This window comes from Paenarthrobacter sp. GQ52, assembly GCF_059759005.1.
Genome location: NZ_JCAXEJ010000026.1, coordinates 1 through 44,312 on the forward strand (window position 1 = coordinate 1; position 44,312 = coordinate 44,312).

Below are 44,312 nucleotides of genomic sequence, written 5' to 3' on the forward strand. Positions count from 1 at the left end.
AACCATCTCTCACCTACCTATGGAGTCGGGGCAAGCGAAATTCAAGAATCTGGTGTGGAGCCGGGCGGACCTGCGAGAGCGTCGGGCTCAAGCCCGAGGGATACGAGAGAGCGTCGGGCTCAAGCCCGAGGGATATGAGAGAGGATCACCCGTAAGCCCGAGGGATATGAGCGAGCGTCGGGTTTTCGGGACGCCACAAACGCAAAACGCCCGCTCACTGGACGTGTGCGGGCGTTTCTGCTGCGGAGAACTTAGACGGTGCGTACAACGTCGTCGTAAGCGAACTTCGGCTTGGCTTCGCCCCACGCGTCCGGGCCCGGCTGGCCGATGTTGACCACGAGGAAGCTCTTCTGATCGCCGGCCGGGAAGAACTCGGCGTCGATGGCGGAGAAGTCGGCACCGGTCATCGGGCCGGCAGCGAAACCGAGCGAGCGCACGGCGAGGATGAAGTAGCCGGCCTGCAAATGAGCGTTGTTGTTGCCAGTAGCAGCGGCGAAAGCGGGGTCGGCGTCGTACATGGCCTTGGGCGCGCCGTAGGCGGGGAGGAACTTGTCCCACTGACCCTGCCAGTCGGTGTCGTAAGACAGGATGGCGACCAACGGAGCGGAGGCGGTCTTGGCCTTGTTGCCGTTGGAGAGGGCGTCGACGAGCTTGGCGCGGGCCTCGTCCGAGCGGACGTACGTCACGCGGAGCGGCTGGGAATTGAAGGCAGTGGGGCCGAATTTGGTGAGCTCGTAGATGGCGCGGGCTTGCTCGTCGGTGACCTCACCGGCGAAGCTGTTGGCGGTACGGGCTTCGGCAAAAATGGCGTCGACTGCTGCGGCGTCAATGACTGCTTCTTCGTGGGCGATCGTCATTTCTTGAACCTTTCGCTGGGCCTGGCCCGGGAGCAGGCCGGGCACTTCTGCTTTCCATGGTTGCAACTTCAACTTCCGTTGTCCTCTTCCCATGACGGACCGTGACGTTAGGCACAGCACGAAAGTCGGTAGCATCATGCATACGAGCTGCCGCCGCGTTGGGGACGTTCAGCCGTGGGAATGACGACACCAGAAGGGGCCTGATGCCTACCTTTCCCTTAGCGGCCCGTCAGCGGGCGCTGGCTGTTCTTGCCATGCTTCTGGTGATGTTCCTGATGCCAACCGCGCAGGCTTGGGGCTCCGTTCAACAGCCGAGCGTCGAGGATCCCGGAACGCGGTTCTTTGGTGCCTTGTTGGACTGGGACAAGGATTCGGCAGCAGATTACGCCCAGCGGCTCGGGGCGCCCGCGGCGCTCTACGGCCAGAACGTGTCCATGCCCGTGGACGAAGGCGGCCGCGAATACCTGAAGGGCTACTTCTCCCAAATCGCCGACCAAGGCTCGCACGCGCTGCTCACGGTCCGCCCCGCGATCGACCTGAAGGACATCAACGACGACGTTGCGGCCACTTTTGCCAGTCAAATCACGACGGCGGCGGCCGGCTTCCGGGGGAAGGTTTTCGTCCGCTTCGCACCGGAAATGAACGCGCCGTGGGTCAGCTGGGGACAAGAGCCGGAGGCTTACCGGGCTGCGTTCGACAAGGTCGCTGCAGCGCTCAGGGCCAGCCTGCCGGATCCCGTGATGGTGTGGTCTCCGACAGCAGAAAAGGACTATCCCTTCCAAGTCGCCACCTCTACCCCTCCCAAGGGCGTTCTCGTGGGATCGCTGGACACCAGCGGGAACGGTGTTTGGGACCAGGACGATTCCGCATTTGAACCGTATTATCCGGGCGATGACGTGGTGGACTGGGTTGGCCTGTCCGTCTACCACGACACCACGGGCGCCGGCGTGGCAAGCAATACCCTGCCCGTGGCGGGCGAGTTCAATGACGCCCTCCACGCGTCCAGCGGCGGAAGCTCCAGCGGCGAGGGTGGAACCGACAATTTCTACAGCACCTACGTCCAAGCCCGCACCAAGCCCCTCCTGGTTGAAACCGGGGCTTTCTACTCGCCTGGGGCCGGTGGCGCCGCTGAGCTCGATGTTAAGGAAACGTGGTGGCACCAGGTTTTCGCCTCTGTTGCGGAGCCCGGGAATGGGTCCGTCCGGGCAGTGGTCTGGAACGAAACCACGGATGTGCGCGAACCGGGCCGGGTGCCCATTGATTGGAGGGCCACGGCCGAGCCCTCACTTGCCGACCCCTTCCGAACCTCGTTGGACACCTCAGGCCTCACCATTGGACCCGTCACTGAGCGGGGCTTGGAGAACGTGCCTGGTGTCGAGGCACCGCAGCCGAAGACAGGCACAGTCATCCAGGGCTGGGCCGCGTGGGTTTCCGCCGGGTCAGTACTGGTAGCAGTTGCGGCTTTGTGGCTGTTGGCCTCCCGGGCTTTTGCGAACAAATGGTCCTACACGGGCACGGGTAAACGTGATGCACGTATCGACATGCTCCGCGGCCTGGCGATCGTATTTGTGGTGGTAAACCATGTGGGCATCAACTCCGTATTCCAACTGCTGAGCCAAGAAACCCTCGGAGTAGTTTCCGGAGCGGAGCTGTTCGTCATGCTCTCCGGAGTGGTTTTAGGCATGGTCTACGGGCCCCGCATTGCTACAGAACTCGGTGACGTGGTGGATGGAACCACTAAGCGCGCCTGGAAGTTGTATTTCACAGCCCTTGCCGTGGTCCTGATGTTGTACGGATTGAGTCTGCTCCCCTTCATCAACGCCGCAGCGGTGACCACCTTCACCGACCAAGGAACCGGCGGAGCAGGACGCGTGGCTGCGGGCACTACGTACGACCTCTACGCCGGAATGGAGGGGTTGCTGCAGTTCCCCGTCCCGCAAGGGCTCATCCCGGCGCTCCTATTGCTGCAGGTCGGGCCGTGGCAGTTCAACATCATGGGCCTCTACGTCGTTCTGTTGCTCATCAGCCCCCTAATCCTCGTGGCGCTATCCCGCGGGTTTACCTGGCTGGTCCTCACGCTCAGCGTCAGCCTCTACATCGCGGGGTCGATCTTCCGTTTCCGCCTGCTGCCTTCGCAATTCGAGGATTCATTCCCGCTTCTCGTGTGGCAGCTCCTGTTCGTTGTGGGAATGACCGCCGGGTTCTATCGACATCAGATCATCCAGTGGTTTGCCGATCCCCGTCGGCGCCTGCTGCTTGGGGTGTGCATTTTCCTGGCAGCAGCCTGTGCCGTCTTCTCCTGGAGCGGCCCTTATATGACCAACCAACTGGACTTCCGGCTCGCGCTTATCCCCGAAACGACGTTCAGGTACGTCTACGACACCTTCTTCAGCAGGACTTATCTTGGGCCGGGAAGGGTGCTCAACGTCTTCCTCATCACCATCGCCTTGTATGCATTGCTGAGCGCTTTTTGGAAGCCGCTGTCACGCGCCGTTGGCTGGTTCTTCATACCCCTGGGCCAAGCCACGCTGTACGTGTTCATCATGCACGTGTTCTTCATTGTGGCCATCGCCAACATCCCTGCCCTGCGGAACGGGAACCTCTGGCTGAACACCGCCGTGTACATCGCCTTGCTCGCCATACTTTGGGTGATGGTGAAAACCAAGTTCCTGTTCAGGCTGGTTCCTCGCTAAAGACGGCGTTCGTCGCCGCGTATGGGTGGGCATTTGGCGGTAATGTTGCACCGAATCCCAATACTCTTCTGAGGAAGGCCCCGCCATGAGCATGCTCGGCATCAAATGGAAGCTCCACGGCAACGGCAAGTCCATTCGCCCAGGCCACGTGGTGGCTCCCGACGAGCGGCTCGCGTGGCCGTTGACCATCGGCATTGGCATGCAGCACGTAGTTGCCATGTTCGGCGCCACCTTCCTGGTCCCCATCATCACTGGCATGCCGCCGGCCACCACCCTGCTCTTCTCGGGCATCGGCACCCTGCTCTTCCTGGTGATCACCAAGGGCCGGGTGCCCAGCTACCTTGGTTCAAGCTTCGCGTTCATCGCCCCGATCATGGCGTCGCAGCAGCAGTACGGCGTCAGTGGCGCCTTGGGCGGCGTGGTGCTTGCCGGCGTCGTACTGGCGCTTATTGGTGCGATCGTCCAGAAGTTTGGAGCCGAATGGATCAACCGGCTCATGCCGCCGATCGTGACCGGCGCGATCGTGGCGCTGATCGGACTGAACCTCGCGCCAGCCGCGAAGGCAAACTTCGACGCCGCTCCCGTCACCGCGCTGATCACGCTGGTGACGATCATCCTGGTCAGTGTCCTATTCCGCGGAATCCTGGGGCGCCTGAGCATTCTGGTGGGCGTTGTGGTCGGGTATCTCGTGGCCATGATGCGCGGTGAGGTGTCCTACGAAAAGATGGACGCCGCCGCGTGGGTTGGCCTGCCGCTGTTCCAGACGCCCGAATTCCACCTTGGCGTGGTGGGGCTGTTCGTCCCCGTGGTGCTGGTGCTCGTGGCTGAAAACGTGGGGCATGTGAAATCGGTGGCCGCGATGACCGGCCAAAACCTCGACGGCGTCTCCGGCCGCGCGCTGATGGCCGACGGCGCCGCCACTGTACTTGCCGGTTTCGGCGGCGGTTCCGGTACCACGACGTACGCGGAGAACATCGGCGTCATGGCCGCTACCAAGGTCTACTCGACGGCGGCCTACTGGGTGGCGGGTATCTTCGCCATCCTGCTGAGCTTCTCCCCGAAATTCGGCGAACTGATTGCCACGGTCCCGGCCGGCGTCCTGGGCGGTGCTGCGACCATGCTGTACGGCATGATTGGCGTGCTCGGTGTGAAGATCTGGGTGCAGAACAAGGTCAACTTCTCCAACCCGATCAACCTGACCACGGCTGCCGTAGCACTGATTATTGGCATCGCGGACTACACATGGACCATTGGCGAGCTGAAGTTCACTGGCATTGCCTTGGGGTCAGCCGCTGCACTGGTGATCTACCACGGCATGAAGGGGCTGGCTCGTTGGCGCGGGACCGTCGCCGAGCCGGAAACCGAGACGGCGGGCCTGCCTCCTGCGGTGAAGTCGGCGATGAACGCTGCGGCCAAGAGGGACGGGAAGAAGGGGAAGTAGGGCTTCCTTCCGGGCAATTCGGCTGCGGCGTTAAGCCGCGGACAGTCCTTACTAGTCCCCGAACTTGGTGTCGAAACGGTTCATAAATGCGGCCATGGCATCGCGAGCCACTGGCTCAAAGGACCTGTACGTCTTGGTCCCATCAGCTTCGGTCCATCCGGAACTGATGCCGCTGCTCGCGAGCCACGTGATCTGTTTGTAGAACGGGTTGGTCGTGGCAACGTCCGTAAACGGCGACTCCGCGGGGGCATTGAACTCCGGCGAACCGGCCAGCCTGTACATAAACGCGGCCATGGCATCGCGGGCCACCGGTTCAAAGGGCCTGTACGTCTTGGTCCCATCAGCTTCGGTCCACCCGGAACTGATGCCCTTGCTGGCAAGCCACGTGATCTGTTTGTAGAACGGGTTGGTCGTGGCCACGTCCGTGAAGGGCGACTTGCCGGGGGCTGTGAAGGCAGGTGAGCCTGCCAGCCGGTACATGAAGGCAGCCATAGCGTCACGGGCTACGGGGGCCAAGGGTCGGTAGTTCCTGGCTCCGTTGGCCTCGGTCCATCCTGTTGAAATGCCACGGGACCCGAGCCAATTGACTTCGGCGCTGAACAAACCATCGGATATGTCGGAGAAAATGGGGCCTGGGTTGCTCGCGAAGGCCGTCAACTGCCCGACGGTACCGTTGAAGACATTCTGATCACCCGGGAACACTCCGGAATCGGCGTACTGCCACAAAGTGTGGGCGTTCCAACCAGCTGGCAGCGCCCCGGGTGTCGACTCCCACCTGGCGATGTGCAGAGGGTGGTTCCCGAAGCCGTTGGCCTTACCCGTGCAGGTATTCCACCAGTCGGTGGTGGTGTAGATGGCAGGAAGGCGGCCGGTTCGCGACAGGATGGTGGTGGCGAAATCGGAGACCCACGACACCATCTCGCCAGGGGTCATTCCGTAGCAAGTGCTGCCGTAGGGGTTGTATTCGAGATCCAGCAGGGCAGGCAGTGTTTTTCCATCCGGCGTCCAGGCTGCACCGCTCTGGAGGAAGTAGCTGGCTTGAGCGGCACCGGGCGACGCGTTGGGGAGGGCGAAATGGTACGCGCCGCGCAGCATCCCGGCTGAAGCAGCTCCGGCGTATTGGTCAGCGAAGTATGGGTTGCTGTATTCGGTCCCCTCGCTGGCTTTGACGTACGCGAACTTGGCCCCGTTTGCTGCAGCCTTTGTCCAGTCCACCACCCCTTGGTGGCTACTGACGTCCATTCCGGGCACGCCCGGCGTTGCAAAAGCCGACTCTGTGGCCTGAATGGAGAACAATTGGCCTGCACTTTCATGACCACGAATGGTCGATCCCATGGCGTGGTCGTTTTGGGCTGCGGGCGATTCTTCGGAGGCGTTGGCCGCCGTTGCACCAGTCGCGGCGAGAAGCATTGTGGCGAGCAGGACAGCGGCAGCTTTAGCGCCGGCAAACCCTCGTGCCGGCGGTTTGACTGAAGTCTTCCGCAGACCTGAGCGGCTGGACATGGAGAATTTCATTCGGCGATTCCTTCGACGTTCGAGAGGAACCGGCGCCCCCACGTGGTTCAGCCCAGCCTACTATCCAAAGTCACACTCCCACTTCCGCCAAGAACGCCGCGCGCCGCTCCAGCACATCTTTAGGGTCTCACCCCGGCACGGCCAACGGTCGACGTCGAAGTGCGGACCCGCTCCAACCACTCGCCAAGGAGCGCCGCAGTTAGCTCCGGTTGATCCAAGTGTGCGTTGTGGCCGGCACGGTCAAGGACGGCAACCGTGGCCTGCGGATAGCTGCCAGCCAGGGCCACCTGATCCTGATACCCGACCACATGGTCCTGTCGTCCTGCCACTATCAAAGAGGGTCCTTGATAAGTCTCAAATCGAGTTTCCGGCTCAGCAGTGAGCGCGTAGTTGTTGGAGATCCGCGTAGTGGCAACCGGATCAAACGCCCTCAAACCCGGCAAAGTGGCTTCGCGGAATCGTAACCAATTCTCTTGAGATTGGACTACGGCCATTTCCCCATAGTCGGACGCATCTTCCGGAGTCAGGGACGCCATCAGCGCCGGATCCGCCCGCAGGACAGCCTTAGCGGGCAGGACCCGCGCCCCTTGGTCCGCGACAGCGACGGGGCAAATCAACGCCAGGCCCAAAACCTGATCCCCAAATTCGGCGACAAGCTGACGTGCCAGCATCCCTCCAAAGGAATTGCCCAAAACTGCGAACTTCTGAGCCCCGAGTTTGTCTCGAACGAAGGAAGAAACCGCATCAGCAACGGCGTCAGCGCTGTCGATCTCCGGTCCGGCCGGAGACTGCCCCATTCCCGGCAGGTCAAGGTAGATCCGCAGCCAATCACCACGCTCAGCAAGCACTGGGTCGAGCCCCAACAACAGATGATGATCGACGCAAAAGCCATGAATGATCAGGATCGGGGTCCCCGCCCCGTACTCAACAGAATGCACTTCCGAACGCTAGCATCGCGGCGCAGTTAGACCGTCTTTTTCGGACACATCAGCGTTGTTGAGAGAGCGCTCTCTTGACGCACGTGACTTGCAGCACATACATTGGTCCCACATCCCAGAGAGCGCTCTCTCGCCCTAGGCGTACGGTCGCTCGAACACACAAAGGAGTGATCGTGGAGTTTTCGCGACTAAGGAAATTCACTGCCCTCGCCGGCGTAGCCTCTCTTGCCCTCGTGGCGGCAGGCTGCAGCGGCGGAGGCGACAAAGCGGCGAGCGCCGACAATCCCGTCACACTGACCGTGACCACCTTCGGCACTTTCGGATACGACGACCTGTACGCCGAATATGAGAAGCAGAACCCCGGTGTGACCATCGAGGCCACCAACATTGACCGTGGTTCAAACGCCCGGACGGATGCGTTCACCAAGCTCGCCGCAGGCTCCGGACTTAGCGATGTCACGGCCATCGAGGAAGGCTGGCTCGGCTCCATCATGGAGGTTTCGGACCAGTTCGTGGACCTCAAGGAGCACGGTGCCGAGGACATCAAGGGCAACTGGGTGGACTGGAAGTTCAAGCAAGGCACCGATCCCGATGGCCGCGTCATAGGCTATGGCACGGACATCGGACCGCAGGCATTGTGCTTCAACGGCAAGCTCTTCGAAGCTGCCGGCCTGCCGAGTGACCGCGAAAAGGTGGCCGAACTCTTCGGCGGCAAGGACGCAAGCTGGGATACGTACTTCAAGCTCGGCCGCCAGTACAAAGAGGCCACCGGCAAGGCCTGGTATGACCAGTCCGGATTCGTCTGGAACTCCATGGTCAACCAGATGGACGAGGGCTACTACACCAAAGACGGCAAGCTGAACGTTGAGGGCAACAAGGAGATGCGGGCAAAGTTCGACATGCTCGCTGCCGGCACTGCCGATGGCCTGTCCTCCAACCAGACCCAGTTCGACTGGGGTAACGGCAAGGCCTTCGTGGATGGTTCCTTCGCAACGCACGTATGCCCGGCTTGGATGCTCGGCACCATCAAGGGCCAGCTCGAGTCCGCAGGCGGCGGGGCGGCAAGCGGCTGGGATGTAGCTGACGTGTTCCCGGGCGGTGCCTCCAACTGGGGCGGTGCTTTCCTCTCGGTTCCCAAGAGCTCCAAGCACCCGGCTGAAGCAGCAAAGCTGGCAGCCTGGCTGACCGCACCTGAGCAGCAGATCAAGCAGTCCGCTGCAGCGAACAACTTCCCCAGCACCCTCGAAGCCCAGGCAAAGATCGTCGAGGCAGCAAAGCCGAACGAACTGTTCAACAATGCCCCGTATGGCGCAATCTTTGAGTCCCGCGCCGAGGGTGTCATCGCCCAGTTCAAGGGTCCGGATGACTCTGTGATCCAGGAGAACGTCTTCGGTCCCGCCCTCAAGATGCTCGATTCGGGCAAGGGTACGGCCGATGAGGCCTGGAATGAAGCCGTCAAGCTCCTCAACGACCTCGTGGTCAACAACTAGCAGAACCCGGCCGTGGGGCCTCCGGGATAACCGGAGGCCCCCTCACAGAGTCTGAGACCCGTCCATGACCACCACATTGAACCGCCCGGCAGCCAGCAGATCGGCCGCCAACAAACCGAAACCGACGTTCCGTCAACGCCTGAACGTCTTCGATATGAAGGCGTCCCCCTACCTCTACATCGCCCCGTTCTTCATCCTGTTCGCCTTGGTGGGCCTCTTTCCCCTGGGCTACACGTTCTTCGTCTCCCTCTTCGACTGGCACCTGCTCAAAGGCCAGGGAGAGTTTGTGGGATTCCAAAACTTCGCTGAGGTGCTGCAGGACAGGTTCTTCTGGAACTCCCTCTTTAACACCGTCAGCATCTTCCTGATTTCCACTATCCCCCAGCTGATTATGGCCACCATCATTGCCGCGGTCCTGGACCAGAACCTGCGAGCCAAGACCTTCTGGCGCATGAGCATCCTGCTCCCCTACGTAGTCACTCCCGTAGCCGTCGCCATGATCTTCACCAACATGTTCGGGGAGCAGTACGGGCTCATCAACAACATCCTGTCGAGCTTCGGCATCGATTCCATCATGTGGAAAAACGACACCCTTCCCAGCCACATCGCCATCGCCACCATGGTGAACTGGCGTTGGACGGGCTACAACGCGCTGATCCTCCTGGCCGCCATGCAGTCAGTACCGCGCGATATCTACGAGTCTGCAGCCATCGACGGCGCCGGCTCCGTCCGCCGCTTCTTCAGCATCACCTTGCCCAGCATTCGACCCACCATGGTGTTCGTCATTGTCACGGCCACCATCGGCGGGCTGCAGATCTTCACAGAGCCCCGACTGTTCGATCCCGTGGCTGCCGGCGGAACGGCACGGCAGTTCCAGACCACCGTTCTGTACCTGTGGGAGATGGCCTTCCAGCGGCAGAACTTCGGCAAGGCCTCCACCATCGCCTGGCTCCTGTTCCTGATCATCCTGCTCTTCGGCATCGTGAACTGGTTGATCTCACGCCGTATCGCCACAAATGGCGACGATCGCGGCGCTGCCAGCCGCCGCCGTCGTAAGCGTTCTTCCGCCGCGAACGTAAAAGCGGACGACGCCGGCCTCCCGGCTCAGGCGGCAGCGGCAGAACCGGCCACCGCAACAGAACCAACCCCGAGGAGCGGGCAATGACCCTCACGCAAAACCGGCCACAAACACCGGCCCTTCAGCGAACCTCACGATCCCTGGCCACACGGAAGGCACTCTTTGGCAACGGCCGACGGCCCGGCTTCCTCACTTATGGGTTGCTGCTCGCGTTCTTCCTGGCATCGGCCTACCCGCTCTGGTGGTCCGTGATCATCGGCAGCCGCTCCAACGAAGCCCTCGGGGAAACCTGGCCACCACTGTTCCCGGGCGGCAACTTCTGGACCAACGTTGGCGAAGTCTTCGACACCATCCCGTTCTGGCTCGCGCTCGGCAACAGCGTCCTGATCTCGGGCATCATCACCGTCTCGGTGGTGGGATTCTCCACCCTGGCCGGGTACGCGTTCGCCAAACTGCGCTTCCGCGGCCGCAACTGGCTGATGGTGGCAGTGATCGCCACCATGGCGATCCCGACGCAGCTCGGCATCATCCCATTGTTCATGCTGATGCGCACGCTCGGCTGGACAGGTGAGATCGGCGCCGTCGTCATCCCTACTCTTGTCACGGCGTTTGGTGTCTTCTTCATGCGGCAGTATCTAGTGGACGTGATCCCGGACGAGCTCATCGAGTCGGCGCGCATGGATGGCGCGTCCATGATTTCAACCTTCTGGCACGTGGCGCTCCCTGCCGCACGCCCGGCCATGGCAATCCTCGGCCTTTTTACGTTCATGACGGCATGGACTGATTTCCTGTGGCCCCTGCTGGTGCTCGACGCCGGCAACCCCACCTTGCAGACGGCGCTCAGCCAACTGCAGTCGGCCCGTTACGTGGACTACTCGATCGTTCTGGCCGGTGCCGTCATGGCAACTCTTCCGCTGCTGGCCCTCTTCGTCATAGCGGGACGTCAACTTATATCCGGAATCATGCAAGGAGCAGTGAAGGGCTAATGCCATTCGAAGCAACAAACCACCCAGCGACCACTCCCTTTAACAGGGTTTGGCCCAAGGGCTTCATCTGGGGCTCGGCTACCGCCGCAGCCCAGGTGGAAGGCGCCAGCCACGAGGGCGGCAAGGAAGATTCCGTGTGGGATGCTTTCGCCCGCGTTCCGGGTGCCATTGCCAACGGCGAGACGCTGAAGGACGCGGTGCAGCACTACCACCGAATGCCCCAGGATGTCAGGATCATGAAAGAGCTGGGCCTGGATTCCTACCGGTTCTCCACCAGCTGGTCCCGTGTCCGGCCGGGTGGCCGTGCCGCGAATGCCGAAGGCTTGGACTTCTACTCCCGCCTTGTGGATGAACTGCTCGACGCCGGCATCCTCCCCTGGTTGACGCTTTACCACTGGGACCTGCCGCAGGCGCTGGAGGAGAAGGGCGGCTGGGCCAACCGCGATACTGCCTACCGTTTCGTCGACTATGCAAACGATGTCTACTCGGCGTTGGGGGATCGCGTCCAGCACTGGACGACATTCAACGAACCGTTCTGCTCGTCACTCCTTGGTTATGCGGCGGGCGTGCACGCTCCGGGTCGCCAGGAACCGGACGCGGCCGTAGCGGCGATCCACCACCAGCATCTGGCCCACGGCCTGGTGGTCAACGAACTGCGGAGTCGCGGCGCGCAGCAATTGGGAATCACGCTCAATCTCAGCAACTCCATTCCGCGGGATCCTTCCGATCCCGTGGACCTCGATGCGGCGCGCCGGTTCGACTCGCTGCAGAACCGGATCTTCCTCGATCCAATCCTCCGCGGCGCTTACCCGGAGGACACCCTCAATGACCTCAAGCAGTTCGGCATCCGTGACGTCATCAAGCCCGGCGATCTGGAGATTATCGGTGCACCCATCGATTTCCTGGGCGTCAACCACTACCACGATGACCTCATCAGCGGACACCCCACTGCTGAACACGGAGACGGCCACTCGGGCGGCGCAACGCGCCCGACGTCGTCGTGCTGGATCGGTTCGGAAGATATCGCCTTCCCGAGCCGCGGCCTGCCACGCACGGCCATGAACTGGGAGGTCAATCCTGATGGACTGCGGAAGCTCCTGGTGCGCCTTGGCGAGGAGTACCCGACGCTGCCGCCGCTGTACATCACGGAAAACGGCGCCGCGTACGACGACGTCGTCAGTCCTGACGGAGCAGTCCACGACGCCGAGCGGACCCAGTTCGTCCTCGACCACGTCACAGCTGTTGGTGAGGCACTCGACCAGGGCGCCGATGTGCGCGGCTACTTCGTTTGGTCGCTCCTGGACAACTTCGAGTGGTCTTGGGGTTACGGCAAGCGCTTCGGGGTTGTTCGTGTGGACTACGACACCTTTGAACGGACGGTGAAGGACAGCGGACTCGCTTACTCCCGCGTTATCGAGGCAGCCAAGGCATCTGCGACCGCTACCGTGAACGCCTAAAGTAGCCTTCAGAGGCTTACTTTTCTTACGTTCCGGAGATGACGATGACGCAGGACACCAGCGGCCCCCGGCCGGTACCCACCCTTGAGATGGTGGCTGCCTTAGCCGGGGTGTCGAGGGCCACCGTGTCCCGCGTCGTCAATGACAGCCCTAGTGTTGACCCGGAACTGGCACATTCCGTGAGAAAAGCGATCCTTGCACTCGACTACACGCCAAACCGTGCCGCACGTTCCCTGGCCAAACGCCGGGCGAATGCGGTCACACTGATCGTCCCGGAGTCGACATCCAAGGTCTTTGCGGACCCATTCTTCGCATCGGTGGTCCAAGGCATTGCCCTGTTCCTGACCGATACGGAGTACACGCTGAACATGGTGATCTCCTCTGAGTCGAAGCCGGAAAAAACCCGCAGCTTCCTGCTCGGAGGCAACGTGGACGGTGTCCTAGTGGTGTCGCACCACAGCGGTGACAACTCCTGGACGCACCTTTCGGGATCACTTCCCATGGTGTTCGCCGGGCGCCCCTTAGTAGGCGGCAAGGAGAGCTACTACGTGGATGTGGCCAACGAGCAAGCGGCCTACGATGTCACCCGGCTTTTGACCGAGAGCGGCCGAAAGAACGTTGCCACGATCGCGGGTCCGCAGGACATGCCGCCGGGCCTTGACCGCCTCGCCGGGTGGAGGACTGCCGTGCGGGAGGCAGGTCTTGGGGAGGGCTTGATGGAGGAAGGCGACTTCACTTTGGCATCCGGCGCCAGAGCAATGCATCGTTTGCTGGATCGCGGTGTTCCCATTGACGCTGTTTTCGCGGCGAACGACCAAATGGCCGCCGGCGCCTACACCGCCATCCAGGGGCGGGGCCTGCGCATCCCGGAGGACATCGCCGTCGTCGGTTTTGACGACGATTCCTTCGCTACCTCAGTGACCCCCGCCCTCACCACCGTGCATCACCCGATTGTTGAACTCGGCAAGAAGATGGCCGAGACCCTGGTGAACCTGATCGAGGGCAAACCGGCGGAACGCGTTACCAGAATGCCAACCTCGATCGTGATCCGCGATTCCGTTTAGCGCCATGCCTTGAAAGGCTCTTCCATGCTTCCTGCTCCCGTCAGCACCACGGCTCCTTCCGTCGCGACAGGCCGCCCCATCCGTTGGGGAGTAGTGGCCACGGGATCCATAGCCCTGCGCGTGGTGCAGGATCTTGCGCTCCTTGAGGACGCCGTCCTGCAAGCTGTCAGTTCCCGCTCGGAGGTTGCGGCCCGGAGCTTTGCTGAAAAGTTCGGGTTTGCCACCACCTACTCGGATGCAGGAGAGACGCCGGGCTACGAGCGGCTGCTGGCCGACCCCGCCGTCGACGTCGTCTACATCGCCACGCCGCACGCTCAGCATCACGCCGTCGCGCTTGCCGCGCTTAACGCGGGAAAGCACGTCCTGTGCGAAAAGCCCATCGCCATGGATGCCGTGCAGGCACGCGAGCTGTCCGATCTCGCCCGGGATCGTGGGCTTTTCCTCATGGAAGCGATGTGGACCCGGTTCCTGCCGAGCTTCTGCCGCGCCGTCGAGATTTTGCGGTCAGGGGAGATCGGGGAGCCGCGCTGGCTCCAAGCTGAACTCGGTTTCGTGCCTGCATACGATCCCGCGTCCCGGATCTGGGATCCGGCTGCTGGCGGCGGAGCATTGCTGGACCTCGCCGTCTATCCGCTGACATGGGCGCTCGGAGTTTTCGGTGAGCCCCGCAGCATGCTTGCCACCGGAGTCCTGACTCCTGAGGGTGTGGACCTGCAGAATTCCCTTGCCCTGGATTATGAGAGCGGAGCGCATGCGCAGCTCATCACGTCGATCGGCGCGGAGTGCCCCAGCGTGGTGACTGTCGGAGGGACGGAAGGTTGGCTGCGATCCTCCGCTCCCCTTTTCAACCCGGCCGAGCTCATCATCCAGCCACGCAGCGGCACGCCGCGGACGGAAAGGTTCGAGGTGACCGGGCACGGATTCAGCTACGAACTGCGCGAGGTGACACGGTGCCTTCAGGCTGGGCTGACTGAGAGCCCGTTCATGACTCCTGGGGAGTCGGTTGCGATGATGGAACTGCTGGACGAGGCTCGTCGGCAGATGGGCCTCCGCTATCCCAGCGATCCTCAGTCTCCCAACGCAGTAGATCCCCTGGTTGGCAGTCCAGTACCTCGCACAGCGCTTCGAGCGTAGTAAACCTCACGGCCTTCGCTCGCCCGTTCTTGAGTACAGCCAAGTTGGCTGGCGTGATACCGACTTTCTCGGCAAGCACGCCCACGGGCATTTTGCGCTTGGCCAGCATGACGTCAATATCCACGATGATAGGCATCAGATCACCTCATCAAGCTCGGAGCGGAGCTGTGCGGCTTCGACGTCCCGCGCTACAGCCTGGGCAAGCAGTGTACGCATCACCAACACAACCAGCGCCACGCCACCGATCATCAACGCCGCTCCGCAGATCAGCATCACGATGCCTGGTGCGGTCTCGCCGGGCGCCAGAATCACGGCGATGCCGAACACCAGCACCGCCGCGAACGCGATGGCACCAAAGATGATGTCCACGAAACGGAAGGCCCCGCGGGAGAACACGGTTCCGCGACGCACCATCGTCAGCAATCGCCACACGCAGACCGATACCACCTGGACACACAGAATCCCCAAGACCACGATGGCCAGCAGGGCAACACGAGGGCCGTCGGGGGCGCCGGCCTCAACCAGATCGGTCGAGAGCAACGGGACCATCCGTACCTGCACAAACAACGAACCGGCCAGCACCATCGCGATTACTATCCGTAACGCGAGAATTGTCAGCTTTCCCACTGGAGTCTCCTTTATCGAACAACAATCTGATTCTATCGATATTCGATAGTTAAGCAATCGCGCTTGCAGCTTTTGTGGATAGTCAGCTTGCTTACTAAAGCCTCTTTCCCTAGGCTTGAACAGGTCAGACAAACGACTCTCACAGCGGCGGCCCACGCTCAAAAAGCACTCCGCCGCGCAACGGAGGAGGAACAATGTCAGAACACAACATCACAGGCAAGAAGGTCGCATTCCTGTTGACGGACGGCGTGGAGCAGGTGGAACTCACCAGCCCATGGCAGGCGGTCAAGGATGCCGGCGGCGAGCCCACTCTCGTGGCCCCGTCCAAGGGAAAGCTCCAAGGCTTCAATGGCGTGGAAAAGGGTGACACCTTCGACGTCGACCTCGCGGTAGCCGATGCCAACGCTTCCGACTTTGACGCCCTGGTTCTTCCCGGTGGCGTCGTCAACGCCGATCATCTCCGCGTAGATAAGGACGCACAGAACTTCACGCGCGCCTTCTTTGAGCAGCACAAGCCGGTGGCGTCCATCTGCCACGGACCCTGGATTCTCATCGAGGCCGGCGTGATCAAGGGCCGCAACGTCACCTCGTATCACACGCTCCAGACCGACCTGAAGAACGCTGGCGCCAACTGGACCGACGAGGAAGTGGTGGTGGACCAGGGCTTGGTCACCAGCCGCAACCCGGACGACCTCCCAGCCTTCAACAGCAAGGTTGTGGAAGAGATCTCAGAAGGCCAACACGCTGGACAGACCGCCTAACGGTCAGCGACCCACATACGGCGAGTGCCGCCGTCGTACTTTCACAAGAAGTACGACGGCGGCACTTGGCGTTGCGCTGGATTCTCGCCCGTTGGCTGGGTTAGAAGAGCTTGCTGTAGAAGCCCTTGTTGGTTTTGCCGTCGCCGTTGGTGACGTACAGCATGTAGTACTTTCCGCTACCGAGTGAGTAGGCGCCGAAGTTCACGGTGGCGCTCTCCAAACGGAAGTCCCCGTTGGCGGCGGTCTGTCCGTAGTTCGGGTTGTGCGAGGTCACTGTTGCAGTGCGTTCCTGGACTTGTCCGAGCGGGGTGGTGTATTTGATCTTGATGCTCGATCCGGCCAGGTTGTACCCGTACACCGTCAGTGCTCCGGTTGCCGGGCTAGCGGTCGAGTCGTTGATGATGGGATCCCCACCGTTGGCTACGAGCTTCTCGACCAGGCTCGGGGCTGTCGGCTCGACTTTGCAGGTGAAGTAGGGGTCCCACATGAAGGAGATGTTCTTCTTCACGGACAGGCCGGTTTGCTGGATCTGACGGTCCAGACGGGTTTTGGTTGTCTGCCCGCGCAATGAAGTGTCGTCACAGATGTTCGTCTCAACTTTGGGCGCCATGCCTTCGATGTTGGCCCACAGGGTTGCCCCTGTTCCGGTTATCCCTGCGGCGGCTGCTTTGTAGTACTCGCTGGTGGGAGCCTGGTATTTCTGACCCCAGGTTCCCTCCCCGACGATGGAAGCCGCGAAGGGGTCAACGTTGAGGGTGGCTTCGTTGCCCATGTAAGCGCCGCCCTTGCCGGTACCCATTCCATCCTGAGGGGCAATGTAGAGCTTGGTTCCGCTGGCGGTCGCTGCGATGTTTTTGACGGCGTTCGTGGCGCTTGCCGGGGTGTAGGTGTTGCTGAAACGTGCATCAAGGTAGGGGCTGATGACCGCTTCACGGGTGGGCAGGTACTTCTCAATAGCCGCGTTCTGGATGCGGTAGAGGTCCGTGACCGAGGTCCACGCCGCGCTGTCAACGAGCGGCATTTCGGTGGTGTGGTAGAAACCGGCCAGACCGGGGACGTTGTTGTTCGCGGACTGGAACATCATGAACCGTTCGGTGAACTTGCCCAGCGTGGCGCTGTAGCTCATATCCGGCAGCCAAGGCCAATCGATCCGCTTGATCGGCGCGGGCATGCCTGCGTAGAACTTCATGCCCAGGCTCGTGGCCGCGTTCGCCACTGACACCACGGGATCAGCGTCCGCGGTCTTGCCGCCGTCGATGGCCACGACGTCGTACGTGTTGTCCGTGGAGTAACAGCCGTTCTCCAGGTTAGGGATCAACAAGATCGTGTAGGTGCTGCCGTTGAAGTCGACCTTTTTGTCCTTGGCGCACTTGAGCGATCCGCCGCCCCAGTGGCTTGCGTTGCTGAAGGTGAAGACCCTGTTGATCGTGTATCCGGCCATGATCGATGTCAGGCACGGAACGCCACCGATCTGGCAGTTGGTGTAGGCGGGATCAACGGTGCCATCGGTTTTCAGCACCTGCTTTGAGGCGTTCAGCGTCGCGGGTTTGAGGATGCTGCCGAAAGTGATGACTGTGTCGGCGCCGACAGCCTTCATGGCTTCGAGCTTGTCGATATTTGTTTGGTGTGTCTTGGACGCGTAGATGAAGAACCCGCTCAGCGGGTAGTTGTTCGGCGTCGCCGCCTGCGCGGGCGCGCCGCCGAGAGCGGCGATACCGGTCAATGCCGCGGCGCTGACTGCAAGAGCCCTGAATTTTCTTTTCATGAATTTGGTTCCCCCATTTTCGTTATAGCTGCACTCTGCTCGGTGCAGACAGCAAAGGACGCTACCTTGCCGGTCCGACAGGGTAGCGTCCCTGCGTCTTTTGGTCGTTGGTCCTACAGGACGCTCAGCAGTTCGTCGGGAAGGTAGAGGTTGACGTCCTCGCCTTCGTTGCTCGAGATGTTTTCCACGGTGTTTCCGTTCCACCAGTACAGAAGCGGTGTTAGCGGGGAGGGGTGCTGGGCGTGGACGGTTCCGGCGAACATGAGCATCGCCTTGATGTCCTCGATGCTGGTGGCTTCACCGACTAGGTGAAGGCAGAGCATGTTCGTTGCGGGAATGGTCACCAACGCTCCGAGCCGCCCGGGCGTGTAGCCGAGCGACTCCACGAACTTGTCCATGCACGCAATCCATGATGCCTGGTACACGGATTCGGTTTCGAAGACCAGGAACGAGCCGCCTTCGGCAGTGAACTCCTCGGGCTTCCCCGGACCTGTGGCGATCAGGTTGCTGAATGCCTTATCCCAAAGAAGATCGGCCCCGCCGGCTGCCTCGACCTGTTCAGCGGTGAGGTAGGAAACGGATTCCGGGGAATCAAGGGCGATCAGCAGCGGAAGCCGGGCGGTGGGCCGGACGTAGGAGTAGACAGACGGGCCGTGCTCGCTTTCCATCCAATCCATAGTGTGGGGAGCTATGAACTTCGGGTACACACCGGCCTGTAGCTCCTCGACGGTGGCTTTCGATGCTGGCGTGCTGCTGAGGAATCCGGCGAAGTGTTGTTCGACCATCGCCGGCCATTCCTTTTCAGAAAGAGTGGCCGCCTTGCGGCTGATCGCAAATAGCCCGTACTTCTGGTCATTGTCTCCGTAGAGGTGATCGCCGGCGTCGGTGACCGTGACGCCTTGCCTGCCCAGGACGGCCACGCAGAGTGCGCGGAGCTTGTCGGCCTGTTTGGTGGTCAGTTCGGGCAGATGTGGGTCGGCAGTGCCTTTTCGGGAAAAAAGTCCCACGGTTTTGTCTCGTTTCCGTTAAATCGAGTTTGAAGGGCCGCCCGGTCTGGGCGGCCCTTCAAACTCGGTGCGGTTAGCAGGTCAGGGCATGGTGGAACGGAAGATCTTCAAAGGCGACCATCCCGATCCGACGGTGGTGGGGTTGCCCCAGGCGCCGTTGGCGTAGATCGGGTAGTACTTCAGTTCCCCGCCGCTGGTGCGCGCCAGCATGCCGGTGGTTCCGGGGCCTGCGAAGCCCGACGTCGGAGACATGGCCGTGATGACATTCCAGCCCCAACCGACAACAGCCGGGGTTACGTTCAGGAAGCCGCCGGCGCCGTTACCGCGGTAAAGCTTCAGTTCGCCGGCGCTGTTCTTGGCGACAATATCGGTGAATTTGTCCTTGTCGAAGTCCATTTGGACGATCTCCAGGCCGGACCATCCCTGACCGATCTGGGTGTGATTGCCGACCCGGCCGCCGCTCAGGTTTTCGTAGCTCCGCATGATCCCATCAGTGCTGGTGGCGATGATGCTCGGGTACGCATCGTCCTTCTTCCAGCGTCCGATGCTCAACTGCCAACCACTCCATCCTTCACCGATGACTTCGTAGCCGGTGTAGACACTGGTTGATCCGCGGTAGACAGCCACGATCGGGCAGCTGACCGACCAAGCCAAAGCAGCCAGCGAGGTAGCTCGTGGAGAAAAACTCAAGGCTGAGGAATCCTCCAAGCAAGCCCAAACAGCGTCCCTGCTGGCCAAGCAAGCCTTGGACAAAGCCAAAGCCGAAGCAGCCCAGGGTCAACAAAACGCCGAAAAGGCCACCGCGGCAGCGCAGAGGGCCGCCAGCCTTGCCGACCAGGCAGCCACGGCGGCAGACATCGCCGTCAACGCAGCCCAAGAAGCCCGCCAAGCCATGCTCGCCGCAGCAAACGCAGCCTCAAACGCTGCAGCTGCGACGTCACGGGCGAACATCGCCGCGTCTAACGCCCTCGTGGCCGCCTCAGCCGCAGCCGGTAACGCCGGCATGGCCTCCGCCGCGCGCACCGCAGCAGAAGTAGCCCGCGACGCAGCCAGAAACGCCCAATCCGCCAAGGACGCCGCCGACGCCTCCCGGGTTGCAATCCAAGAATCCCTCAACGCGGCGAACTCAGCTGGCAGCGCAAAACTCAATGCGCAGGAAGCAGCGAGCCTCGCAGATGCCGCAGCCGGTGAAGCAGGTGTTTCCGCCGAGGAAGCAGCCCGCGCACGTGCCGCCGCTGACCGTGCCGAGAACGCAGCGAACCGTGCCGAACAGGCAGTCCAGAAGGTCGCGACCCTAGCCGCCCAAGCAACCGCAGCAGCCAACGACGCAAGCAATGCCGCCGCCGCAGCAATCGTCAATGCCAACAGCGCCGCAGTTGCAGCTGACGAGGCGGCCGCCCAGGCCGGTGTCGCCGCCAACGCAGCACAACGAGCCACCACGGCAGCAAACAACGCCATCACCGCAGCGAACGCCGCAACAACCGCCGCGACCCTGGCCCGCACCACGGCAACCCAAGCCAGAGACGCGGACGTCGCCCGACTGGCCGCCGAACGCGAATACGGGATTGCCCAAGCCGGCGCCGCCAAAGAAATTGAAGAACTACGACTAACCGCCGAAAAGGCAGCAAAAGACCGCGCGAAAACCGACGCGGCAACTACCCAGCAACTCCTGACCCAACTCACCGCACCAGGTGCCGACGTGGCAGCGCTCATGCCGGCCGCCCGGAAAGCTCTTCTCGGCCTCGCCAAAATCGGTGGGCCATGGGTGAAAGCCGGCGCCGAAGCAGCACTGACCGGTGATAACGCAGAAATCGTCGCCTACATCAAAACCGGCCGCCAAGTCGCACTCGAACAAGACCAATTCGACGAAGCCATGACCTACGCCTACAAGGCGCCCTTAGCGGTCACTATTGCCGCCCAGGAAGCACTGGACAGCGGCGAAGAAGCAGTCGCAGAATTCGTCACGACAACCCGCCACCAGCTCGAAGCCAAGGCCAAAGAACTTCAAGTCACGTATCTCTTGGACCCTGAGAGCCCCAGCGGACCCAAGGTACGCGAAGCCGCGGCCAGGGCTTTGGACAGCGCCGACCCAAACAAGATCAGGCTATTCCTGGAAGAGGAGTACCAACTCCAGAAAGACCTTGACGACCGGGAAACAGCCAACAACATTCTGGATACTGGTGGTCCGGAAGCACGAGCCGCAGCCGAAATAGCGCTCGAAGGCCCCGTCTCCGCCATGCGGTACTTCATCAAGTCCCGCCTCAAAGAGGCCACCGCCCGCGACCTCGAGACCAAAGCCCACGTTGCGGCCATCGACGCCAGCATCTCCAAAGCAGTCGGCTTCGCCGCCAAAGCACAAGCGGACGCCTATGAGGCCGCCCGTGTCGCCGCTGTGGCCCGCCAAGCCAGCGCCGAAGCGAACACCTACGCCGCCCAGGCAGCCACGTACAAGACGGCGGCCGCGAACTCGGCAGCAACAGCAGTGACCCAAGCCAACCTGGCCAAAGACTCAGCGGCGCAGGCCGAAGAGTCCCTCGCAATCGCCCGACAGGCAGCCGATCAAGCACGCGCTGACGCGAAAACGGCACAGCGCCACGCTGCCGAGGCCGCCACCTCAGCGAACAACGCAGCAGCAGCCGCAGCCACAGCAAGCCAGGCTGCAGCGAACGCACAACAATCAGCGGTCAACGCGGGCAAGGACGCTGAAGCAGCCGCAGCAGCTGCCACCGAAGCCGTCACCATCGCCACCAACATGCAACGCGAAGAGGAAGCCGCCGCGAACCTGGCAAGAGCGGCTGCGAACACCACCGGGAACGTCACTGACGAGGAACTCGCAGCAGCCGAAGCTGCCGGTGGACCCGAAAACGCCGAAAAACTACGCCAAGCACACGAAACCCTCGCCGAAGGTGACATCACCGACTTCATCATCAAAGAAGGCGGCCAGCTCCTCCTGGACTTCTTCGGCGTCACCGACATCATCAACTGCTTCACCAAGGGTGACATCGGAGCCTGCGGCATGGCACTGATCGGGGTCCTGCCCATCGGCAAACTCTTCAAAGCCGCCGAAGCCATCGCGCTCGTCGGACGGATCCTGCCCAAAGCAGCAGCGTTCTTCACCCGCCACCAAGACGCCATCAAGTGGGTCGAAAAGAACGCGAACAACCCAGCAGTCTGCACGATCGGAGGTGCAGGCAGGGTCAGTTCCCTCTCGGGATCGTCCACCCTTGTTGTCACAGCTGGTGTCTACAGAAAGAACTCAACAGGCACCAGCCAGCCGCTGATGCAAAGGGCATCCGCCCACAGCTGTGGCTTCGATAACATCAACCCTGCCTTCGCCACACCGCCTAAGGGTGCCTCCCTCATCGGGAAATGGGGCGAATACGCAGTCGAACAGTTGCTCGGCGTCAGTCTGTCCGGAAAGACAGCAGTCAACGTCCCCGGAATGTCCAGAAACCGCTTCCCGGACCTGATGGAAAAAGTAGGGGGGAACCTCACCGGAAACGTCATCGAAGTCAAGAACGTCAAAACCTTCAGGATGACCAGCCAGATAAGGGACTTCATCACCTACTCCAAGTACGCGGACGCGACCAAGCCCAAAGGTAAGCTAATCATCTACACACGCCCCGGCACCGACCGACGAATCGACCCCGGGAAGCCCGGTTTCTCTCAAGAGATTTATGACTTGGTGCAAAATAAGGACATCGAGTTTCAAGACATTCCGGATTCCTTGGATGGCAGTTACGTTCACTAAACAACTACGAGCAAAAGAGAGAAAGTTACTGCATGTCCTACGATTTGTCCGTCTACTGCCCCGGGTCCCCTAGCGTCGACCAGGTGTGGTTGCTTGCGGGTAATACCCGGGGCTTGCACGCCGACTCGTCCAATTCCGACATCAGCGGTGTAAGGGTGTTTCGCGGCGTCAAGCGATCCTACAGCTTCACCGTTGACGGGCCGTTTTCAATCGAGATCGAGGACGTCCCTGGCGAAGTCAGCCAGCTACTGCCCAAAGCCTCGACGTTGTTCCAGGTCCTGGTTGAAGGAACCCAAGAGGCGGAGATCCCGCACGGTGTCCGCTTCGCACGGAAACTGGCCAAAGCTTGCCACGGCATCGTTATGGACGAACAGACAGACGAGATATGGCCGCAGCCCCGGGCGGTAAGGGAACAGCCGGAGCCAGAAGAAAGAGTGGGCGTCAATGATGTATGGCTTAACTGGTATCTCCTGGAAGATGATCTCCCGATGGATTTCCTCGAACGCTACCTCCGGATAGCCGAAGAGCTTCTACCCGAAGCCATTCCGGTGCGCTTCGGCAAGCACGAACCCCTTCAATTCCGGTTTGATGCGGCCGGTATCGACGGCCTCATCGACGAGTACTACAATAGCGAAGCCAACGACTGGGGGGTGTACTATAAAAACCCCTCTCCAGTCACCTACGGGAAAATAGCTGGTCCGGAACAGGCCGCGGGCAATCCATTCACGCGGATCACCCTATGTGTAGACAGTCGGTCACTGACCGATGACCGACTTAGAGCCTCTTTAAAATCCTTCTTCCTAGCCGTGGCAACTGATCTTGGGGCTGTTTACGCATCCGCTGAGAAAGTCACAGGCGGAGAAATGCCACGAATCCCGTACCTCTACATGCCACCACGCCAGTGGGTGGGGTTCCCTCCCTACCCGCTGTGGTGGGTTTGGGCCGGCCCCCGACTGGCGTGCGAGATTGGACGGTTCCTCGGGCCCGCGGCCACCGAGCACAACGCGGGGTTGTTCCGGGCTTACAGCGATCTCCCTTTAGACCGGCACGAACTTATGGACTCCCTCGGCCCCGATAACCTGCCGTGGATCCCCCCCGAATTCTCCGCCTCTTACTCCGACAGGTCCTTGCAGATTGATCCGCTCACAATCGCAACTGTGATCCCTGAAATACTCCGCAACCGCGAACCACTCGACCTTCCCCCAGGTATCTACAACCCCCCCAGGAATGCATGAATCCTGCTACATCGGCCGGAGCCTCTGGGACCGTTCGGCCTTCCCGAGAACGATCCCGCTGTGTCTTATGATCTGACGGTTTACTGTCCAGGGTCGCCAACCATTGACCAGGTGTTGCTTCTGGTGGGTAATACCCGCGGGTTGCATGCTGACCCAGCCAATTCCGATAACAGCGGTGTGGTGGTCCTTCGTGGCGTGAAGCGGGGCTACAGCTTCACTGTGGATGGGCCATTCCCTGTCGAGGCCGAAGACGTCCCTGACGAGGTCGCTGCGGTTGTGCCTGACGTGGCCAAGACGTTCCAGGTTCTGGTTGAGGGAACCCAAGAGGCGGAGATTCCCCACGGTGTCCGCTTCGCACGGAAGCTAGCCAAAGCCTGCCACGGTCTCGTAATGGATGAACAAACCTCGGAAGTATGGCCGCCACCCAAGACGGAAAAAGAACAACCGCTACAGATGGAACCACGAAAGGAACGCAACGACGTTTGGCTGAGTTGGTTGCTCCTTGAAGAGGACCTCCCGGCAGACTTTCTGGAGGGCTATCTCCGGATAGCCCGCGAGCTTCTTCCCGAAGCCGTCCCGGTGCGTTTCGGCAAGTACGAACCCCTTCAGTTCCGATTCGATTCCAGCGGCGAAAAAGGCTTCATCGATGAGTACTACAACGACGAATCCAATGGCTGGGACATCTACTACAAGAACCCGCCACCGGTCACGTATGGGAACATCGAGGCCGCCCGACTTTCCCGGGGGATCCCGTTCACCCGAATCACACTGGTCGTTGACGGCCAGGCTCTCACCGATACTGAGCTCAGGAGCGCACTTCGCCGGTTCTTCCTTGCGGTGGCAACCGAGCTTGGCGCGGTCTATGCATCTGCCGAACTGGTACGCGGCCAAGACATGCAGCGCCGTCCGTTCTTTCGGCTTCCACCTGATCAGTGGGTAGGATTCCCGCCCTACCCACTCTGGTGGGTATGGGCCAGCCCTCGACTCGTACCCGAGATCGGGCAATTTCTGGGACCCGAAGCTTCCGAATACTCCGGTGGACTGTACCGGGCTTTCAGCGACAAGCCCCTCGACCGCCGCGAACTTGCAGAAGTGCTCGGCCCCGACAACCTGCCATGGATCCCCATCGAATACTCTGCAACCTACTCCGACCAGTACATGAAAATGACGCCACTCGCGGTCGCGACCGTCATCCCTGAGGTCCTCCGCAACCGCGAACCGCTTGAGCTTCCTCCCGGGATCTACAACCCTCCGAGGAAAACTTGACCTCCCTACCCCTAGCCGCACAGCTGGCCTCCGGCGGCGCCCTACCGAGATCGTGCACCCGTGTCTTATGACCTGACCGTTTACTGTCCGGGGTCTCCAACCGTTGACCAGGTGCGGTTGCTGGTGGGTAATACCCGTGGGCTGCACGTGGATCCGGAGAGCGCCGGTGACACCGGCGTGGTCGTCCTGCGGGACATGAAACGGGGGTATAGCTTCACCGTTGACGGGCCGTTCTCCGTCGAGGCCGTAGACCTCCCGGAGGAGATCACCGCGGTCCTACCTGACGCAACGACGATGTTCCAGGTCCTGGTCGAAGGCACCCAGGAGGCTGAGATCCCGCACGGTATGCGTTTCGCACGGAAACTAGCCAAAGCCTGCCACGGAGTGGTCATGGACGAACAAACCGCCGACATCTGGCCTCAACCCCGGACAGTAAAAGCACCACCAAGAACGGAGCCGAAGCCGGAGCGGCGAGACGTTTGGATCAGTTGGCTGATCCCGGAAGAGGACCTCCCGACAGACTTTCTGGAGGGCTATCTGCGGATCGCTCGAGAGGTTCTTCCCGAAGCAGTCCCGGTGCGTTTCGGCAAGTACGAACCCCTTCAGTTCCGGTTCGATTCCAGCGGTGAAGAAGGTTTCATCGATGAGTTTTACAACGACGATTCCAATGGCTGGGACATCTACTACAAGAACCCGCCACCGGTCACCTACGGAAAGATTGAGGCCCCGCAGCTCTCCGCAGGTAACCCGTTCATCCGAATCACCCTGGTCGTGGACGGTCATGCCCTCGCCGATAGTCCGCTCAGGAGCGCACTTCGCCGGTTCTTCCTTGCGGTGGCGACGGAGCTTGGGGCGGTCTACGCTTCGGCCGAAGTTGAACGCTACCAAGACATGGGCCGCGTGCCCATCTTCAACATGCGCCCCCCGCAGTGGGTGGGTTTCCAGCCCTACCCGCTCTGGTGGGTATGGGCCGGACCCCGGCTCGCACCCGAAATTGGTCGTTTTCTTGGTCCAAGTGCCGAAGAACACAACGGGGGGCTGTTCCGTGCCTTCAGCGACGAGCCACTGGACCGCGACGCCCTCACGGACGTTCTCGGTCCCGAAAACTTGCCATGGATCCCGGCCGAATACTCTGCAACCTACACCGACCATCAAATGGCACCCCTCGCCGTCGCGTCCGTGATCCCCGAAATACTCCGCAACCGCGAACCCCTCGACCTTCCCCCAGGCATCTACAACCCACCCAGGAAAGCCTAAAAACTGCTCCCGGCCCCACCACCCGCCCAGCGCTGCCTACGGGTGGAGCTCGTACAACTATGCACAGGTATCGCACTTCCTTAGAACTGAGACACCGCTCTTGAGACGCTTCCCCTTTGCGGATTTTCGTTCGTGGTGGCATTCCTGCTATCGCATCGAGGCCGCAGACACCCGTGCAGGGATCCTATACCGGGCACGTTGTCCAGACGGCTTGGGCACCCGTTCAGATGCCTTCGAAAAATGACAAAATCCCCCTCCAGCTTCCACGTAACCTCTCTGTCCCCTATATTTTCCCTAATCATTGGCTGCAACAGCAGTCACAAAGACGACTTACGGGACAGTCAACTTTCTTGGCTCAGGAGTGCACGTCCAGATATCGGTAAGCCGTGGCTCTGGCCGAAGCCGGTGATCTACACAAGGTCCGCCGGTTGAGTCAAGAGCCTTCAGTTCATACGCCCCCAAAGCCTCTGTTGGTCGAAATAGCGACCTCCCGCCATCCCGCTCCCTTCCATTGGCAGCCGCATCCGCCATGCCGCCCTGGTCCGTTGAAGAATGAGGCTCTCAAACTGAGCGAAGGCGAAAATGATGGTGATCCGTCTACCATCGCTCGCCGGGTCGATGGCGAGTGTCGTGTCCCAGCCGGTCTGGCATCCCGTCCAGCCTTTGACGGTTTACCAGGGTCCCGCTGATCCCTGGTCATTTCAGATTCGCTTGCACCCAGCTACCGCACAAACGAGCATTGAGAAGCAGCGGCCGCGGCAGCTCCACCGTCGTAATGTTGCGCAGGTCACACTCGACGCATACGCTGGGGACGCTGCAGCGTGGCAGCAAGGATGAAAGGCATTACATTGGCCAGCGACAAGCTCTCCGTAGTTGTTCGCGTCGACGTTGACGGCGAACAGATCCAGATCGCAGCGACCGGTCGAGTAACCACCTTGAGCCTCCAGGGGCTCTACCCGGTGGTTCAACGCACCAAGAGCCTCGGCGGCGGCCTCGGTGTCGAAATGGATCTGTCCCAAGCGACTATTGATGCCGATGCCCTCGCCCAGCTGACGACTTACGCCGAGCTTCACGAGGTCCCGATCCGGCTGCAGCCGGATTCCGGCAACGTGACCGCCCTTCCAGCTCGCGAACTCCAGACCACCAGCCGCGCCGCATAGCAGGAGGCACCGATGCGCAAAGTCACCGCTGGCCTGTTCCACTCCGTGGATGGCGTAGTGCAGGACCCCTTCAAGTTCCAGTTCGACAGCTTCGACGACGAACTGGGCACGGGACTCACCAAGATGATCAACACGGTGGACACCGTAGTCCTGGGTCGTGTCAGCTACCAGGAGTGGGCCGGCTATTGGCCCAACGCGCCGCGGGACGAAGACTTTGCTGCCTTCATCAACCCTGTGGAAAAGTTCGTTGCATCCCGCACCTTGTCCGAACCCCTTGAATGGGAAAATTCCCACCTGATTGAGGGCGACCTGGAGCAGTTCGTCACGGAGCTGAAATCGCGGGAAGGCGGCGAAATCGCCGTCTGCGGCAGCATCTCCCTGGTCCGCCAGCTCTTCTTCGCGGGCATCCTCGATGAACTCACCCTCATGACGCACCCCGTAGTTGCGGGCAGTGGGCGACGACTTTTCGAAGATGGCGATCCGCTGCACCGGCTCGCGTTGGAAAACCAATACGCCACCAGCAAGGGCAACGTGGTCAGCACCTACAGCCTGCGCGAAGACTAAGGCGCACGACGCCGGCAGTCACCCGCCGCCGTCGACCTGCATGAACGGTCACCCCAGCAGCAGCGCCGCTCCCAGTTCGCTCCTGAAGTAGAGCACGCTGTGTCCGTATCGTGTTGATGTCACGAGTCCAGCGTCTCGGAGCACCCTGAGGTGCTGGTTCACAGCGGACGTTGTGACCCCGAAGCGCAGGCCCAGCTCGGTGGACGAGGCCGGGGCAGCCAGCGCAGTGAGCAGGCTGGTCCGAACCTCCCCCAACACAGCCACAATCGCAGCCGGATTCGTAACGCGCTCCGTTTCCCACATGGCACCCTGGCCCCGAACCGGGTACATCAGTAGCGGCGGGTCGCCGTGGTTCACGGGAGCAGAGGCCCTGCGGGTAAACATGGTGGGAACAAGGGTCAGCCCCAGGCCGTCAGTCTTCTCGGTCCGCGACGCCGGGTTCTTCAACCTCACGGATATCACCCGTCCGTCGAACTCCACAGCACCGGACAGGTCGTTGAGCATCGTGAACAGCCCGCCCTGCGCAATCTGACGCCCAAGGTAGACGATATCCGCTTCCAGTATGGTGCGCATGCGCAACCAATGCGGTGCGAAGCAGGTGTCCCAGAACTCCCGGAGGATACGGACCATACGCCGGACGGCCTGATCAACAGGTCCGGAAAAGACGGCCGGAACGGCGCCGTGCACCCGCATTAGGTCCCCATGAAACTGCTCGACTGAAATTTGCTCCAATGCATCAAACTCGTCATCGATCCTCGTGAGCGGGGACTCAGGCCGCGGGTTCAGGAAGTCCGGTGTCCACAATCGGTCATCCACCAAGGCCAGCAATCCATCCAGGTCCAAGCGCGAGCGGGCCTCTTCCGTCCGACGCAACCAAGGCAGTTGAAGTGGATACTGGCTCGGGTCGCGAATAGTCCTCAGGGAAAGTCCCAGTTCACATAGAGGCGAGATTCCGAAACGCACGCCGCCCAGATCTGCGTCTGACAACTCGTAAGTGGTGTACTAATGGCGGTAGCCTGCGCACTTTACGCAACTGCGGGAGGGATGCCGGTCATCGCAGCCATCACCCTCCTGTGTGGCGCGGCACTCCTTCACTCGTTCGCGGAAATCCTCTCGCAGGCTGGGGCCTGGGGACTCAGCTTCGAACTCGCCAACCCCCTCCAAGCAGGCGCTTATCAAGGGATGTTCGGCATGGGATCCGCCCTGGGTGCCATGCTGGCACCGCTTGTGGTGACTGCCACCGTCGTCGAACATGGCGCGCTGGGCTGGGCCATCCTAGGCGCGGTCTTCCTCGCGTCGGCGGCGGGAATTGCGCTAATAGCGCGGAAGGCTCCTACGACGACGGCGCTCGCGCCGGCGGCCCGCTTATCTGCGTAGGACACGCCGCAGCAAACTCACCAGCCTGGACGGTCCGACCTGATTCGCGGCTTCATCTTCACCGCAGCAGTCCGGGCAAGGCCCATCCGGGAACTCACCCATCTGCTTCCAGATCCACCCCTCAAGGCAGTTGTTGTTCCGACACTCCTTTTGCATCACAAACCGTCCCCCAAACGCCATTGATTGCCGTTATATATGTGGCGTCCGGAGATAAATCATTACGCGGAAAAGCGCCTTACGTTTGTGAGCGAGTCTTCCGATGCAGGCGAAACAGTCATTCACGACTTCCTAGTTCGAGCAGATCCACATCAACGTAACCGCTGCCTGGCTTGGGAGAACCGCGTTCCTTGCGAAGCCGGGCGGCCTTGTACTCGTCCCTGGCTAGTTTGAACCCGTACCAGGCAATAAATCCTGCGAGCCCCATAACCCAGAGCGCACCCCAAGAGAGTCCCTCCCCAATCCAAAGTGGGGACAGGAACATGGCTACAGCGGCGACGAACCCCACGCATCCAAAAGTCGACAGAATGGCCATCCCCCACCAAGTACTGACCTGAGCTTGGCCCCGGCCCGGCGAAAACCCAATCTCATCGCCCGGATAACTGTGGAGTTCACCGGTAGTGGTCCTACGGAGCACCCGCTTCTCGCCATTGGCGATTGCCTGCTTGTGTTCGGCGTACACGGCATCCTCATGCCGATAACGCTCCCGGTCATAAACCACGGCCAACCCTCCGAAGATTCAAAGGTCCAGCCTAGCGGCCGTTGCACGACGGCGGAGTCGGCTCAGAAGCGCTCGACGGCCAGGTGTGGCCGGCCCGGGTGGTCAAAGTCCTGGCCGGCCACACTGTCCGCCTGGGCAAGCGGACATGTGCGCGGCCGGCCAGCCGACGGTGGGGCCTTGCTCGCGCACGGTGACCAGCCGACGAGGGGGGTCTCTTCGCCTCATCGACCGGGGCTGTTGTTCTGCATCCGAATGCGCTCTACAGCCCGTCACTACTTGGTAGTGGCTCCAGCGGGATGAACGTGACGTGATTCAGGTCACCTTAATCCTGTTCGCGTTCGTGAGCGCGGCCTACTTCTTCCGAGCCTTCAAATCCGCAACTACCTTCGCGATCCGCCGGGCACGCGTCTCCTCGGTCTTCGCATCACCGATCGGCTCGACGTAGCGCCGCTGGCTGCTGTAGTTCAGCGTGCCGTAGAACGCCTTCGCCTCAGGCTCCGCCTCGAGCGCGGCGGTCAGGTCCGCCGGCAGCTCGACAACCCGGGGTTCGGTGTCAACTTCAAGACCAACGTCCACGGTGTCCCCCGCTGCGGCGCCGGTCAGTTCACGGTTCGCCGAGCTGACACCCACCATGTATTTCCCGCCCATCACGGCGATGCTGCTGCGGTAACTCTGGCCGTTGATGGTCACCACCACCGGGGGCCGCTTTCCCGCGCCGAGCCCCTCAACGATCGCGTCCGGAACCTCGATACCCGCCTTGTTGCCATCGCCGACGATGGTCGTAGTGAATTTCATGACCCAAGTATGCCGTTGGCCGCCAGTAGACGCACCCCGTCAGCAGGACTACGTTCGAGGTAACCACGCAATCCCCGCTACCCAAGGAGAAGAACATGGACGAGCAGGACCTTCTGGAGCGCATCCAATCGTTGGTTGAGGAGGAGCACCGTCTCCGCGACACCACGTCAGGGGGCGGCGGAACCGAGGACGACGTCGACGGCGATGGCAGCCGCGCACGACTGGCTCAGCTCGAAGCGCAGCTCGACCAGTGCTGGGACCTGCTGCGCCAACGCCGGGCCAAGAGAGACGCCGGGGAGAACCCCGACGAGGCCGAGCCGCGCCTCATTAGTGAAGTGGAAGGCTACCGACAGTAGCCCCACATTCCACTACGCGCCTTCAAGCACCTGACTCGTCGCCCACGCCAAGTATTTGGCGGCGTTGGCAACGGCATCGGCGACGTCCGGAACTCCATCCTTGCGCTGCGCGACATCCAACAGCTGGGCGGCGGCAACTATGCCATGTTTCGCTAGGTCTTCAGGCGTGACGGTGATGCGACCGGCCACGGCGATGACGGGAATTCCGTGCAAACTCGCGGCGTCAGCCAACGCAATGGGCGCCTTGCCGGTGAGTGATTGCTCATCCATGGAACCTTCGCCTGTGATGACGAGATCTGCCTCGCCGAGGTGCTTTGCGAGGCCCGTGAGCCCGGCGACCAGCGCAAAGCCACCTTCCAGCGTGGCATCAGTGAATGCGAGGAACGACGCCGGGAACCCGCCGGCCGCGCCAGCTCCCGGAACGTTTACATCGCGGCCGGTGGCCTCCCGAAGGAGCGACGCCCAATTGCGGAGACCGGCGTCGAGCTTTTCAACGGTGTCCTCGTCCGCGCCCTTCTGGGGACCGAAAACATGCGCCGCACCTTCCGGCCCGTACAGCGGGTTTTGGACGTCGACGGCGATGCGAAACTTCACGGCGGACAGCCGCGGATCCAGTTCGGAGACATCCAACGCAACGACGTCGGCCAGGGTACCTCCGCCAAGTGGCACCACATTGCCGGCCGCATCCAAGGGTTTGAGCCCCAACGCGCGCAAGGCGCCGCTGCCGCCGTCGGACATTGCAGAGCCACCCAAGCCGAGCACGATCTCCGTGGCGCCGGCGTCGAGGGCCGCTGCCACTAGCTGGCCGCAACCGTAGCTGTGGGCACGCAATGAGTTCTCCGGCGTCGGTTCCATATGGGCCAGGCCGGAGGCCATCGCCGTCTCGATAACGGCGCTTGCCCCGCCGAAGGAGTCCTTGCGGATTGCCCATGAGGCTCCGACGGGCTTGAGGATAGGGCCAACAACGGCGTTGTTCCGTTCCTCGTAACCAGCAGCAATAGCGGCGTCCAGGGTACCTTCGCCGCCATCGGCAACGGGGAACTGGGTGGTCACGGCGTCCGGGTAGACACGCAGGGCACCTTCGGCCATGGCTGACGCGGCTTCGGCGGCGGTCAGGGATCCCTTGAACTTGTCAGGGGCTATGAGGATACGCATGGGTCCATCTTGCCAGCTTCGCTCGGAAAGCGCTTGCCCAGCGCGTAACTTAAGTGCGAGCGCCGCTAGCAAGGGCCGGAATTATCCGCCGATTACCCTCACTGGAGCCCCATCAAGCCACGCCTTCACATCTTCGAACGCCCCGCCATAGAACTGCCGGTAGCTCTCGTGCGTCACGTAGCCGATATGCGGCGAGAGAACGGTCCTCGAAGAATGCAGCAGCGCGTGCCGCGCCGGCAGGGGTTCCTCCTCGAAGACATCCAGGGCCGCGCCACGGATCCAACCCTCCTCCAGAGCTCGGATCAGCGCCGCCTCGTCCACCAGGGGGCCGCGCGCAGTATTGACCAACACGCCGTCGGGGCCCAGAAGTCGCAGTTCTTCCGGGCCAACGATGCCTTCCGACCTCTCGGATAACCGCAGGTGCAGCGTCACGACGTCGGACTCCCGGAACAACTCCTCTTTGCTGACCTTGCGGGCACCGGCAGCCTCGGCAGTTTCCGCCGTGAGGTTCTGGCTCCAAGCGAGGACGTCCATCCCGAATGCCTTCGCATATCCCGCCATCCGCTTGCCGATCTTGCCCAAGCCAACTATTCCGAGGGTTTTGCCCTCGAGTTCAAACCCGACGCCGGTCTGCCAGCCGCCAGCGCGCAGGGAGTTCTCCTCCACAGTCAGGTTTCGGGCAAAAGCCAGGAGCAAAGCCCACGTCAGCTCGGGCGCCGCGGCCGGTGAGCCACCCGTTCCGCACACCACGATGCCGCGTTCCGCCGCCGCTTCAAGGTCGATCGCCGCATTCGCCATGCCAGTGGTTACCAGCAGCTTCAGGTTCGGCAGCGAATCAAGGACGTCCTGTGGAAAACGGGTTCGCTCGCGCATCGCCACAATGATGTCGAACGGCGCCAACGCGGCCACGGCTTGCTCTTCCGAAAGGAAAGGCGCGCTGAAGACGCTGACCTTCACGTCGTCGTCGAGCAGTGAATCCCACGGGGCGTAATCGCCGGAGACCTGCTGGTAATCATCAAGGATTGCTAAACGGAATCGGGTCACGGTATTCATCCTTGCGCGGCGGCCGGTGGTACTCAACCCCGTGGCACGTTAGGTTTTTGATTGTGAGCCAAAATGTGACCCCCGCCATGCCCAAACCCGAGCATCCCCGTCCGCAATTGGTCCGCGACAAGTGGCTGAACCTCAACGGCACCTGGGGATTTGAGATCGACGCCGGTGACTCCGGCTTGGAGCGCGGACTCATCACGCGCGAACTTAACAGCGAAATCCTGGTTCCGTTCGCACCGGAATCTGCACTTTCGGGGATCGAGCACGTCGATTTCATGGAAGCCGTCTGGTACCGGCGAACGGTGACGATCCCTCAGGAGTGGGCGGGCCAGAACATTCTGCTGCACTTTGGCGCCGTAGACCACGACGCCACCGTATGGGTGAACGGGGTTGAAGTAGCCCGTCACCGTGGCGGCTTTACACCCTTCACTGCAGACCTCGGAGGAGTGGCCGAGCCCGGAACGGAAGCCGTAATTGTGGTGAGGGCCAGGGATTCACGGCACGAGATGCAGGCACGCGGCAAGCAGGCCACGTGGTACGACAACACCCACTGCCAGTACACCCGGACCACAGGAATTTGGCAGACGGTGTGGATGGAAGCGGTCCCTGCGGTTCATATCAAACGCCTCCGCATGACTCCCAATCTCGCTGACGCCAGCATCACACTGGAGGTGCCCGTTAGCCGTAACCGCAGCGGGCATACGGTCACCGCCGTCCTCAGCGACAAAGGTGACGTGCGTGTTGAGGCCACAGCCAAAGCAGACCTGGACCTCACGCCGTCACTCCGCCTCACCATCCCCGCCGAATCCCTGCGTCCTTGGTCCGTCGAAGATCCCGTCCTCTACGACCTCGAAGTCAGGATTCACGATGGGTCCGGCGATGTTGTTGATCAGGTCAGCAGTTACGCGGCCGTCCGGTCCATTGCCTTGGACGGCAAGGTGGTTCGCATTAACGGCGAAGCTGTCTTCCAACGACTCGTTCTGGATCAGGGCTACTGGCCCGACTCCCTGATGACCTCGCCGGATGACGCTGCCTTGATCAAGGACATCGAATTGTCCATGGCCGCAGGCTTCAACGGCGCCCGTTTACACCAGAAGGTCTTCGAAGAACGCTTTCTCTATCACGCTGACCGCCTCGGTTACTTGGTGTGGGGCGAGTTCGGCGACTGGGGTGTCTCCGGCGGAGGCACTGTGGGGCACAACCAAAAGCCAACAGCCAGCTTCGTGGCGCAATGGTTGGAAGTGCTGAAACGCGATTTCAACCACCCCTCCATCATTGGCTGGTGCCCCCTCAACGAGACGCACCAAGTTCTCCATGACCGCCTGACAGTGCTGGACGACGTCACCGAGGCCATGTTCCTGGCCACCAAGCTCGCCGACCCCACACGCCCGGTCATTGATGCTTCCGGCTACGCTCACCGGATCCGCGACACGGACATTTACGATTCACACTCCTATGAGCAGGACCCGGACCGCTTCCGCATCGAGCAGCAGGGGTTAGCGGAGGGAAAGCCATACATCAACCGCAAAGCCGACGGCGAGGTGTACTCCGTGCCGTACGCGGGGCAGCCCTACTTTGTCTCGGAGTTCGGCGGGATCTGGTGGAACGAAATGGAGGCCCGTCAGGCTGTGGACGGAAGCGACGTCGCCACCTCATGGGGCTACGGCCAGCGCGTCAGCAGCGAGGAAGAGTTCTACACCCGCTTCGACAGCCTCTGCTCAGTGCTCCTGGATAACCCCGACATGTTCGGTTATTGCTACACCCAGCTCACGGACGTCTTCCAGGAGAAGAACGGCATCTTCAACTTTGACCGCAGCAATAAGTTCGATCTGGAGAGAATCCGCGCAAGCCAAGTTCGGCCTGCCGCGATCGAAACCCGCCGAGGTGGCAGTTGACCCCAATGTCTCCGCCTGGGACTGTCATTAACTGCCAACTCGGCGAGGGGTCTAAACCCACTCGCCCCTGCGCACCAGGACTTCCTTGAGAAGGTCCAGCCTGTCGGACACGATTCCGTCCACGCCAAGGTCCAGCAGCCTTTCCATTTCCACGGGATCGTTGACCGTCCACACATGGACCTGACTGTCGCACCGGTGCGCGCGCCGGATGAATCCGGGCGTCACCACAGGAAACCGCCCGTAGCGGACAGGAACTTGGAAGACGTCGACGCCGGAGAGCAGCTTGTGTGCCAACCGAGCCGGAAGCACGGGGCCCAGAAGAACGAAAAGCGCGGTCAGGGAGCTGCCCGCAGAGGAAGCCACACGACGGGAGAGCTTGGAAAGGACTGCCCGGCGGCGCCTGTCCGAGAAGCTGGTGACCAAAAGCCGGTCATGGACGCCATGCTTTTCGATCGCCGCAGCCATCGGGCCCACGGAATTCCAGTCTTTAACGTCCAAGTTCAGTCGGACCTGGGGCAGGGCAGAAACCAGCTCATCGAAGGTGGGGACGGGCTCCACTCCACCGATTCGGGCAGCCGCAACTTGGGCGGCCGTCAGCTCCGAAACCTTGCCGATGGAATCAGTCACACGGTCCAGGGAAGAATCGTGGAAAACGAGCAGTACGCCGTCGGACGTCGTGTGGACGTCCGTTTCAAGATGGACAGTTCCGAGCTCCACTGCAGCTTGGAATGCAGCCATGGAATTCTCCAGGCCATCCAAGGAGAAACCTCGGTGGGCGAAGGCCAAAGGCCCCACCGAACCGTCCTTGCGAAGGAAATAGGGCAGCGTCACTCCCGTAGCGTAGCCCATGGCAGAGGCGCGGTTAGCTCTCCTGCGGGACCGCCGCCGTCGTCGATTGCGGAACGATCGTCACGCCGTCGCTGACGTGCACCAATGTCCGGCCGCGACCGCCGTCGAGCTCCACCCAAACCGCGGTGGCATCACCGGTAACGGCGTCCACCACGCCAGCTGACTCGAAACCCGGCGTCAGCGTGACGTTGACGCGGTCGCCCTGGCGAAGCGAACGCCAGTGATGATCCGGTTCGATGCGCCGCAATGGAGCGGTATTGACGTTGTTGATCCGACGCTTAGCCATGGTTCCCCCTACAAGTTCAATGAGACAGATAAACCGTGCGAACGGGTCTTGGCTGGAAGCCTACGGCCGTAAGTTGAACGCCGGTTGTATGGAAGCTGGGAACCAGATGACACTGCGGGACTGACAAACTAGGGGCATGACTGTGTTGATTGCCGGCTGCGGCGACCTTGGAACGGAAGTTGGACTGCGCTTCGCAGCTGCGGGCCATAATGTGGTTGGCCTGCGCCGTTCCCCTGAAAAGCTACCCGCCGAAATCAGCGGCATGTTCGCGGACCTCTCCGTCGCAGTCCCGGAACTGCCGGAGGACGTGGACATTGTTGTGGTGGCTATCGCCGCCGACACGTCCACAGAAGAGGCCTATCGCGCGGCTTACTTGAACGGCGTGAAGAACGTGCTGGACGCACTGCAACGGCAGTCCATCGAGCCGCAGCGGATCCTGTTCGTCTCCTCAACGGCTGTGTATAAGGATTCCGGCGGAGCTGTTGTGGATGAGTCCACGCCCACGGAGCCCACACGGTTCAGCGGCAGGGTACTGGTGGAAGCCGAAGACCTGTTGTTCAGCCGGACGCAGGGGACCAAAACCCGGCCCATCTCCCTAAGGCTGGGCGGAATCTACGGACCTGGACGCACCCGGCTGATCGATCAGGTCAGCAGCGGCACGGCCGTCATCCCTTCCCAGCCCCGGCATACCAACCGCGTTCACCGGGACGACGCCGCGGCCATGATCGTGCACCTCACCACCATGGAAGCGGTTCCTGATCGCGTGTATGTAGGCGTCGATGACCACGCGGCGGAAATGGGCTATGTCATGCGGTTCCTCGCCTCTGAAATGGGATGCCCTGAACCCCCGACGGCGGCACCTGGGAACGCGTCCGACGCCGGCCCGGGCGACAAGCGCTGTTCCAATAAACGCCTGCGGGCGACAGGTTTCGAATTCACCTTTCCCACTTACAAGGAGGGCTACCGCGCTTTGCTGGCCGGTGAGGGCGTGCGGCACCCGTGAATCGCAAGGCTCCTACCGCTTCGCGGTCGCATGGGTGGGGCCGGATCTACTTCGCTGTCCAAGCCGTGGCCGGGCTGGCGTGGTGGGTAGGAGTTTTCCTGTCACCGGCCATTCGGACGGCCACTCTCGGCAGCCTGGACCCGGTACTTGTGGCGGCATTTGATGTTCCGCTGTTCGTCATCGCCTCGGGTGTGGCGGCGTTCGGCGTCAGGGCTGCGGCCTTGGTGGCCGCTGGTTGGACTGGCCTCGTTGCGGTCGCCTTGGCCATCTACGCAACAATCACTACCGAAGCGGGGTGGGGCGTCCTGATCATGTTGGCCGCCGCCGCTTGTTCAGTGGTTGCGCTGTTCTTTGTGGTGCAAGGCCGTGTCCCTACGGAGTTGATCGTGCGGGGACCCTTTGCGTTCCGTCCGGCGTCCAACCGTCGCAGTACTGCAGCCAACGTGGGGGCAACCATGGGGCAGTTGATCCTCTTCTGGGGTTTCTTCCTGGTGGTTCTTCCGTCAGCCATTTGGTGGATCGAGCAGCGGTGGGACGTTTCCTTGCCGTTTCCCTCCGCCGCACCGCCCGCCGGTTTCGTGGTGCTGGTGCTCGCCAGTTCCCTCGGGATCGCTTCCGCGGTGACCATGTCCTCTGCCGGAGGCGGAACCCCATTGCCCTCCGCCATGCCCAACCGCTTGGTCATCGCCGGGCCGTATAAGTGGGTTCGGAATCCCATGGCCGTGGCAGGCATCTCCCAAGGAGCAGCTGTGGGGCTGATGCTGGGTTCGTGGCTGGTGGTTGCCTACGCGGTAATTGGTTCACTTCTGTGGAATTACGCTGTGAGGCCACACGAAGAAGCCGACCTGGAACGTCGGTTTGGCACCGAGTTCCAGCGATACCGCGACTCAGTGCGCTGCTGGATTCCGCGCCTGCGAGGAAACTAGACCCGCTGCTCCGTGAGCTTCGCCTCGAGAATCTGGGCCACGCCGTCGTCGTCGAAGTGCGGCGCCTGCTGCCCGGCGGCGAGGATGGCCTCCGGGTGGCCGCTGGCCATCGCGTAACCGTGACCGGCCCAGCGCAGCATTTCGATGTCGTTGGGCATGTCACCGAACGCCACGACGTCAGCGGCTTCGATACCCAGCGATTCGGCGTACTTGGCCAGCGTGACAGCCTTATTGATGCCCGGAACGGACATCTCCAGCATTGCCGTCCGTGGCGCCGAATGCGTGGTGCTCACCAAATGCGCGACGGCTGGCTGCACTTCAGCCAGGAACTCGTCCGGCGTCCCCTTGCGGGTGATTGCCAGGAACTTTACGACGGCGTCATCCGCCGTGAGCGTCTCGGCCAGCGGCGCGGGGGTGAACTCAGCGAGCAGCTCGCTGGTTTCGTTCTCGATGAAGCCCGGCTCAAGCTGGAAGCCCGTGAGAGTCTCCACAGCGAACAGGGCATCGGGCCTGATGGACTTGATGATGCGGCGTGCCTCAAAGACGGATTTGGCACCAAGGACAGACGAGGACAGGGCCTTCTCGGTTTCGAGATCCCACACCACTGCGCCGTTGGAACAGATCACGATTCCGCTGTGACCCAGCTGCTCCTGGAGCGGGTACAACCAGCGCGGCGGACGACCCGTGACGAAGACGAGTTCCACCCCTGCGTCGCGGCACGCCTGGAATGCCTTGATGGTCCGGTCACTGATTTTGCCGTCGTGACCGAGGATGGTGCCGTCAATATCGCTTGCTACGAGCCGCATCAGGCCAGTCTACGTGGGCTCACGGCCCACAAGGTCGCGCGGTTCGGGGAGCGCGGCATAGTGTGAAGTCATGAGTGAGAAGACCAGCGAAGTCGAAGAACACAGCACCCGCGGGGCGTACGTCACCGGTGACGAGTTCACCCGGGACACCAACTACATCGAGGACCGCATCACCCGCGACGGTGCCGCCGGACCGAACGGCGAGCCCGGCTGGCCCGTAGAGCCTGGCCGCTACCGATTGATTGCAGCGCGGGCTTGCCCGTGGGCCAACCGTGCCGTAATCGTCCGCAGGCTTCTTGGCCTGGAGGACGTCATCAGCCTCGGCCAGCCTGGCCCCACCCACGACGCCCGATCCTGGACCTTCGATTTGGATCCGGATGGTGTGGATCCCGTGCTGGGCATCGAGCGACTGCAGGAAGCATTCTTCCGCCGTTTCCCGGACTACCCTCGCGGAATCACTGTTCCGGCCATGGTGGACATCCCCAGCGGCGCAGTGGTGACCAACAACTTCCCCCAAATCACGCTGGACTTCTCTACAGAATGGACAGAGTTCCACCGCCCGGGAGCGCCACAGCTGTACCCGGAGCACCTGCGCGAGGAAATCGACCAGGTCAACAAGCGCGTGTTCACCGAAGTCAACAATGGCGTTTACAGGTGCGGCTTCGCCGGATCCCAGGAAGCGTACGAATCGGCCTACACCCGTCTGTGGAATGCCTTGGACTGGCTGGAGGAGCGCCTAGCGAGCCAGCGGTATCTCGTGGGTGATTCGATCACCGAGGCCGACGTCCGGCTCTTCACCACCTTGGCGCGCTTCGATGCCGTCTATCACGGCCACTTCAAGTGCAACCGCAACAAACTCAGCGAGATGCCCGCATTGTGGGCCTACGCCAGGGACCTGTTCCAGACACCGGGATTCGGGGACACCATCGATTTCGTGCAGATCAAGCAGCACTACTACATGGTGCACGAGGATATTAACCCCACCAAGATTGTCCCTGTGGGCCCGGACCTATCCGGATGGCTTACTGATCACGGACGGGAATCCCTCGGCGGAAGCCCCTTCGGCGACGGCACTCCGCCAGGCCCGGTGAAAGCGGGCGAGGAAGTGGCCGCAGGGCACGGGGCCAGCTGAGCAGCTTTACTTATGCACTCCGTGGTTGAGCTCCGCCCGCGTGGGCGGATTCGCACCGGCCCGTGACACCGTCACGGCAGCCGCACGTGTTGCGTGATCCATGATGGCTGCCAGGGTTTCTGCGGGCATTGCCCTCAAAGCGCCACGGTTCTGCGCGCCGTCCAGCCCGTGATCCACAATCGCGGACAGGAGCCCCGCCATGAACGAATCGCCCGCGCCCACTGTGTCCACAACGTTCACGGATGGTGCGGGAACCTGAGTTTCACCGGCCCTCGTTACGCCCCACGGGCCACGTGAACCACGTGTTACCACCACCAGGGCCGGACCCTCAGCACCACCCAAGGTCAGCCAGCGACGCGCGGATTCCAGCGGATCGACGCCGGGATACAGCCATTCAAGGTCCTCGTCCGAGGCCTTCACGACGTCGGAAAGCACCACAAAGCGCTCGGCTTGCGTTCGCGCATACTCGACATCCGTGATGATGCTGGGACGGCAATTCGGGTCGAAGCTGATAGTGCTGCTCGGGTGGGCATGCTCGACGGCGGCAAGCACCTCTGCGGCGCCAGGCTCCAGGAAGGTGGCAATGGAGCCTGTGTGCAGCAGGGTGGAGCCCTGCAGCATGAGCGGCAACCGACCGGCGAGCCCGGGCAGCTCCCAGGCGAGGTCGAAAGCGTAGGTGGCGGCGCCGTCGTCGTCGATCTGCGCGGTGGCCACGCTGGTTGGCTTCTCATCCGGCGGCAGCGGCACCATCACGGAACTCGAGCGCAAGTGCGCGGCAACGGAATCGCCGTAGGCGTCCCGGCCGTAGCGACCGATGAACTGCACCGGATGATCCAAGCGGGCCAACCCGACGGCAACGTTCAGGGGGCTCCCGCCTACGTGGGCTTCGAGTCCCGAGGAACGTTGAACGACGTCGACCAGGGCCTCACCAATGACTGTCAGCATGGGACCACTCTGCCAGAGGCTGGCCCCACGAACCACAGATTACGAGAGCAGCCGTTGCACCAGTTCACGGCATTTCTTGTACGCCACGGCCTTGGGGTCGATGAGGTCGAAGTGGTCGCCAGGGACGCGCAGCAGCTGGGCCGCACTTCCTGCCGCCGTTGCCGCCGCGACGTACGCTTCGGACTGGCTTGCAGGAACGTCCTCGTCATCTGTGGCATGCACGGCATAGACGGGGACATCGATGGGCAGTGAGCTCATAGGGTCGGCGTATTTATGCCGTTTGGGGAATCTATGGGAATCCCCGCCCATGAGGTTGCAGACGGCGCCATTGCTGAGGTTTAGCTTCTCCGCTGCCGCAAGGTTTAGGAGGCCTGACTGGCTGACCACGCCGGTCAGGTGGACGGCGTTATCCTCAGGAGTGCGCTGGAGCTGGCGGTCGGCGTCGGGCGTTCCAATATCCGAAAGCCGCTGCCGGCCCGCAGCCCAGACAGCCAAGTGGCCGCCGGCCGAGTGACCGAGCGCTACTACTTTGCCAAGTTGAAGGTCGTGGTCACCCGCGATCTCGGACAGATGGTCGATGCCGGCCAGGATGTCCTCGAAAGTATGAGGCCAACCACCACCATTACCGGCCCGCCGGTACTCGAGGTTCCAGGCGGTAATACCGTGCGCTGCGAGGTCGCGCGCCAGGGGTTCACCGAGCTCAGCGCCGTACTGTGAGCGCCAATATCCGCCATGGATCACAACGGCGATTCCACCGGCGACGCTGGACGCGCCGCGATGGTTTCCGTTGGACGGTTCAGGTATGAAGAGTTCGCCCCACTGACTGGGGTGTTCGCCGTAGCTGTACTTGTGCCGCAACATTGCGCCCTCCTTTGTACTGAGCCTATCGTGACGTTTCGGAAGTTTGGCTAGAGGCACCCCGACGGCGGGTGGCTCAGTTGAGTGTCGGACCCGCCCCGTAAGCTGGGGGCGGAGCGGGAGACTGGCGTTCAGGTCACGCATCTCTCTGGGCTGCAAGCCCATATTGTCGGCCGACATGGGTAACCTTCAAAGCAACAACGGGTCCACCTGGTACCCTGGATTGTTGGTTAGTTATGGTGGAGGCCGAAATGATTCCTGTCGTTGACATATTTGCAGGCCCTGGCGGTCTCAATGAGGGTTTTTCCAGCGTTCGAGACCCCGAGACCAACGAATACGTCTTTCAGACGGCCATCTCCATTGAGATGGAAGCCTCGGCTGTTAAGACGCTCACGCTCCGCGCTGCCTACCGTCACCTGCTACGGAGCCCCGGCGGCCTTCCAAAGGCTTACGAGGACTTCCTCAACCAGCGCATTTCCTTGGATGCCTTACTCCTTGACCCCCAGGTCGCAGAAGCCTACCGTCGCGCTCAGGTCGAGGTGCAGCAATTTGAATTGTCGAAGGATTCCCGCCCGGAATCAGACAAGCTCATTTCAGCAGCACTCGGAGACGATATCGAGGACTGGGTGCTCATTGGTGGTCCACCCTGCCAGGCATACTCGCTCGCTGGGCGGTCACGTAGAACCAACGACGAGACCTTTCAGGACGACCACAAGCACTTCTTGTATCTCGAGTACTTACACATCATTGAAAAGTTTCGTCCCAGCGTCTTCGTAATGGAAAACGTCAAGGGTCTCCTCTCCGCGGTCAATGGCGGCCGGCAGATGTTTGACCTGATACGTGGGGACCTGACAAACCCTGCACCTGGCTTGGAGTACGACCTCTTCTCAATGGTGGAAGACAGCGACGAGACCGAACTGTCTCCAAGCAGCTTCATCATCAAAGCTGAAAACTACGGCGTACCTCAAAAGCGGCATCGCGTCATTCTGGTCGGAATTCGCAAGGACAGCGGCTACTCAGCGCCGAAGGTTCTGACGGCAGAAACTCCCGTTACAGTCAGGGACGCTATCGGCAACCTTCCCAGAGTTCGTTCGACGGTGTCGCGGACGGTCGATCCTCTTGGTTTCAAGTGGGCAGACGTGCTTCGATCAAGTACCCGCATAGTGAAAGCGGTTGCGCCAAAGTCAGCGGTAGCCCTCACCCCACCAGCCGCTCTTGAACCAGTATCGACTCAGGCGCCCAGGAACCCAGGCGACGAAGTGCTGATCAAGGACTCCGCCAAGATCTTTCACGAGTGGATCCAACAGTACGCCGAGGACTCAACCTTGCAGCATCACGCACGTGGGCACATGGAGAAAGATCTGGAGCGCTACTTCCTGCTGTCCAGTTTGGCGCCGGCAATGGAACGGAGCCCCAAGGTGCGAGACCTCCCGCGGCAGTTCTGGCCCTTGCACAAGAACGTTGACAGTCATTCGATGCCTTTCGAGGACCGTTTCCGGGTCCAGGTGTGGGACAAACCTTCTACGACGATCGTGTCTCACATCGCCAAGGACGGCCACTACTACATACACCCGGACCCACATCAAATGCGCAGCTTCACGGTGCGCGAGGCTGCGCGCCTTCAGACCTTCCCGGATAACTACTACTTCTGCGGAAACCGTACGCAGCAATTCACCCAGGTGGGAAACGCAGTGCCTCCATTGCTTGCCTACAAAATCGGTCAGTCAATTGCTGCACTCATGCGCCCCAGGACTCCCGCTCCCGTCACTGCAACAAGCGATTCCTGATACAACTCGTCAACAAAGTCTTCGATTTGGGCGGCGGTCATCACATATACGGACTGAACTGCCATCCTTCGAAGAAGCCGCTTATTGACGTCACGGAACAGCTCCATTCGAGGGAGCCCTTCGTCCTCAGTGATGTATCGGAGGTGCAGCCTTCCGATAGCCCTCGCCAGCGGGGCATAACCGCCGATTCGGGGCCTCTCCAGAAGCTGAACTACCTCGTCTTCGCCAAGCTTTGCTGCCACGTCCTCACCAAGTAACTGGATTCGCCACCACAAACGCCCGATTGCAGTTCGCGTCAGATCGAAGAGACGATCTACCGAGATGGTCC

The 44,312-nt window shown here is 61.5% G+C and carries 40 protein-coding genes and 1 pseudogene; 22 read left to right on the top strand and 19 right to left on the bottom strand.

What is annotated here, in order from left to right; genetic code table 11:
• Nucleotides 1-251: 251 nt before the first annotated feature.
• A complete protein-coding gene (locus tag AC6CH8_RS21445; RefSeq protein ID WP_178994753.1) occupies nt 252-857 on the bottom strand; it encodes a malonic semialdehyde reductase in 606 nt (201 codons plus the stop codon).
• A gap of 203 nt (nt 858-1,060) precedes the next feature.
• On the opposite strand from AC6CH8_RS21445, the gene opgC reads away from it, so the two are divergent.
• Nucleotides 1,061-3,550: an OpgC domain-containing protein gene (gene opgC / locus AC6CH8_RS21450; protein ID WP_498192280.1), complete on the top strand. Its 2,490-nt coding sequence runs from the start codon at nt 1,061-1,063 to the stop codon at nt 3,548-3,550.
• A gap of 85 nt (nt 3,551-3,635) precedes the next feature.
• The gene (locus AC6CH8_RS21455) at nt 3,636-4,991 is read left to right on the top strand and encodes a uracil-xanthine permease family protein (RefSeq protein ID WP_091464434.1); all 1,356 of its coding nucleotides are present in this window, start codon (nt 3,636-3,638) and stop codon (nt 4,989-4,991) included.
• Nucleotides 4,992-5,042: 51 nt separating this feature from the next.
• On the opposite strand, the gene AC6CH8_RS21460 is transcribed toward AC6CH8_RS21455, so the two are convergent.
• Nucleotides 5,043-6,506 (bottom strand): GH25 family lysozyme, encoded by a 1,464-nt coding sequence (locus AC6CH8_RS21460; protein ID WP_498192281.1) that lies wholly within the window; start codon nt 6,504-6,506, stop codon nt 5,043-5,045.
• Between the two features lie 119 nt (nt 6,507-6,625).
• Nucleotides 6,626-7,444, bottom strand: coding sequence for an alpha/beta fold hydrolase (locus AC6CH8_RS21465; protein ID WP_498192282.1), 819 nt, complete (start codon nt 7,442-7,444; stop codon nt 6,626-6,628).
• Between the two features lie 173 nt (nt 7,445-7,617).
• Between AC6CH8_RS21465 and AC6CH8_RS21470 the strand changes: the two genes are divergently transcribed.
• The 6 genes and pseudogenes from AC6CH8_RS21470 to AC6CH8_RS21495 all read left to right on the top strand — a co-directional run.
• Entirely contained in the window at nt 7,618-8,934 is a 1,317-nt protein-coding gene (locus tag AC6CH8_RS21470; protein WP_420179584.1) for an ABC transporter substrate-binding protein, read from the top strand.
• A 64-nt stretch (nt 8,935-8,998) separates the two neighbouring features.
• Nucleotides 8,999-10,099, top strand: coding sequence for a carbohydrate ABC transporter permease (locus AC6CH8_RS21475; RefSeq protein ID WP_498192283.1), 1,101 nt, complete (start codon nt 8,999-9,001; stop codon nt 10,097-10,099).
• Nucleotides 10,096-10,998: a carbohydrate ABC transporter permease gene (locus tag AC6CH8_RS21480; RefSeq protein ID WP_498192284.1), complete on the top strand. Its 903-nt coding sequence runs from the start codon at nt 10,096-10,098 to the stop codon at nt 10,996-10,998. Before AC6CH8_RS21475 ends, AC6CH8_RS21480 begins: the two co-directional genes overlap by 4 nt.
• Nucleotides 10,998-12,455 (top strand): GH1 family beta-glucosidase, encoded by a 1,458-nt coding sequence (locus tag AC6CH8_RS21485; protein ID WP_498192285.1) that lies wholly within the window; start codon nt 10,998-11,000, stop codon nt 12,453-12,455. Before AC6CH8_RS21480 ends, AC6CH8_RS21485 begins: the two co-directional genes overlap by 1 nt.
• Nucleotides 12,456-12,499: 44 nt before the next feature.
• A complete protein-coding gene (locus AC6CH8_RS21490) occupies nt 12,500-13,519 on the top strand; it encodes a LacI family DNA-binding transcriptional regulator (protein ID WP_498192307.1) in 1,020 nt (339 codons plus the stop codon).
• A gap of 24 nt (nt 13,520-13,543) precedes the next feature.
• A pseudogene (locus AC6CH8_RS21495) lies at nt 13,544-14,335 on the top strand (Gfo/Idh/MocA family protein); the annotation flags it as partial.
• Between the two features lie 166 nt (nt 14,336-14,501).
• On the opposite strand, the gene AC6CH8_RS21500 reads toward AC6CH8_RS21495, so the two are convergent.
• Nucleotides 14,502-14,789, bottom strand: a complete 288-nt coding sequence (locus AC6CH8_RS21500; protein ID WP_364308637.1) for a helix-turn-helix domain-containing protein — start codon at nt 14,787-14,789, stop codon at nt 14,502-14,504.
• Complete coding sequence (locus AC6CH8_RS21505) at nt 14,789-15,280, bottom strand: DUF2975 domain-containing protein (protein WP_498192286.1); 492 nt, start codon at nt 15,278-15,280, stop codon at nt 14,789-14,791. Before AC6CH8_RS21505 ends, AC6CH8_RS21500 begins: the two co-directional genes overlap by 1 nt.
• A 194-nt stretch (nt 15,281-15,474) precedes the next feature.
• Here AC6CH8_RS21505 and AC6CH8_RS21510 point away from each other — a divergent pair, with 194 nt between their 5' ends.
• Nucleotides 15,475-16,041 (top strand): type 1 glutamine amidotransferase domain-containing protein, encoded by a 567-nt coding sequence (locus AC6CH8_RS21510; protein ID WP_364308635.1) that lies wholly within the window; start codon nt 15,475-15,477, stop codon nt 16,039-16,041.
• 100 nt (nt 16,042-16,141) lie between these two features.
• Here AC6CH8_RS21510 and AC6CH8_RS21515 read toward each other — a convergent pair whose 3' ends face one another.
• The 3 genes from AC6CH8_RS21515 to AC6CH8_RS21525 form a co-directional block, all read right to left on the bottom strand.
• A complete protein-coding gene (locus AC6CH8_RS21515; RefSeq protein ID WP_498192287.1) occupies nt 16,142-17,806 on the bottom strand; it encodes a hypothetical protein in 1,665 nt (554 codons plus the stop codon).
• A 113-nt stretch (nt 17,807-17,919) separates the two neighbouring features.
• Nucleotides 17,920-18,813 carry a hypothetical protein gene (locus tag AC6CH8_RS21520; protein ID WP_498192288.1) on the bottom strand — a complete coding sequence of 298 codons (894 nt, stop codon included), beginning with the start codon at nt 18,811-18,813 and terminating at the stop codon, nt 17,920-17,922.
• Between the two features lie 81 nt (nt 18,814-18,894).
• Nucleotides 18,895-19,503 (bottom strand): FG-GAP repeat domain-containing protein, encoded by a 609-nt coding sequence (locus AC6CH8_RS21525; RefSeq protein WP_498192289.1) that lies wholly within the window; start codon nt 19,501-19,503, stop codon nt 18,895-18,897.
• Nucleotides 19,504-19,558: 55 nt separating this feature from the next.
• On the opposite strand from AC6CH8_RS21525, the gene AC6CH8_RS21530 reads away from it, so the two are divergent.
• The 6 genes from AC6CH8_RS21530 (at nt 19,559) to AC6CH8_RS21555 (ending at nt 28,046) form a co-directional block, all read left to right on the top strand.
• Nucleotides 19,559-22,564, top strand: coding sequence for a putative toxin (locus AC6CH8_RS21530; protein ID WP_498192290.1), 3,006 nt, complete (start codon nt 19,559-19,561; stop codon nt 22,562-22,564).
• Nucleotides 22,565-22,596: 32 nt separating this feature from the next.
• On the top strand, nt 22,597-23,799 hold the full coding sequence (locus tag AC6CH8_RS21535) for a hypothetical protein (protein WP_498192291.1): 1,203 nt from the start codon (nt 22,597-22,599) through the stop codon (nt 23,797-23,799).
• A gap of 60 nt (nt 23,800-23,859) precedes the next feature.
• Nucleotides 23,860-25,065: a hypothetical protein gene (locus AC6CH8_RS21540; protein ID WP_498192292.1), complete on the top strand. Its 1,206-nt coding sequence runs from the start codon at nt 23,860-23,862 to the stop codon at nt 25,063-25,065.
• A 60-nt stretch (nt 25,066-25,125) separates the two neighbouring features.
• Nucleotides 25,126-26,322: a hypothetical protein gene (locus tag AC6CH8_RS21545; protein ID WP_498192293.1), complete on the top strand. Its 1,197-nt coding sequence runs from the start codon at nt 25,126-25,128 to the stop codon at nt 26,320-26,322.
• A gap of 833 nt (nt 26,323-27,155) precedes the next feature.
• Nucleotides 27,156-27,482, top strand: a complete 327-nt coding sequence (locus AC6CH8_RS21550) for a hypothetical protein (protein WP_498192294.1) — start codon at nt 27,156-27,158, stop codon at nt 27,480-27,482.
• Nucleotides 27,483-27,494: 12 nt separating this feature from the next.
• Nucleotides 27,495-28,046 carry a dihydrofolate reductase family protein gene (locus AC6CH8_RS21555; protein ID WP_179018057.1) on the top strand — a complete coding sequence of 184 codons (552 nt, stop codon included), beginning with the start codon at nt 27,495-27,497 and terminating at the stop codon, nt 28,044-28,046.
• Between the two features lie 48 nt (nt 28,047-28,094).
• Here the strand turns inward: AC6CH8_RS21555 and AC6CH8_RS21560 are convergent, their stop codons facing one another.
• Nucleotides 28,095-29,033, bottom strand: coding sequence for an ArsR/SmtB family transcription factor (locus AC6CH8_RS21560; RefSeq protein ID WP_498192295.1), 939 nt, complete (start codon nt 29,031-29,033; stop codon nt 28,095-28,097).
• A gap of 18 nt (nt 29,034-29,051) precedes the next feature.
• Here AC6CH8_RS21560 and AC6CH8_RS21565 point away from each other — a divergent pair, with 18 nt between their 5' ends.
• Nucleotides 29,052-29,423, top strand: coding sequence for a hypothetical protein (locus AC6CH8_RS21565; protein WP_498192296.1), 372 nt, complete (start codon nt 29,052-29,054; stop codon nt 29,421-29,423).
• A 274-nt stretch (nt 29,424-29,697) separates the two neighbouring features.
• On the opposite strand, the gene AC6CH8_RS21570 is transcribed toward AC6CH8_RS21565, so the two are convergent.
• Together AC6CH8_RS21570 and AC6CH8_RS21575 are read right to left on the bottom strand one after the other, a co-directional pair.
• Nucleotides 29,698-30,141 carry a hypothetical protein gene (locus AC6CH8_RS21570; RefSeq protein WP_498192297.1) on the bottom strand — a complete coding sequence of 148 codons (444 nt, stop codon included), beginning with the start codon at nt 30,139-30,141 and terminating at the stop codon, nt 29,698-29,700.
• Between the two features lie 351 nt (nt 30,142-30,492).
• Nucleotides 30,493-30,936 carry a YdeI/OmpD-associated family protein gene (locus AC6CH8_RS21575; protein ID WP_429330956.1) on the bottom strand — a complete coding sequence of 148 codons (444 nt, stop codon included), beginning with the start codon at nt 30,934-30,936 and terminating at the stop codon, nt 30,493-30,495.
• 95 nt (nt 30,937-31,031) lie between these two features.
• On the opposite strand from AC6CH8_RS21575, the gene AC6CH8_RS21580 reads away from it, so the two are divergent.
• A complete protein-coding gene (locus AC6CH8_RS21580; protein WP_498192298.1) occupies nt 31,032-31,292 on the top strand; it encodes a DUF2630 family protein in 261 nt (86 codons plus the stop codon).
• Between the two features lie 12 nt (nt 31,293-31,304).
• On the opposite strand, the gene AC6CH8_RS21585 is transcribed toward AC6CH8_RS21580, so the two are convergent.
• Nucleotides 31,305-32,447, bottom strand: a complete 1,143-nt coding sequence (locus AC6CH8_RS21585; protein WP_498192299.1) for a glycerate kinase — start codon at nt 32,445-32,447, stop codon at nt 31,305-31,307.
• Between the two features lie 81 nt (nt 32,448-32,528).
• Nucleotides 32,529-33,500, bottom strand: coding sequence for a D-2-hydroxyacid dehydrogenase family protein (locus tag AC6CH8_RS21590; protein WP_091464387.1), 972 nt, complete (start codon nt 33,498-33,500; stop codon nt 32,529-32,531).
• 65 nt (nt 33,501-33,565) lie between these two features.
• Here AC6CH8_RS21590 and AC6CH8_RS21595 point away from each other — a divergent pair, with 65 nt between their 5' ends.
• Nucleotides 33,566-35,392, top strand: coding sequence for a glycoside hydrolase family 2 protein (locus tag AC6CH8_RS21595; RefSeq protein WP_498192308.1), 1,827 nt, complete (start codon nt 33,566-33,568; stop codon nt 35,390-35,392).
• Nucleotides 35,393-35,443: 51 nt separating this feature from the next.
• Here the strand turns inward: AC6CH8_RS21595 and AC6CH8_RS21600 are convergent, their stop codons facing one another.
• Both AC6CH8_RS21600 and AC6CH8_RS21605 read right to left on the bottom strand, forming a co-directional pair.
• The gene (locus AC6CH8_RS21600) at nt 35,444-36,241 is read right to left on the bottom strand and encodes a glycerophosphodiester phosphodiesterase family protein (protein ID WP_498192300.1); all 798 of its coding nucleotides are present in this window, start codon (nt 36,239-36,241) and stop codon (nt 35,444-35,446) included.
• Between the two features lie 13 nt (nt 36,242-36,254).
• Nucleotides 36,255-36,527 carry a hypothetical protein gene (locus tag AC6CH8_RS21605; RefSeq protein ID WP_420179571.1) on the bottom strand — a complete coding sequence of 91 codons (273 nt, stop codon included), beginning with the start codon at nt 36,525-36,527 and terminating at the stop codon, nt 36,255-36,257.
• 136 nt (nt 36,528-36,663) lie between these two features.
• Between AC6CH8_RS21605 and AC6CH8_RS21610 the strand changes: the two genes are divergently transcribed.
• Both AC6CH8_RS21610 and AC6CH8_RS21615 read left to right on the top strand, forming a co-directional pair.
• Nucleotides 36,664-37,530 carry an SDR family oxidoreductase gene (locus tag AC6CH8_RS21610; protein WP_498192301.1) on the top strand — a complete coding sequence of 289 codons (867 nt, stop codon included), beginning with the start codon at nt 36,664-36,666 and terminating at the stop codon, nt 37,528-37,530.
• Nucleotides 37,527-38,456 carry a methyltransferase family protein gene (locus AC6CH8_RS21615; RefSeq protein ID WP_498192302.1) on the top strand — a complete coding sequence of 310 codons (930 nt, stop codon included), beginning with the start codon at nt 37,527-37,529 and terminating at the stop codon, nt 38,454-38,456. Before AC6CH8_RS21610 ends, AC6CH8_RS21615 begins: the two co-directional genes overlap by 4 nt.
• On the opposite strand, the gene AC6CH8_RS21620 is transcribed toward AC6CH8_RS21615, so the two are convergent.
• The gene (locus AC6CH8_RS21620; protein ID WP_420179568.1) at nt 38,453-39,262 is read right to left on the bottom strand and encodes an HAD family hydrolase; all 810 of its coding nucleotides are present in this window, start codon (nt 39,260-39,262) and stop codon (nt 38,453-38,455) included. The genes AC6CH8_RS21615 and AC6CH8_RS21620 overlap by 4 nt on opposite strands.
• A gap of 70 nt (nt 39,263-39,332) precedes the next feature.
• On the opposite strand from AC6CH8_RS21620, the gene AC6CH8_RS21625 reads away from it, so the two are divergent.
• Nucleotides 39,333-40,394: a glutathione S-transferase family protein gene (locus tag AC6CH8_RS21625; protein ID WP_498192303.1), complete on the top strand. Its 1,062-nt coding sequence runs from the start codon at nt 39,333-39,335 to the stop codon at nt 40,392-40,394.
• Nucleotides 40,395-40,400: 6 nt separating this feature from the next.
• On the opposite strand, the gene AC6CH8_RS21630 is transcribed toward AC6CH8_RS21625, so the two are convergent.
• Both AC6CH8_RS21630 and AC6CH8_RS21635 read right to left on the bottom strand, forming a co-directional pair.
• Nucleotides 40,401-41,339 carry a carbohydrate kinase family protein gene (locus tag AC6CH8_RS21630; protein ID WP_498192304.1) on the bottom strand — a complete coding sequence of 313 codons (939 nt, stop codon included), beginning with the start codon at nt 41,337-41,339 and terminating at the stop codon, nt 40,401-40,403.
• A gap of 39 nt (nt 41,340-41,378) precedes the next feature.
• Nucleotides 41,379-42,200 carry an alpha/beta hydrolase fold domain-containing protein gene (locus AC6CH8_RS21635; protein ID WP_091464369.1) on the bottom strand — a complete coding sequence of 274 codons (822 nt, stop codon included), beginning with the start codon at nt 42,198-42,200 and terminating at the stop codon, nt 41,379-41,381.
• A 248-nt stretch (nt 42,201-42,448) separates the two neighbouring features.
• Between AC6CH8_RS21635 and AC6CH8_RS21640 the strand changes: the two genes are divergently transcribed.
• The gene (locus AC6CH8_RS21640; protein WP_498192305.1) at nt 42,449-43,984 is read left to right on the top strand and encodes a DNA cytosine methyltransferase; all 1,536 of its coding nucleotides are present in this window, start codon (nt 42,449-42,451) and stop codon (nt 43,982-43,984) included.
• Here AC6CH8_RS21640 and AC6CH8_RS21645 read toward each other — a convergent pair.
• Nucleotides 43,918-44,312: DUF6339 family protein (locus AC6CH8_RS21645; protein ID WP_498192306.1), on the bottom strand; the 395-nt coding region annotated here is incomplete at its 5' end. The two genes, AC6CH8_RS21640 and AC6CH8_RS21645, sit on opposite strands and share 67 nt — an antisense overlap.

Coding starts and splice junctions, on each gene's coding strand:
- AC6CH8_RS21445 (WP_178994753.1), bottom strand. CDS start 857: ATGACGATCGCCCACGAAGAAGCAGTCATTGACGCCGCAGCAGTCGAC.
- opgC (WP_498192280.1), top strand. CDS start 1,061: ATGCCTACCTTTCCCTTAGCGGCCCGTCAGCGGGCGCTGGCTGTTCTT.
- AC6CH8_RS21455 (WP_091464434.1), top strand. CDS start 3,636: ATGAGCATGCTCGGCATCAAATGGAAGCTCCACGGCAACGGCAAGTCC.
- AC6CH8_RS21460 (WP_498192281.1), bottom strand. CDS start 6,506: ATGAAATTCTCCATGTCCAGCCGCTCAGGTCTGCGGAAGACTTCAGTC.
- AC6CH8_RS21475 (WP_498192283.1), top strand. CDS start 8,999: ATGACCACCACATTGAACCGCCCGGCAGCCAGCAGATCGGCCGCCAAC.
- AC6CH8_RS21480 (WP_498192284.1), top strand. CDS start 10,096: ATGACCCTCACGCAAAACCGGCCACAAACACCGGCCCTTCAGCGAACC.
- AC6CH8_RS21485 (WP_498192285.1), top strand. CDS start 10,998: ATGCCATTCGAAGCAACAAACCACCCAGCGACCACTCCCTTTAACAGG.
- AC6CH8_RS21490 (WP_498192307.1), top strand. CDS start 12,500: ATGACGCAGGACACCAGCGGCCCCCGGCCGGTACCCACCCTTGAGATG.
- AC6CH8_RS21500 (WP_364308637.1), bottom strand. CDS start 14,789: ATGCCTATCATCGTGGATATTGACGTCATGCTGGCCAAGCGCAAAATG.
- AC6CH8_RS21510 (WP_364308635.1), top strand. CDS start 15,475: ATGTCAGAACACAACATCACAGGCAAGAAGGTCGCATTCCTGTTGACG.
- AC6CH8_RS21515 (WP_498192287.1), bottom strand. CDS start 17,806: ATGAAAAGAAAATTCAGGGCTCTTGCAGTCAGCGCCGCGGCATTGACC.
- AC6CH8_RS21535 (WP_498192291.1), top strand. CDS start 22,597: ATGTCCTACGATTTGTCCGTCTACTGCCCCGGGTCCCCTAGCGTCGAC.
- AC6CH8_RS21550 (WP_498192294.1), top strand. CDS start 27,156: ATGAAAGGCATTACATTGGCCAGCGACAAGCTCTCCGTAGTTGTTCGC.
- AC6CH8_RS21555 (WP_179018057.1), top strand. CDS start 27,495: ATGCGCAAAGTCACCGCTGGCCTGTTCCACTCCGTGGATGGCGTAGTG.
- AC6CH8_RS21565 (WP_498192296.1), top strand. CDS start 29,052: ATGGCGGTAGCCTGCGCACTTTACGCAACTGCGGGAGGGATGCCGGTC.
- AC6CH8_RS21575 (WP_429330956.1), bottom strand. CDS start 30,936: ATGAAATTCACTACGACCATCGTCGGCGATGGCAACAAGGCGGGTATC.
- AC6CH8_RS21580 (WP_498192298.1), top strand. CDS start 31,032: ATGGACGAGCAGGACCTTCTGGAGCGCATCCAATCGTTGGTTGAGGAG.
- AC6CH8_RS21585 (WP_498192299.1), bottom strand. CDS start 32,447: ATGCGTATCCTCATAGCCCCTGACAAGTTCAAGGGATCCCTGACCGCC.
- AC6CH8_RS21590 (WP_091464387.1), bottom strand. CDS start 33,500: ATGAATACCGTGACCCGATTCCGTTTAGCAATCCTTGATGATTACCAG.
- AC6CH8_RS21600 (WP_498192300.1), bottom strand. CDS start 36,241: ATGGGCTACGCTACGGGAGTGACGCTGCCCTATTTCCTTCGCAAGGAC.
- AC6CH8_RS21605 (WP_420179571.1), bottom strand. CDS start 36,527: ATGGCTAAGCGTCGGATCAACAACGTCAATACCGCTCCATTGCGGCGC.
- AC6CH8_RS21610 (WP_498192301.1), top strand. CDS start 36,664: ATGACTGTGTTGATTGCCGGCTGCGGCGACCTTGGAACGGAAGTTGGA.
- AC6CH8_RS21620 (WP_420179568.1), bottom strand. CDS start 39,262: ATGCGGCTCGTAGCAAGCGATATTGACGGCACCATCCTCGGTCACGAC.
- AC6CH8_RS21625 (WP_498192303.1), top strand. CDS start 39,333: ATGAGTGAGAAGACCAGCGAAGTCGAAGAACACAGCACCCGCGGGGCG.
- AC6CH8_RS21630 (WP_498192304.1), bottom strand. CDS start 41,339: ATGCTGACAGTCATTGGTGAGGCCCTGGTCGACGTCGTTCAACGTTCC.
- AC6CH8_RS21635 (WP_091464369.1), bottom strand. CDS start 42,200: ATGTTGCGGCACAAGTACAGCTACGGCGAACACCCCAGTCAGTGGGGC.
- AC6CH8_RS21640 (WP_498192305.1), top strand. CDS start 42,449: ATGATTCCTGTCGTTGACATATTTGCAGGCCCTGGCGGTCTCAATGAG.